The organism is Flavobacterium saliperosum, assembly GCF_900100625.1.
GTDB classification, from domain to species: domain Bacteria; phylum Bacteroidota; class Bacteroidia; order Flavobacteriales; family Flavobacteriaceae; genus Flavobacterium; species Flavobacterium saliperosum.
Genome location: NZ_FMTY01000004.1, coordinates 115,343 through 161,408, shown reverse-complemented (window position 1 = coordinate 161,408; position 46,066 = coordinate 115,343). Strand labels below are relative to the sequence as shown.

At 40.5% G+C, this 46,066-nt stretch carries 45 protein-coding genes and 4 tRNA genes (1 of these 49 only partly in view); 21 read left to right on the top strand and 28 right to left on the bottom strand.

Going from position 1 to position 46,066, the window contains the following annotated elements; translation table 11 throughout:
* On the bottom strand, window positions 1–459 hold a 459-nt coding region (locus tag BLQ05_RS09340), incomplete at its 3' end, for a delta-60 repeat domain-containing protein (RefSeq protein ID WP_176756872.1).
* A 92-nt stretch (window positions 460–551) separates the two neighbouring features.
* Here BLQ05_RS09340 and BLQ05_RS09335 point away from each other — a divergent pair.
* The 3 genes from BLQ05_RS09335 (at window position 552) to BLQ05_RS09325 (ending at window position 2,876) form a co-directional block, all read left to right on the top strand.
* Window positions 552–1,325: a LuxR C-terminal-related transcriptional regulator gene (locus tag BLQ05_RS09335; RefSeq protein WP_023576044.1), complete on the top strand. Its 774-nt coding sequence runs from the start codon at window positions 552–554 to the stop codon at window positions 1,323–1,325.
* Between the two features lie 460 nt (window positions 1,326–1,785).
* A complete protein-coding gene (locus BLQ05_RS09330) occupies window positions 1,786–2,304 on the top strand; it encodes a hypothetical protein (RefSeq protein ID WP_074460120.1) in 519 nt (172 codons plus the stop codon).
* A 155-nt stretch (window positions 2,305–2,459) separates the two neighbouring features.
* Window positions 2,460–2,876 carry a hypothetical protein gene (locus BLQ05_RS09325; RefSeq protein WP_023576041.1) on the top strand — a complete coding sequence of 139 codons (417 nt, stop codon included), beginning with the start codon at window positions 2,460–2,462 and terminating at the stop codon, window positions 2,874–2,876.
* 73 nt (window positions 2,877–2,949) lie between these two features.
* Here BLQ05_RS09325 and BLQ05_RS09320 read toward each other — a convergent pair whose 3' ends face one another.
* From BLQ05_RS09320 to BLQ05_RS09300, 5 genes are all read right to left on the bottom strand, one after another.
* Window positions 2,950–3,735: a DUF3050 domain-containing protein gene (locus BLQ05_RS09320; protein ID WP_023576040.1), complete on the bottom strand. Its 786-nt coding sequence runs from the start codon at window positions 3,733–3,735 to the stop codon at window positions 2,950–2,952.
* A gap of 92 nt (window positions 3,736–3,827) precedes the next feature.
* Window positions 3,828–5,006: an acyl-CoA dehydrogenase family protein gene (locus BLQ05_RS09315; RefSeq protein WP_035654272.1), complete on the bottom strand. Its 1,179-nt coding sequence runs from the start codon at window positions 5,004–5,006 to the stop codon at window positions 3,828–3,830.
* A gap of 111 nt (window positions 5,007–5,117) precedes the next feature.
* The gene (locus BLQ05_RS09310) at window positions 5,118–5,837 is read right to left on the bottom strand and encodes a tRNA1(Val) (adenine(37)-N6)-methyltransferase (RefSeq protein ID WP_023576038.1); all 720 of its coding nucleotides are present in this window, start codon (window positions 5,835–5,837) and stop codon (window positions 5,118–5,120) included.
* A 143-nt stretch (window positions 5,838–5,980) separates the two neighbouring features.
* Window positions 5,981–6,505: a ribosome maturation factor RimM gene (rimM, locus tag BLQ05_RS09305; protein WP_023576037.1), complete on the bottom strand. Its 525-nt coding sequence runs from the start codon at window positions 6,503–6,505 to the stop codon at window positions 5,981–5,983.
* Between the two features lie 15 nt (window positions 6,506–6,520).
* On the bottom strand, window positions 6,521–7,075 hold the full coding sequence (locus BLQ05_RS09300; RefSeq protein WP_023576036.1) for a 30S ribosomal protein S16: 555 nt from the start codon (window positions 7,073–7,075) through the stop codon (window positions 6,521–6,523).
* Window positions 7,076–7,288: 213 nt separating this feature from the next.
* Here BLQ05_RS09300 and BLQ05_RS09295 point away from each other — a divergent pair, with 213 nt between their 5' ends.
* From BLQ05_RS09295 to trxA, 4 genes are all read left to right on the top strand, one after another.
* Window positions 7,289–7,714: a DUF6252 domain-containing protein gene (locus BLQ05_RS09295; RefSeq protein ID WP_023576034.1), complete on the top strand. Its 426-nt coding sequence runs from the start codon at window positions 7,289–7,291 to the stop codon at window positions 7,712–7,714.
* Between the two features lie 143 nt (window positions 7,715–7,857).
* Entirely contained in the window at window positions 7,858–8,226 is a 369-nt protein-coding gene (locus tag BLQ05_RS09290; protein WP_023576033.1) for an RNA recognition motif domain-containing protein, read from the top strand.
* Window positions 8,227–8,523: 297 nt separating this feature from the next.
* Complete coding sequence (gene dnaE / locus BLQ05_RS09285; protein WP_023576032.1) at window positions 8,524–13,035, top strand: DNA polymerase III subunit alpha; 4,512 nt, start codon at window positions 8,524–8,526, stop codon at window positions 13,033–13,035.
* A gap of 224 nt (window positions 13,036–13,259) precedes the next feature.
* Complete coding sequence (gene trxA / locus BLQ05_RS09280; protein WP_023576031.1) at window positions 13,260–13,577, top strand: thioredoxin; 318 nt, start codon at window positions 13,260–13,262, stop codon at window positions 13,575–13,577.
* Window positions 13,578–13,772: 195 nt separating this feature from the next.
* Here trxA and BLQ05_RS09275 read toward each other — a convergent pair whose 3' ends face one another.
* The 4 genes from BLQ05_RS09275 to BLQ05_RS09260 all read right to left on the bottom strand — a co-directional run bounded on the left by BLQ05_RS09275 (window position 13,773) and on the right by BLQ05_RS09260 (window position 17,781).
* The gene (locus BLQ05_RS09275) at window positions 13,773–14,663 is read right to left on the bottom strand and encodes a pseudouridine synthase (protein ID WP_035654271.1); all 891 of its coding nucleotides are present in this window, start codon (window positions 14,661–14,663) and stop codon (window positions 13,773–13,775) included.
* 66 nt (window positions 14,664–14,729) lie between these two features.
* Complete coding sequence (locus BLQ05_RS09270; RefSeq protein WP_035654270.1) at window positions 14,730–15,647, bottom strand: geranylgeranylglycerol-phosphate geranylgeranyltransferase; 918 nt, start codon at window positions 15,645–15,647, stop codon at window positions 14,730–14,732.
* Window positions 15,648–15,692: 45 nt separating this feature from the next.
* Window positions 15,693–16,643 carry a mevalonate kinase family protein gene (locus BLQ05_RS09265; RefSeq protein WP_023576027.1) on the bottom strand — a complete coding sequence of 317 codons (951 nt, stop codon included), beginning with the start codon at window positions 16,641–16,643 and terminating at the stop codon, window positions 15,693–15,695.
* Between the two features lie 52 nt (window positions 16,644–16,695).
* Entirely contained in the window at window positions 16,696–17,781 is a 1,086-nt protein-coding gene (locus tag BLQ05_RS09260; protein WP_023576026.1) for a diphosphomevalonate decarboxylase, read from the bottom strand.
* A gap of 100 nt (window positions 17,782–17,881) precedes the next feature.
* On the opposite strand from BLQ05_RS09260, the gene BLQ05_RS09255 reads away from it, so the two are divergent.
* Window positions 17,882–18,358: a TspO/MBR family protein gene (locus BLQ05_RS09255; RefSeq protein ID WP_023576025.1), complete on the top strand. Its 477-nt coding sequence runs from the start codon at window positions 17,882–17,884 to the stop codon at window positions 18,356–18,358.
* A gap of 187 nt (window positions 18,359–18,545) precedes the next feature.
* On the top strand, window positions 18,546–19,052 hold the full coding sequence (locus BLQ05_RS09250; RefSeq protein ID WP_023576024.1) for a hypothetical protein: 507 nt from the start codon (window positions 18,546–18,548) through the stop codon (window positions 19,050–19,052).
* Between the two features lie 4 nt (window positions 19,053–19,056).
* Here BLQ05_RS09250 and BLQ05_RS09245 read toward each other — a convergent pair whose 3' ends face one another.
* Both BLQ05_RS09245 and BLQ05_RS09240 read right to left on the bottom strand, forming a co-directional pair.
* The gene (locus tag BLQ05_RS09245; RefSeq protein ID WP_035654268.1) at window positions 19,057–20,280 is read right to left on the bottom strand and encodes a BaiN/RdsA family NAD(P)/FAD-dependent oxidoreductase; all 1,224 of its coding nucleotides are present in this window, start codon (window positions 20,278–20,280) and stop codon (window positions 19,057–19,059) included.
* Window positions 20,277–20,957, bottom strand: coding sequence for a glycerophosphodiester phosphodiesterase (locus BLQ05_RS09240; protein WP_023576022.1), 681 nt, complete (start codon window positions 20,955–20,957; stop codon window positions 20,277–20,279). The genes BLQ05_RS09245 and BLQ05_RS09240 overlap by 4 nt, the downstream gene beginning before the upstream one ends.
* An 86-nt stretch (window positions 20,958–21,043) precedes the next feature.
* On the opposite strand from BLQ05_RS09240, the gene BLQ05_RS09235 reads away from it, so the two are divergent.
* Entirely contained in the window at window positions 21,044–21,517 is a 474-nt protein-coding gene (locus tag BLQ05_RS09235) for a hypothetical protein (protein ID WP_023576021.1), read from the top strand.
* Window positions 21,518–21,550: 33 nt separating this feature from the next.
* Here BLQ05_RS09235 and BLQ05_RS09230 read toward each other — a convergent pair.
* Window positions 21,551–21,632: transfer RNA gene (locus BLQ05_RS09230), tRNA-Leu, on the bottom strand.
* 190 nt (window positions 21,633–21,822) lie between these two features.
* Between BLQ05_RS09230 and BLQ05_RS09225 the strand changes: the two genes are divergently transcribed.
* Complete coding sequence (locus tag BLQ05_RS09225) at window positions 21,823–23,211, top strand: dipeptidase (protein ID WP_023576019.1); 1,389 nt, start codon at window positions 21,823–21,825, stop codon at window positions 23,209–23,211.
* A 277-nt stretch (window positions 23,212–23,488) separates the two neighbouring features.
* Here BLQ05_RS09225 and BLQ05_RS09220 read toward each other — a convergent pair whose 3' ends face one another.
* On the bottom strand, window positions 23,489–24,238 hold the full coding sequence (locus BLQ05_RS09220) for a hypothetical protein (RefSeq protein ID WP_143000938.1): 750 nt from the start codon (window positions 24,236–24,238) through the stop codon (window positions 23,489–23,491).
* 342 nt (window positions 24,239–24,580) lie between these two features.
* Here BLQ05_RS09220 and BLQ05_RS09215 point away from each other — a divergent pair, with 342 nt between their 5' ends.
* A complete protein-coding gene (locus tag BLQ05_RS09215) occupies window positions 24,581–25,681 on the top strand; it encodes a DUF4407 domain-containing protein (RefSeq protein ID WP_035654317.1) in 1,101 nt (366 codons plus the stop codon).
* An 84-nt stretch (window positions 25,682–25,765) separates the two neighbouring features.
* On the opposite strand, the gene BLQ05_RS09210 is transcribed toward BLQ05_RS09215, so the two are convergent.
* From BLQ05_RS09210 to ruvC, 5 genes are all read right to left on the bottom strand, one after another.
* Complete coding sequence (locus tag BLQ05_RS09210) at window positions 25,766–26,485, bottom strand: PH domain-containing protein (protein ID WP_023576016.1); 720 nt, start codon at window positions 26,483–26,485, stop codon at window positions 25,766–25,768.
* Window positions 26,486–26,539: 54 nt separating this feature from the next.
* Window positions 26,540–26,905 carry an MmcQ/YjbR family DNA-binding protein gene (locus tag BLQ05_RS09205; RefSeq protein ID WP_023576015.1) on the bottom strand — a complete coding sequence of 122 codons (366 nt, stop codon included), beginning with the start codon at window positions 26,903–26,905 and terminating at the stop codon, window positions 26,540–26,542.
* Between the two features lie 3 nt (window positions 26,906–26,908).
* Window positions 26,909–27,691, bottom strand: coding sequence for a cyclase family protein (locus BLQ05_RS09200; protein WP_023576014.1), 783 nt, complete (start codon window positions 27,689–27,691; stop codon window positions 26,909–26,911).
* 84 nt (window positions 27,692–27,775) lie between these two features.
* Window positions 27,776–28,915, bottom strand: coding sequence for a radical SAM family heme chaperone HemW (hemW, locus tag BLQ05_RS09195; protein ID WP_023576013.1), 1,140 nt, complete (start codon window positions 28,913–28,915; stop codon window positions 27,776–27,778).
* Window positions 28,916–28,980: 65 nt separating this feature from the next.
* Window positions 28,981–29,535, bottom strand: coding sequence for a crossover junction endodeoxyribonuclease RuvC (ruvC, locus tag BLQ05_RS09190; protein ID WP_035654314.1), 555 nt, complete (start codon window positions 29,533–29,535; stop codon window positions 28,981–28,983).
* A gap of 23 nt (window positions 29,536–29,558) precedes the next feature.
* Between ruvC and BLQ05_RS09185 the strand changes: the two genes are divergently transcribed.
* Together BLQ05_RS09185 and BLQ05_RS09180 are read left to right on the top strand one after the other, a co-directional pair.
* Window positions 29,559–30,503, top strand: coding sequence for a lysylphosphatidylglycerol synthase domain-containing protein (locus BLQ05_RS09185; RefSeq protein ID WP_035654266.1), 945 nt, complete (start codon window positions 29,559–29,561; stop codon window positions 30,501–30,503).
* Entirely contained in the window at window positions 30,491–31,642 is a 1,152-nt protein-coding gene (locus tag BLQ05_RS09180) for a glycosyltransferase family 2 protein (RefSeq protein ID WP_023576011.1), read from the top strand. The genes BLQ05_RS09185 and BLQ05_RS09180 overlap by 13 nt, the downstream gene beginning before the upstream one ends.
* A gap of 1 nt (window position 31,643) precedes the next feature.
* On the opposite strand, the gene BLQ05_RS09175 is transcribed toward BLQ05_RS09180, so the two are convergent.
* The gene (locus BLQ05_RS09175) at window positions 31,644–32,126 is read right to left on the bottom strand and encodes a hypothetical protein (RefSeq protein ID WP_023576010.1); all 483 of its coding nucleotides are present in this window, start codon (window positions 32,124–32,126) and stop codon (window positions 31,644–31,646) included.
* A gap of 42 nt (window positions 32,127–32,168) precedes the next feature.
* Between BLQ05_RS09175 and BLQ05_RS09170 the strand changes: the two genes are divergently transcribed.
* Window positions 32,169–32,669, top strand: a complete 501-nt coding sequence (locus tag BLQ05_RS09170; protein ID WP_023576009.1) for a DUF456 domain-containing protein — start codon at window positions 32,169–32,171, stop codon at window positions 32,667–32,669.
* Here BLQ05_RS09170 and BLQ05_RS09165 read toward each other — a convergent pair.
* The 4 genes from BLQ05_RS09165 to BLQ05_RS09150 all read right to left on the bottom strand — a co-directional run bounded on the left by BLQ05_RS09165 (window position 32,666) and on the right by BLQ05_RS09150 (window position 35,032).
* Window positions 32,666–33,523, bottom strand: coding sequence for a DMT family transporter (locus BLQ05_RS09165; protein WP_023576008.1), 858 nt, complete (start codon window positions 33,521–33,523; stop codon window positions 32,666–32,668). The two genes, BLQ05_RS09170 and BLQ05_RS09165, sit on opposite strands and share 4 nt — an antisense overlap.
* A gap of 71 nt (window positions 33,524–33,594) precedes the next feature.
* Window positions 33,595–33,671: transfer RNA gene (locus BLQ05_RS09160), tRNA-Asp, on the bottom strand.
* Window positions 33,672–33,942: 271 nt separating this feature from the next.
* A tRNA-Asp gene (locus tag BLQ05_RS09155) sits at window positions 33,943–34,019 on the bottom strand.
* An 86-nt stretch (window positions 34,020–34,105) separates the two neighbouring features.
* Window positions 34,106–35,032, bottom strand: coding sequence for a DUF58 domain-containing protein (locus BLQ05_RS09150; protein ID WP_023576007.1), 927 nt, complete (start codon window positions 35,030–35,032; stop codon window positions 34,106–34,108).
* Between the two features lie 77 nt (window positions 35,033–35,109).
* Here BLQ05_RS09150 and BLQ05_RS09145 point away from each other — a divergent pair, with 77 nt between their 5' ends.
* Both BLQ05_RS09145 and BLQ05_RS09140 read left to right on the top strand, forming a co-directional pair.
* Entirely contained in the window at window positions 35,110–35,472 is a 363-nt protein-coding gene (locus tag BLQ05_RS09145) for a nuclear transport factor 2 family protein (RefSeq protein WP_023576006.1), read from the top strand.
* A gap of 39 nt (window positions 35,473–35,511) precedes the next feature.
* Window positions 35,512–37,278 carry a DUF885 domain-containing protein gene (locus tag BLQ05_RS09140; RefSeq protein WP_023576005.1) on the top strand — a complete coding sequence of 589 codons (1,767 nt, stop codon included), beginning with the start codon at window positions 35,512–35,514 and terminating at the stop codon, window positions 37,276–37,278.
* 89 nt (window positions 37,279–37,367) lie between these two features.
* On the opposite strand, the gene BLQ05_RS09135 is transcribed toward BLQ05_RS09140, so the two are convergent.
* Window positions 37,368–37,440: transfer RNA gene (locus BLQ05_RS09135), tRNA-Phe, on the bottom strand.
* A gap of 130 nt (window positions 37,441–37,570) precedes the next feature.
* On the opposite strand from BLQ05_RS09135, the gene BLQ05_RS09130 reads away from it, so the two are divergent.
* The 4 genes from BLQ05_RS09130 to BLQ05_RS09110 all read left to right on the top strand — a co-directional run bounded on the left by BLQ05_RS09130 (window position 37,571) and on the right by BLQ05_RS09110 (window position 42,519).
* A complete protein-coding gene (locus BLQ05_RS09130) occupies window positions 37,571–38,305 on the top strand; it encodes a type III pantothenate kinase (RefSeq protein ID WP_023576004.1) in 735 nt (244 codons plus the stop codon).
* A complete protein-coding gene (gene bamG / locus BLQ05_RS09125; protein WP_035654263.1) occupies window positions 38,298–39,560 on the top strand; it encodes a BamG family beta-barrel-assembly machinery protein in 1,263 nt (420 codons plus the stop codon). Before BLQ05_RS09130 ends, bamG begins: the two co-directional genes overlap by 8 nt.
* Window positions 39,561–39,575: 15 nt before the next feature.
* Window positions 39,576–40,133 (top strand): LPS export ABC transporter periplasmic protein LptC, encoded by a 558-nt coding sequence (gene lptC, locus BLQ05_RS09120; protein ID WP_035654311.1) that lies wholly within the window; start codon window positions 39,576–39,578, stop codon window positions 40,131–40,133.
* Window positions 40,134–40,416: 283 nt separating this feature from the next.
* Window positions 40,417–42,519, top strand: coding sequence for a peptidylprolyl isomerase (locus BLQ05_RS09110; RefSeq protein ID WP_023576001.1), 2,103 nt, complete (start codon window positions 40,417–40,419; stop codon window positions 42,517–42,519).
* 47 nt (window positions 42,520–42,566) lie between these two features.
* Here the strand turns inward: BLQ05_RS09110 and BLQ05_RS09105 are convergent, their stop codons facing one another.
* The 3 genes in view from BLQ05_RS09105 to BLQ05_RS09095 are tightly spaced (at most 57 nt apart) and all read right to left on the bottom strand, a layout consistent with a single transcriptional unit that may run on beyond the window.
* On the bottom strand, window positions 42,567–43,481 hold the full coding sequence (locus tag BLQ05_RS09105) for a GYDIA family GHMP kinase (RefSeq protein ID WP_023576000.1): 915 nt from the start codon (window positions 43,479–43,481) through the stop codon (window positions 42,567–42,569).
* Between the two features lie 6 nt (window positions 43,482–43,487).
* Window positions 43,488–44,804: a hydroxymethylglutaryl-CoA reductase, degradative gene (locus BLQ05_RS09100; RefSeq protein ID WP_023575999.1), complete on the bottom strand. Its 1,317-nt coding sequence runs from the start codon at window positions 44,802–44,804 to the stop codon at window positions 43,488–43,490.
* 57 nt (window positions 44,805–44,861) lie between these two features.
* A protein-coding gene (locus tag BLQ05_RS09095; protein WP_023575998.1) for a PAS domain S-box protein crosses the window boundary here: on the bottom strand, window positions 44,862–46,066 show its final stretch. The gene runs 5,320 nt beyond the window's last position; the window shows 1,205 of its 6,525 coding nt (coding positions 5,321–6,525); its start codon lies off the right edge, out of view; the stop codon is at window positions 44,862–44,864.

The window sequence follows — 46,066 nt, the reverse complement described above, 5'->3', positions numbered from 1 at the left end:
CACAAGGATTTTGCCATCAGCTTGTGGTGCTATGATTCCAACACCATTATTAAACCCTGTTCCGGTATTAAAAGTAGTGTCTTTAGTGCCATCGGTATTTAAACGAATGATGTAATTTTCTGTAACATCATTATATGTCGTAAAATAGCCCCCCACAAGGATTTTACCATCAGCTTGTAGCGCAATGGTTAAAACAGCACTATTAAACCCTGTTCCAGTATTAAAAGTAGTGTCTTTAGTGCCATCGGCATTTAAACGAATGATTCTGTTTTCAGTAATACCTTTATATGTTGTAAAATATCCACCTGCAAGGATTTTGCCATCAGCTTGTGTTGCTATGGTTTCAACACTATAATTAAACCCGGGAAAAGCTCCAAAATTTTGAGCAACATCCCCTGGAGTTTGCCCATAAATAATTATAGAACAATACAAACATAAAAGGAGTAAAATTTTTTTCATGAAAAAGTCTTAGAATTTATTTAACAAATTTATTATATTAGGAAACACTAAAATATAGCTACAAGTAGTGATTTTTAACCAATTAAAAGCCTATGAGGAATTTAAATTATGATGACATTATAGAAGCTTGGGGACAGATTGCACGTTTTCAAGACAAGGAAATGGAGCTAAGTTTCAAATTAAAAATCCAAAAAAGAATATTGGATATTTTTCAGGTGGGCGACTATTACTACTACATTTTTAATCCTGCCAGCGTGCAGTTTGAATTTGTTAGTGTAAATGTTAAAAAAATATTTAAGCTTGAAGACTATACTGATTTTACGGTGCAATATGTATTTGAGAATATGCATCCAGATGACAAGGCAAGGTTTATCGCCTATGAACAAAAAGTAACTGAGTTTTTTAATGATTTACCACCCGATAAAACCTTAAAATATAAAGTTAGTTACGATTTTCGATTGCGAAATAGAGAAGGAGAATACGAATGGGTTTTACATCAGGCCACTGCTATACAAAGCGATGATACTGGCGCCGTATTTCGCGCATTAGGAATTCATACGCTCATCTCTCACATAAAAACAAGCGATAAGCCTGCTGGTTTATCGTTTATTGGTTTAGAAGGAGAACCTTCTTTTTACAATGTTGAAGTCGATCCGTTTTATTCTGCTTCCATTGAGATTTTAACAGCTCGTGAAAAAGAAATTCTAAAATTAATCGTAGACAGTAAAACCAGTGCAGAGATAGCTTTGCAATTGCACATTAGTAAGCATACTGTGAATAGTCATCGAAAAAATATTCTCAGAAAATCTAACTGTAAAACCAATAATGAGCTTATTGTAAAGGCATTTACAGATGGGTTACTTTAGTCTTTGTTTTTTATCATCAATCTCTTATAAATGAAAAATGCTTTAATCTTACCGCTCAGAAATGCTGCCCATAATAATAGCGTAAAATTACTTTGTCAATCCGCTTCGCTGGGGTGCATTTTGCGTCGAGGAAGTAAGGTAAAAAAGCTACAGTTTTTTAGTGATTCAATCCAATCTTTCTGAATCTGATTTCGTACTATCAGATTAAATCAGTGTAAATGCTAAACTAATCGGAAAAACGGTTTTTGTCTTGTTTCTGAAGAATTTATTGCCCTGTTCTTTCTTTAAACTGTGTTTGAAGTTTTGATAAAGGCTTTGATTGGTGCTTTTCAATGCCATTATGGTGTAACAAAAAAATCATTTTGAAAATAATGTTACGCTTTTGGTAACAAAATTTTCAGTTTAAAAAAAATGTCACAGTTTTTGTAACACTATTTTTAAACGAAAAAAAATGTTACACATGAAAAAAGAAGCTACCATAAAAAGTCTGATTGGCTTAACTCAAGAAGAAACGGCCATGTTGTTGGGTATAACGCGAATTCACTGGACCATGTTTAATACCGGACGGCGCGATATTCCGCAGATGGCAAGCGAACGTTTGGCTGCTGTAGTGAATCATCTGAAAAAAAACGGCACGGTTTCCGGTATAGGTGCGAAACAGGAAGCCATCGAAAAAGAGCAAGTGCATGAATGGCTAAAAGAGGAATATAAAACCGTTGAATATAAGTTGCGCTACCTCGAACGAAAAATCCAAACGTCTTTGTACATCCGAAAAGAGTGTAATGCTGCTTTGGCTATAGCAGAGTATTTAAAGAAACAGGATGATAACGAATTCTTGCGAAACTTATCACAAAGTATTTCAAAAAGGGCGTGTACTACTTTAAATAAGCATAGCTTAAAACGTTTGGCGCAATTAGAGTTAAAAAAAGAAACCCTCGAAATGTTAAAATTTAAAATGGAAGCAAAATTAAAAGTGTAAGAATAATTGTTGATTTTCAAATACATAATTAATTTTAAAAACAAATCATTTTCTTACAAAATGTTAAAATCACAATCAGGGCTTATTTATGCGATTTTTTTGGCATTGCATTTGAAAGCTGTAAGAGTAATATTAACTTTTAAATTTTATAAATTATGTATTCATTAAACAAAATTACCACGGTAGCCGATTGCGATGTTTTATTAACATGGGCAGAAAAAGAAAAATCAGACTTAACGTTTAAACAATTGTCGGTAGAACGCCTTACCGTAAATTACAGCAGTACCTCAGTAGAGATTGATGCGGTTTTACAAGGCGTGATTGCTGAAATTGATGCTACCGAAACCGTTCTTGCCGCTTTGCCGGAAGGCCCAACCAAAGAAGATTTGGAGAAAAAGTTAACCCGATTGGAGTACAAGAAATTCTTGTTGGAAAACCGAAAGGAAAGTTATGGCTCGGTTGCCTTATTGGAAAAAGAGTTGGATTTGGAACGCATCAACAAAGAGCTGGATGAAGTTGAGGTTTTTATAGCTGATGTAAATGCCCGAAAAGTAATATTGCAGGCGGCATAACAAGAAAAGGAGTCTTTTCAGACTCCTTTTTGTTGTTTTAAAATAAAAATCCCGAACTCAGTTCGGGATTTTTTTATGTGGTGGCTAAATGCATTTCATTAATGTGTTCTTCAATCGCATCCCATAAACCGATGCGTTTTTCCAAAGCCTGAATCGAAATGGCTTCCACTTCTTTCCATTTTTGGTTGTCTTCTCCGCACAGTTCGGTAATCATCTGCATCGCCATTGGGCCGTGATCGTCGGCATCCAATTCAATGTGTCGTTCGAAATAGTAAATCAGTTGCGATAAATCGGTTTCCGGGAAATTAATCTGGAAGTTTTTCAGGATTTCCGAAAACATATCCGGAATCAGGTCTTCTCTTCCGAAGGTGAATGCTGCTGCAATTTCGTGTGCTTTTCCGTGTTCGATTACCTCGAACGTGAAATTCAGGAATTCTTTAATTTTCGGGTGTAAATCACTGATTTTTATCGATACAAAAATATTCTGCATCGAGATAACGCTTTCCAGAAAGGTTTCAATGTTTGTGGTATTGGCGCCACTGGATTTCATCGCCTCCAGATACATTTCGAAATGGCTCAGTCGTTTTCCGTCTAAGGTAAGATCGGATTCTTCGGCTAAAACGATTTCGTTAATCAGATACCGCATTTCCGGATTGGGTGATGCGAACCAAGGCGTTGTTGTACAGGTTAACTTTTGCTGCAGTGCTTTTAGGAGCGACATGAAATCCCAAACGGCATACACATGTCCTTCCATGAAATGACGCAAATCATCAACAGTCTGAATTTGTTTGTACAGCGAGTGATGTAATAAAAGTTCCCTTTGAGGCTGAATACTTTTATTGATAGTATGAATATTCATAGCAATAGTAGTTTGTGATACAAATGTAAAAAAGCTTCCCGTTTTAGAGAAGCTTTTAACATTGAATTTATCAATAAGGATATTGAAATCTATTATTTGAATGCCGGGAAACCGGTAACATCCATACCTGTGATTAGCAAGTGAATATCGTGTGTTCCTTCATAAGTAACCACCGACTCCAAGTTCATCATGTGACGCATGATGGAATATTCTCCGGTAATTCCCATTCCGCCTAACATTTGGCGGGCATCACGAGCGATGGTTAATGCCATGTCCACATTGTTTCTTTTTGCCATGGAAATCTGAGCTGTAGTAGCTCTTCCTTCGTTTCTTAAAACGCCCAATCTCCAAGTCAACAATTGTGCTTTGGTGATTTCGGTAATCATTTCGGCTAATTTCTTTTGTTGCAATTGTGTAGCTCCAATCGGTTTGTCGAATTGGATTCTTTCCTGAGAATATCTCAAAGCAGTATCGTAACAGTCCATTGCGGCACCGATAGCACCCCAGGCAATTCCGTAACGTGCGGAGTCCAAACATCCAAGTGGTGCGCCCAAACCGGATTTGTTCGGTAATAGGTTTTCTTTCGGCACTTTTACGTTGTCAAAAATCAATTCTCCGGTCGCTGAAGCTCTTAACGACCATTTGTTGTGTGTTTCAGGAGTGGTAAAACCTTCCATGCCTCTCTCTACGATCAGACCGTGAATTCTTCCGGATTCATCTTTCGCCCACACTACTGCGATATCCGCAAACGGAGCATTCGAAATCCACATTTTGGCACCGTTTAACAAATAATGGTCGCCCATGTCTTTGAAGTTGGTTACCATCCCGCCCGGGTTGGAACCATAATCCGGTTCCGTTAATCCGAAACATCCGATGAATTCTCCGGTAGCCAGTTTCGGTAAATATTTCATGCGTTGTTCTTCGTTTCCGTATTTCCAGATCGGATACATCACCAAAGAAGATTGTACGGATGAGGTGGAACGAACACCGGAATCTCCGCGCTCAATTTCCTGCATGATCAATCCGTAAGAGATTTGATCCAAACCTGCACCTCCGTATTCAACCGGGATATAAGGTCCAAAACCACCGATTTCCGCCAAACCTTTTACGATTTGTTTTGGGAATTCCGCTTTTTGAGCATATTCTTCAATAATGGGAGACACTTCTTTTTTTACCCAGGCACGAGCTGAGTCACGTACTAATTTATGTTCTTCCGTTAGTAAATCGTCTAACAGATAATAATCAGGAGCTTGAAATAAATCTGGTTTCATTTTGAATAAAAATTTTTGGTTCACAAAAGTACGCAAAGATATTTAACTATTCAATTTGTGATAGTTATAATTTTTGATAAAAGAGAAGAGGCTTAAAAGGTTTAACGAAGATTACATTTTCAGATAAAAATCCTTTGTGAGTTCAATGTATTCCGGAGTGTACTGATGACGTGCGGTTTCAATAACCAATTCGTCAACTAACGGCGTTTGTTCAACGCGACTGAAGGCCAGTAAACTGCGTTTGATTTCCGAAGTGGGTGTGCCTTTTACCCGGGTGATTTTTAAGGGGAACAGGTCTCTTTCGGCACAAAGTCCTAGGAGCTTTTCTTCTTCTTTATAGGGGATGATTATGGAAAAAATACCGTGGTCGGATAAGAAAAAATCAGCCGCTTCCACCAATTCTTCGAAGGGAAGGGAGTCTTCAAAGCGGGCAGCATCGCGCTGTTCGTTATCGGATTTGTAATTTTCGGTATAGAAGGGAGGGTTGGAAACAATCAGGTCGAATTCTTCCTCTACTTCGTCAACAAATTCATCCAATCCGGCATGATAACAATACAAACGGTCGTTCCAGGGCGAATTTTCGAAGTTTTCGGTGGCTTGTTCGTAAGCGTCATCGTCAATTTCAATAGCGTCAATCTTCCCGACAGTTATCGGGACGGCTTGGCTGCGTTGCGCTAACATCAAAGCGATAACTCCGGTTCCGGTGCCAATATCCAAAATGTTGTAAGGGTTGTTAATCAAGGGGGTCCAGGCACCAAGTAAAACGCCGTCGGTACCCACTTTCATGGCGCAGCGGTCTTGTGCAATGGAAAATTGTTTGAATTGAAACATTTTTGGGTTATTAGACTTTTAGATTGTTGGATTGTTAGATTGTTGGATTATTGGATTGTTAGATTTTTAGTTTTAAAGGAAAATATCCAAAAATCTAAGAGCATAGCGTGTCTAAGAATCTAAAGCGCAGCGTATCTAGAAATCTATAAGTACAAATCCACCAAACCTTCCGGAGTATCCAGAACAACTTTTTTGTTGGCTCGGTCTACCTGTACGATGAAAGCGTCAATCATCGGAATAAGGATTTCCGTATTGTCTTTTAGGATTTCGAAAAGTGGTTGTGCGCTGGAATCGTTAATGGAAACAATTTTCCCGATATTCCCCAAACGTACGTCTTCCACATCAAAACCAATCACTTCATGGAAATAGAATTTGTTGCCTTCCAGTTTCGGCAACGTGCTTAACGGAAGATAGACTTCACAGTTAATTAAGCGGTCGGCATCTTCTTCACTGTCCACTTCTTCAAATTTTACTCGGAGGAAGTCGCCTTTGTGAAGTGCCCCTTTTTCAATAAAAAATGGAATCAGATTTTTGTTGAATTCAACAAAAACTGATTCCAGATTTTCATACATTTCAGGTTCGTCCGTATCCAGATAGATAAGAACTTCCCCTTTGAAACTAAACTTTTTAGCGATTTTACCTAAATAGAAACATTCGTCTTTACGCATGGAATCGCTATAAAATTATGCTTGAGTTTCTTCGTTGTTTTCTTCAGCAGCCGGAGCTTCTTCAGTTGCAGCTTCTGCTACTTCTTCCGTAACTTCTTCTGCAGCTTCTTCAACTTTAGCAGCTTCTGCCTGTGCAGCAATACGTTTTTCGTTCGCTTCTTTTTCTGCTTTTAAAGCTTTCGCTTTAGCATCTGCTTCTGCTTTCGATAAACCTGCTTTTTTAGCATCCACTTTTCCAGCTTTAGACTCTAACCAAGCTGCTAATTTAGCATCCGCTTGCTCCTGAGTTAAAGCGCCTTTACGAACACCTCCGTCTAGGTGGTGTTTTAATAAAGCACCTTTGTAAGAAAGAATAGCTCTTGCAGTGTCAGTTGGCTGAGCACCGTTGTGTAACCATTGTACCGCGCTATCAAGGTTTAAGTCGATAGTTGCAGGGTTAGTGTTTGGATTGTAAGTTCCGATTTTCTCTAAGAATCTACCATCTCTTTTCGCGCGAGCATCTGCTGCTACGATCCAGTAAAAAGGTTTCCCTTTTTTACCATGTCTTTGTAATCTAATTTTTACTGACATAAATCTTGTGATTAATTTGAGGTTCTCGACCTCGGTTATTTAAGGGTGCAAAGATATAAAACTTTGGGATACAAAATAATTTTCTTTCGTTTTTTTAGCAGGCATAGTGATTTGATTTCGTGGTCTTTAAAATATTCAAAAGAAAAAAACTTGTACATTATTAATTAAAAGTTATTTTTGTGAGTATTATATCCAAATAACAATTCCGTCAAAATGAAAAAAATAGTTTCGTTATTCTTATTAGTAGCTGCTTTCGCGTCTTGTGGGGAAGAAGTTAAATTCAACAACCCGGCTTTTCAGGCCAATAAAAACGGCAACATCTGGAAAGCAAATGACATGTATGCTTTTGCAGATGCAGGAGGGCTTACGATTATTGGTGCGGTAGGTACGGATATGGTTGAGTTGCATACCACTTCGGCAAATAACGGAACGTATGTTTTAACCGGAACTTCAGCAAGTTATGCCATCTACGATTCTGTTGACGGTGCCGGCGCAAGCTATGAATCGGTATCGGGAGAAATAAAAATAACATCCGGTGTGGATGGAACGGTTACCGGTAAATTCCATTTTGTTGCAGAAGACGGAGCGGGTAACGAAGTGATTTTCACAGAGGGTACTTTTTATAAAGTTCCCAGATAAAACAAGCTAAAATACTGATTAATAACCACTTCGAAAGGAGTGGTTTTTTGTTATAATCAAAATTATTTAAAAAGAAAACCTTAATAGTGAGTGATTTACAAAATTAATAGCCTACCTTTACCAAAATTATTTAAATAATATATATGAACATTTTTGTAGGAAGTCTTCCGTTCTCAATTGACGAAGCAGATTTAAGAGATTCTTTTGGGGTATACGGAGAGGTAACTTCAGTTAAAATTATTACTGACAAATTTACTGGAAGAAGTAAAGGATTCGGTTTTGTTGAAATGGAAAACGAAGCTGACGCTCAGAAAGCTATCGAAGAATTAAACGGTGCTACTGTAGGTGGTCGTGCTATCGTGGTTAACAAATCAGAGCCGAAACCGGAAGGTGAAAGAAGAAGCTTCAATAACAACCGTCCTGCGGGAGGTGGTTACGGTGGTGGAAACAATCGTGGTGGAAACAGCGGTGGCGGAAGCTACGGTGGTGGAAACAGAGGAGGAAGATACTAGTCTTTTTTTTAGATAAATAACAGAAGCCGTCTCGTATGAGATGGCTTTTTTTGTGTTTTTATTTTTTTGGAGCGAACGGCTCGGGTATTTTTTGCAATCCGTTTTCCCGTCTTCGCCTTTAGTCTTCCACTGCGTTCCTGAGCTACCGGCTCTCCCGATTGCTATCGGGACGGGGCTAAGAGGTTATCGTTTTGTACTTTTGTTGATAACTAAAATTGATTTCTATTCTCTGAAAATGTACTTTTGAACAATTGCTTTTTTATAAAAGTGATAACAGTAAAACCTTCATTTTAAGATATGTATCTAATTTTCGATACCGAAACCACAGGCTTACCACGCAGTTGGTCAGCACCCATTACCGATACCGATAACTGGCCACGCTGTATCCAGATCGCCTGGCAGTTGCACGACGAAATGGGGAACCTTATCGAACATCAGGACTATCTGGTCAAACCGGAAGGGTTCAATATTCCCTACGATGCCGAACGCATCCACGGTATCTCCACCGAACTGGCCATGGAACAAGGGGTTCCGCTATTGGAAGTGCTTGAGAAATTCAACATCGCGCTTTCCAAAACCAAATTCATTGTCGGTCAGAATGTAGGTTTCGACGTCAACATCATGGGCTGCGAATTCCACCGAATGAACGTGGGTTCCGATATGGTGAAAATGCCGGTTTTGGACACCTGTACCGAAGTGACCGCCGATTTGTTGAAATTGCCCGGAGGTAGAGGCGGCCGATTCAAATTACCCACGCTAACCGAATTGCACCAATACCTTTTCGGAACACCTTTCGGCGAAGCGCACAACGCTACTGCCGACGTGGAAGCTACCACAAGATGTTTCCTCGAATTAATCAAACGCGAGGTTTTCACCAAAGAAGAACTCGACGTTACCGAAGATTATTTCCGCAATTTCCGCGAAAACAATCCACAGGAAATCCAACTCATCGGGTTAAAACATATCAATCTGAAATCGGCTTCCGAAGAAATTCGAAAGCGATTCCAGCAAATTCAGAAAGAAGAAGTTGTAACCCCGATATCCGAAGAACATCAACAGGATTTAAAGGAGACCACCTTCGTACACCTGCACAACCACACCCAGTTTTCGGTATTGCAATCCACTATTTCGATTGCGAAACTGGTGGCGGCAGCAGCCCAAAACAAGATGCCGGCCGTTGCGATGACGGATTACGCCAATTTAATGGGCGCTTTCCATTTCGTACGCGATGTGCTGAATCACAACAAGGCAGCGGCAGCCAAAAATGCGGCCGCCCTGGAAAACGGCGAACTACCCACCGAAGTCGAAATGAAACCAATTGTGGGTTGTGAGTTTTTTGTTTGTGAAGACCATAAAGACAAAACTAAAAAGGACAACGGCTATCAGGTGGTTTTCCTGGCTAAAAATAAAAACGGCTACCATAATTTGGCCAAAATGTCGTCGATTGCCTATACGGACGGATTTTATTACGTGCCGCGAATCGACAGAAAAGTCATTGAACAATACAAAGAAGACATCATCGTTTTATCGGGAAATTTATACGGAGAAATTCCGAATAAAATTTTAAATATCGGTGAAAATCAGGCCGAAGAAGCACTGCTTTGGTGGCATTCGCAATTTGGTTCCGATTTCTATATCGAACTCATGCGCCACAATCAGGAAGACGAAAACCGCGTGAACCAAACGCTGATTTCCTTTGCCCGAAAACACAATATCAAACTGATTGCCACCAACAATACGTTCTACATTTCGAAAGAAGATGCCAATGCACACGATATTTTGTTGTGCGTGAAAGACGGGGAAAAACAGGCAACACCTATCGGTCGCGGTCGTGGCTATCGTTTCGGATTGCCCAATCAGGAATACTATTTCAAATCGGATGCCGAAATGAAAAAAGCATTCTCCGATTTGCCGGAAGCCATCATCAATACGCAGGAAATCGTTGATAAGGTTGAAATCTATTCGCTGTACAGAGACGTATTGCTTCCGAAATTTGAAATTCCCGACGAGTTTTTAGTCGAAGAAGACAAAGCCGATGAAGGCAAACGCGGGGAAAACAAATATTTGCGTTATCTGACATACGAAGGGGCCAAAAGACGTTACAAAGAAATCACTGAAGAGATAAAGGAACGCATCGATTTCGAATTGATGACCATTGAGAATTCCGGATATCCCGGCTATTTCCTAATCGTACAGGATTTCATTGCCGAAGCCCGAAAAATGGACGTTTCCGTTGGGCCCGGTCGTGGTTCGGCGGCAGGTTCGGTGGTGGCGTACTGTTTGGGTATCACCAACATCGATCCGTTGATGTACAACCTCCTTTTTGAGCGTTTCCTGAATCCGGATCGTGTGTCGTTACCCGATATCGATATCGATTTTGATGACGAAGGCCGAAGCCGCGTAATGGATTATGTAATCCAGAAATACGGTTCCAAACAGGTGGCGCAAATCATCACCTACGGTACCATGGCGGCGAAATCAGCGATTCGTGATACCGCAAGGGTGTTGGACTTGCCGCTTTTTGAAGCCGATAAAATTGCAAAACTCTTGCCGGGAATGTTGCCGTCCAAATGGAATCTGGCGCGTTTCATGAAAGGCGATGAAGCCGAAATCAGAAAGGTATTGCGCCCGGAAGATTTCGACCGCATGAAAGAACTGATTGAACTTTCCAAAGAAGCCGATTTGAGTGGGGAAACCATTCAGCAGGCGCAAATTCTGGAAGGGAATTTAAGAAATACCGGTATTCACGCGTGTGGGGTGATTATTACGCCAAGCGACATTACGAATTTCGTACCCGTAACCACTGCAAAGGATTCCGATTTATATGTGACCCAATTTGACAACTCCGTAGCCGAAAGTGCCGGGTTGTTGAAAATGGACTTCCTGGGTCTGAAGACCCTGACGCTGATTAAGGATACCGTAAAACTGATAAAATACCGCACCGGAAAAGTCCTCAATCCGGATGAATTTCCGATTGATGACGTTAAGACATTCGAGTTGTTCCAAAGAGGGGAAACCGTCGGGATTTTCCAGTACGAGAGTGCCGGAATGCAGAAATACATGAAGGAACTGAAGCCTACGGTTTTCAATGACCTGATTGCGATGAATGCGTTATACCGTCCGGGACCGATTGCGTACATCCCGAGTTTCATTAAGCGGAAGAACGGCGAAGAACCGATTGAATACGATCTGGAAGCCTGTGAAGAATTACTGAAAGATACCTACGGAATTACGGTATATCAGGAACAGGTGATGCTTTTGTCGCAAAAACTGGCCGACTTCTCGAAAGGGGATGCCGACGTATTGCGTAAGGCGATGGGAAAAAAGCAGCGTGACGTTCTTGATAAAATGAAACCTAAATTCGTGAGTCAGGCAGCGGCGAAAGGCCATTCGGAAGAAAAGTTAGAAAAAATCTGGAAAGACTGGGAAGCGTTCGCGGAATATGCGTTCAACAAATCCCACTCGACCTGTTATGCCTGGATTGCTTATCAAACCGCTTATTTAAAAGCCAACTATCCGGCGGAATACATGGCGGCGGTACTTTCCAATAATATGAACGACATCAAACAGGTTTCGTTCTTTATGGAAGAGTGTAAGCGTATGGGCTTGGCGGTTTTAGGTCCGGATGTGAATGAATCCTTCTATAAATTTACGGTAAACGAAGAGTACGCCGTGCGTTTCGGAATGGGCGCGATTAAAGGAGTGGGAGAAGGTGCCGTGCGAACCATTGTGGAAGGCCGTAAAGACGGAAAATACAAATCCATTTTCGATTTGGCGAAGCGAATCGATTTGCGTGCGGCCAACAAAAAAGCCTTTGAAAACTTAGCGTTAGCCGGAGGGTTCGATTGTTTCACCAACACGCACCGGGCACAGTATTTTCATACCGATGGCGATAACAGTACGTTCCTTGAAAAAGCGATGCGTTACGGATCCAAGTTTCAGGAGAATGAGAATTCCTCGCAGGTGAGTTTGTTTGGCGATGCGTCGGAAGTACAGATTCCGGAACCGGTAGTGCCGCCTTGCGAAGAGTGGAACACGATGCAGAAACTCGCGCAGGAAAAAGAGGTGGTGGGGATTTACATTTCCGGCCATCCGTTGGACGATTATAAATTTGAAATGAAATATTTCTGCAGTACGCGACTTGAAGCCTTAAAGGATTTGGCGCCGCATGTTGGAAAAAGCATCGCTGTGGGCGGAATCGTAACCAATGTGCAACACCGCACCGCGAAGAATGGTAAAGGTTGGGCGACTTTTGTACTGGAAGGGTATGACGAGAGTTATGAGTTCCGCATCTTTGATGAGGAATACCTGAAATACCGCCATTTCCTTGGGCAGAATCATTTCGTGTACATAAAACTGAGTGTGAAGGAAGGCTGGACAAATAAGGAAACGGGTAAAAAATCCGATCCGCGGCTTCAGTTTTTGCAGGTGATCATGTTGCAGGATGTTTTAGCCACGTTTGCTAAAAAACTGATTCTTCAATTTTCGATTTTCGATTTACGTGAGCAACTGATTATGGAACTCAACGAACTTTTCAAGGCGAATCAAGGCGAAACAACCGTGACGTTTGAAGTGATGGAGTTGGAGAAAGTCAGAAAAGCGATTGAAATTCCCGTGGTAACGGAAGTGGAGGACGTTTCGGATACGGATGAAATTACCGAGGAGGTGGAAATCGAGATTCCGGAAGAAAAAGAAGAAATTAAGGTGGTGACCAAACTCAGCATGCCAAGCCGGAAACTCAAAATCGGGGTTTCGAATGCGATGTTGGCGGAGCTGGAACGGCTTCAGGTTAACTTCCGTTTGAATTAACAACCGAGGCCCTAGCCCTGATAGCAATGGAAATCCTTTTTGCATAGATGCTTCGACAAGCTCAGCATGACATTCTTGCAAAAAGATTGCAACGGATAGCAGGATTAGCTTCTGAAGAAAACAAATAAATAATATCAATTTAATCATAATCAAAACTGATTTCCAATAGGTAAACAATTCAAAATAATATCCTACTTTTGTCTAACAATTTAAAATATGAAATTATGGCTATAGCAATAACAGATGCGACTTTTGATGAAGTAGTATTAAAATCAGACAAACCGGTATTGGTGGATTTTTGGGCAGCTTGGTGCGGACCATGTCGTATGGTGGCTCCAATCATTGATCAGATCAGTGAAGAGTATGCCGGAAAAGCGGTAATCGGGAAAGTAGATGTAGATGCGAATCAGGAGTTTGCAGCGAAATACGGTGTTCGTAACATTCCAACGGTTTTGGTATTCCAAAACGGAGAAGTGGTAGGACGTCAGGTGGGAGTTGCTCCTAAAAATACGTATACTGAAGCCATCGACGCGTTATTATAATCGAAGGTAATAAACAATAAAAAAGGCTAACATTATTTTGTTAGCCTTTTTTTGTTGGTTTCAAAAACAGTTAAATCCTTATGTTTTATTTCACTTCCGGATTTTAAAAATTCCACCGCAGATTTGCAGATTATTTACAAAGATTTCGTTTTTAATCTGCGAATCTGCGGTTATTTTAGGTTTAAAGTGGATTGGCTACGAATTTTTCAGATTGATGATTTCCTGTTCGGTTAGGAATCTCCAATTGCCTCTCGGTAAATTCTTTTTGGTCAAACCGGCGAAAACCACACGGTCTACTCTTAAAACGTCGTATTTGAAATGCTCGAAAATGGAACGCACCACTTTTACGTTGGAGGTTTTCATTTTGATGCCGATTTCACTTTTCGGCTGGTCTTCGATATAGGATACTTCTTCCACGAAAACGCGGTGACCGTCGATGGTTAATCCGGCAGCGATTTTCTCCAAATCTTCGTATTTCAGGTTTTTATCCAAAGAAACCTGGTACACTTTGGACGAACGTTGGTTAGGAATCGTAAACTTACGGACCATATCGGTATCATTAGTGAACAACAACAAACCGGTAGTGGTTTTGTCCATTCTTCCCACGGCCTGTAATTTGGCTTTTGTGGCCCCGCGAACTAAATCCAAAACGTTATTGGAATTCAGGTCTTCGTCTTTGGAAGTCGTGAATCCTTTTGGTTTGTTTAGTAAAACGTATTCTTTTTTCTCCGGAGTGATTAAGCTTCCGTCGAAGTTTACCACGTCGTTCAGTTGCACTTTGTAGCCCATTTCGGTAACCACTTCACCGTTTACTTTTACGTTTCCGGATTGGATGTAAATATCCGCATCACGACGCGAGCAAACGCCTGAATTGGCAATGTATTTGTTCAGACGCATTTCGTCCGGGTTGGCAGGTTTTTTAGGTGCCTTAGGTTTTTTGTCAAAAGCAGGTTTTGCTTTTGGGAAACCGGTTTTACTGTCGTCTTTTTTGAAAGTAGCTTTGGCTGAAGTGTTTGGCTTCTTAGCTCCGCTGCCTGTTTTTTTAGACGAAGGCCCTTTTTTATTATTTCCTTTTCCGTTATTCATTTTCACTATAATTTTTGCAAAGATAGTGTTTAAAAGCATTCGTAGTTAGAAATCGGAAATCAGAAGTTATATCTTGAGTACTGTCCGACCGTTAATCAGTACCGTCGGGTCGATTAGAACGATACAGAAAACGCCTGCTACAATAAGTGATTTCAAGATATTGTGCAATAGAACGTACTCGTTATGGGTTTGTGATTTCCAGAGTTTTATAAGGAAAAAAACCAATACAATCAAACTGATGTAAAAGTAAATGTCCATGTAGCCCACGTCGTAGACATCGATTAAGATATAGACCGGAAGTACTGTTGCAATGGTTAAAGCCGTAATGAGTTGTTTTGATATTTTTTCGCCGAAACGCACCGGGATGGTTTGATAATCGTTTGCCACATCGCCTTTGATGTTTTCCAGGTCCTTAATCATTTCACGGATTAAAATCAGTAGGAGTAAAAAGGAAGCATGTGCAAAAATCACGTGATAGAAATTCTTGAAATACAATAAAATCCCAAAGAAAGGCAATACCGCTAACAGAGAAGCGGTTAGGTTTCCAATGATGGGATACTTTTTCAGCTTATGGGAATAGAACCAAATCAGGAAAATATATACGGCAAAAAACAAAGCGGCTCGCCAGGAAATGATGTACGCTAGGGCAGTCGCTAAAAAATTCAATCCGAAATAGACCTGAAGTTTTGTTTTCTGACTCACCAATCGGTCCAGCATGGATTTGTTTGGGCGGTTGATTAAATCCTTTTCGGAATCGTAAAAATTATTGATGATGTACCCGGAGGCAATCGTTAAGGTCGAAACGAAAACGATGATGAAAAGACGCCAATCGAGTATGACATCCAAGGCTCTTTTTTCGGGAGCTAAGATGAAAATCGAAGACAAATACTGCGCCAGGACAATTATGGGAATGTTGTACCCACGCACCACAGAAAACAAACTGAGGATTTTCATCAACAATAATTTTGTTTTTCGTGTGAGCATGAGTTGTGGTTGAAAGTTTTAGGTTTAAAAGTTTGAAGTTATTTCTTAAAACTGATATACCACTTCCAATTTGTAATCTTTTAACGATTGTTTGGCTTTTTCCAAGTCTTGTGTAAACCCTAAAATATAACCACCACCACCGGAACCGCAAAGTTTCAGGTAATAATCGTTAGTGTCAATTCCTTTTTGCCATACCTGATGGAATTGCTCTGGAATCATAGGTTTAAAGTTGTTCAAAACGACTTTAGAAAGTTTTTTCGTATTGGCGAAAAGGGATTTCATATCACCATGCAGGAAGTTTTCCACGCAGGCATCGGTATGTTTGATGAATTGGGATTTAAGCATTTTTCGGAAACCTTCTTCTTTCAGGCTTTCCATGAAAATATTGACCATTGGAGCGGTTTCACCCACAATGCCGGAGTCAATCAAGAACACGGCACCTTTTCCTTCCGTACTTTGTGAAGGAATGCCCGTTGGTTCGATATTGTCTTTGGAATTGATCAAAATCGGTAAACTCAAATAGCTGTTTAACGGATCCAAACCGGAACTTTTTCCATGGAAAAACGATTCCATCTGAGAAAAAATGGCTTTCAGTTGTAACAGTTTCTCACGGGTTAGGTTTTCCAGCACCGTGATTTTATTATTTGCGTATTTATCGTAAATCGCGGCTACCAAAGCACCGCTACTTCCCACGCCATATCCTTGCGGAATACTGGAATCGAAATACATGCCGCGTTCCACATCGGTTTTTAAAGCCGCTAAATTGAAAGTGACCAACTCGGGTTGTTCGGTTTGTAAGTTTTCCAGATGCGATACAAATCGTTTCAGACTTGCGTTCGATTTTACAGCCTCTTCCTTGTCCCGATAGCTATCGGGATTATCCACTTTCAAAGCGCCGTTGTAAAAATTATAAGGAATAGACAAGCCTTTGGAATCTTTGATAATTCCGTATTCTCCGAAGAGTAATATTTTTGAGTAAAAAAGCGGTCCTTTCATATGTTGTTTTTGGTTTAAAAACGAATTTGGGTTTAGTAAAAGTAATGAAAAATCAATTACGATTTACGGCACCATTGCCAATTTCGTCACAAATGTACTGACCATTTTGACAATAGCCAACCAATTCGTTCTTAATAAATTGTAAAACTTTTTCTTTGGTGTTTTCCGGATACAATATGTGAACGTTTGCGCCGGCATCCAGGGTAAAGCAAACCGGTGTTTGGGTTTCGTTCCTGAATTTCCAGATTCGGTTGATGATTTCCAGTGTGTTCGGTTTCATCAGAATGAAATACGGCATGGAAGTCATCATCATCGCGTGCAATGTTAAGGCTTCGCTTTCGACGATTTTGATGAAATGTTCCACGTCACCGCTTTCCAAAACGTGCTTTATGGAAGATAAATTGTGGTGGGCCTGAGAAAAACGCTGTTCCGCAAATGGATGGCCGAACATCAGATCGTGTCCCACCGTACTCGAAACCTGTTTTTCGCCTTTGTCGACCAATAAAATCGTATCCTGATAGTTTCTGAAATTTTCATGAAGTGTTGACGGAAATTCGACTCCGAACAAATCGGAACTTCCTGAAATTTCCGCATGATTTCCCCAAACAACCACATTTCCTTTGATGCTTCTACAGGCACTTCCGGAACCCAATCGTGCTAAAAAAGAGGCTTTTCGGTTAAAATAATCTTCCGAAATAGCTGGATTCAGTACTTTTTCCAGACTCATCACGTTCATCGCCAAAGCGGCCATTCCCGAGGCGGAGGAAGCAATTCCGGAACTGTGCGGAAAGGTGTTTTGCGTGTCAATCGTCAAATGAAAATCTTTCAGGTACGGACAATAGTCGAAAATGCGCTCGAAAAACTTCTGAATTTTCGGTTTGAAATCTTCTTTGGGTTGCCCTTCGAATAACAAATCAAACGAAAAATTGCCATCGTTGGGTTTCTTGGTGAAAGCCAATTTGGTAATCGTTTTGCAATGGTTCAGCGTAAAGCTTACGGATGGATTGGCAGGAATCTGGTTGTTCTTTTTCCCCCAATATTTCACTAAGGCGATGTTGCTGGGCGCGCTCCATTCGAAACTGCCGTTTTCTGTTGAAATGGTATAGTTGGTTTGAATAAAATCCTTCTCCGAAATCATAGACTTGAAAATTTACGCAAAGATACAGTTTTCGGCTATTTGATGGGCAGCCTATTTTTATTCTGAAGAATTTCCTATTTTTGAAAGATAAAGCATCCCTATGAATAAAATTACCAGAATTCTTACAGTTGTAGTTACCTGTCTTTGCATCGGTTATTTTTCCGGAATCATCACCCGTGAAAGTATTGAAGTGTGGTATCCCACGTTGGTAAAGCCCGGTTTTAATCCGCCCAATTGGATTTTCGCACCGGTTTGGTCTGCATTGTATGTTATGATGGGAATTGCTGCGGGTATGGTGTGGAACCGTATCGAAACCGACCGCATCAACGTTCGTAAAGGATTGCGTTTTTTTGCGATTCAACTGGCGCTGAATTTCCTATGGTCGTATCTTTTTTTTGGTTTGCACAATCCGTTACTTGCTTTGGTCGAATTAATTGTGCTTTGGCTGATGATTTTTGAAACGTATGTGGTTTTCAAAAAAGTGGATAAAATCGCCGGGATGTTGCTTCTGCCGTATCTTGGTTGGGTGACTTTTGCCGGAATTCTCAACGCGGCCATCTTCTGGCTGAACCGATAGTTTTTTGTCGATTTTTTTGGTTTTTTATCCGTTTATAGAATTGATAAGGAGCGGTTCTTTGCTTTTTTAGTTAACTTTAATGTTACACTGAATCCGACTTAAGTTGTTGTTTTTCAAAAGCTTTTGTTTTCGGATAGGTTGTTCTTTTGGATTCGATTCAACATTGAAATAACTAAAATTTATACTTATGGGAGCAATAATCGTATTGGTAGTAGGCTTAATTGGTGTTTTATTAGGCTACCTCATTGGAAAATCATCAGTAAGTAGCGATTCTGGTTTGGATGCATACAAAAGAAAAATAGCTGTGCTTTCTTCGGAAATTGAAGTTTTAAAGGCTAAGATTGCTTCGGGAAGTCATGCGTTGGGATTCACCGTTTCGCCTCCGGAATACCATCCGTTTGACCATGATTTGGCATCGTCGGTTTTAGGACGGGATGTAGAAGAAAATGATCTGAAAGTGATTGAAGGCGTAGGTCCGAAAATTGAAAAATTGTTCAAAACCTCCGGAATTCTTACCTGGAAAAGTTTCGCAGAAATGTCGGTGGATCGTTGTAATGAAATTTTAAGCAAAGCAGGAGAACAATTCGCCCGTCATAACCCTTCGACCTGGCCACGTCAGGCCCGATTGGCTTATGAAGGAAAATGGCGTGACCTAAAAGTATGGCAGGATTCGCTTCAGGGCGGTTTGGAATAATCGCTTATTTTTGCTTTTCCGTAATCGCTTTGGCAACTAAAAAGCCACCAGTCCACGCATTCTGAAAATTGAACCCGCCGGTTATGGCATCGATATTTAAAATTTCCCCCGCGAAATACAGGTTTTCGTGCAATTTGCTTTGCATTGTTTTGAAATCGATTTCTTTCAGATGGATGCCGCCTGCGGTAACGAATTCTTCTTTGAAGGTGCTTTTGCCGTTTACCTGAAATTGGCCGTTAGTAAGCTGGTTCGCCAAATCGGTCAGTTGTTTTTTGGAAAGATCGGCCCATTTGGTTTCGGCTGAAATTCCCGATGCGGTAACCAGACTTTCCCACAACCGTTTCGGAAATTCAAACGGACAGAATTTCATAATGAGTTTCTTGGCATTCTCTTCTTTCAGCCCCTTTAAATGGGCTACAGCTTCTTCAAAATCGGTTTCATGCAACCAGTTGACCTGTAGGGTAAATTGATAATTTTTGGTGGCCAATTCCCGTGCTCCCCAAGCGGAAAGTCGTAAAATTCCCGGACCGCTCATACCCCAGTGGGTTATCAATAACGGACCCGATGCTTTCAGTTTGGTATCTTTCACTTTTACGGTAGCCAATGCGGAAACACCCATTAAATCCTTGATTCGGGTGTCTTTGATGTTGAAGGTAAACAGCGAAGGAACCGGTTCTTCAATGGTATGTCCGAGTGTCTCCATCATTTCCCATATTTTCGGATTGCTTCCGGTAGCCATTACCAGTTTGTCGCATTTGAACGATTGCTGATTGGTGTCTACTTTCCAATATCCGTCGCCTTTAAAAAGCGATTGAACACTTTGGCCGGTTAGGATGTCGATGCCTAATTTTTTTGTAGCCGATAAAAAACAGTCGATGATGGTTTGCGAACTGTCGGATACCGGAAACATTCGGCCGTCTTCTTCGATTTTGAGTTCGACGCCGTGTTTTTCAAACCATTCGATAGTATCTCCGGAACAAAACTGGTGAAACGGGCCTTTCAGTTCTTTTTCGCCTCTCGGATAAAATTTCACCAAATCATTCGGAATGAAACAGGCGTGCGTAACATTGCAGCGTCCGCCTCCTGAAATTTTCACTTTGGTGAGCACTTCTTTTCCGCGTTCGAGAATCGCTAATTTTAAATTCGGATTGTTTTCAGCGATGTTGATGGCGGTGAAAAATCCGGCCGCACCACCGCCTACAATAAGTATGTCGTAATTTGAAATCATAATCGGTCGGGGAAATCGGAAATAATTCCGTCTATAATGTGGGCTTCCAATCGCTGAATGTCTTCATGATGATTTACGGTCCAAACATTGATTTTGTAGCCTTTCTTTTTTGCTTCGTGTATGTTGTCGTCGGTAAGTAAGGAAAAATGCGGGTGAATAGCGTAGGCGGAAAGTGCATCGGCCCATTCCAAAGCCTGTTCCACACTGGCTTGCGAAAGGGTTGCCAATCGGATTTCGGTATTCTGTGCCCGAGTTTTATCCAATTCGTCTTTCTGAAAACTGGAAACGAGGAAGTCTTCGTAGGTCCAGCCTTTTTCGGAAACGTATTTTTCAATCAGTTTGCAGGTAGGGTCGGCGGTATCGTGTCCTTTCAATTCTACGTTAATCCAACATTTCCGGTCAATCAAGTCGAAAGTTTCCTCCAGCGTCGGGATTTCGAATTCGCCGGCCACTTTCAGTTTCTTTAATTCGGATAAGGTCAGTTTGTGTACTTCTCCGGACCCGTTCGTCATACGGTCGACGGTAAAATCGTGAAAAACCACCAATTCGCCCGAAGCACATACGTGAACGTCTAGTTCAATACCGTTAACGCCCAATTCCAGTGCTTTTTGGAAGGATTCCAGCGTGTTTTCAGCTACGTATCCTTTCGCACCGCGATGTCCGATCTTCTGCACCATGTAAAGTTTGGCATTTAATTAACTATACAAAGATATAATAGAATACGGTGCATCACGTTAATTTAAATAGGTTTAATGAGGAGATTATGAAAAATACAGTGATTGTTTTGATGATGGTGTTCTTTGTGGTGGCTTGTTCGTCGAAAAAAGCAGTCACAGAAGAAAAAACAGCGCCTACGGTTCAGTATCGTGACGATTTCAGAGCGGTCTCCGAGGCGGGTAAGAAGAAGTTTTTAACCGAAATGAAGGCTACTGGCGAAACGGCATCGGTTTTAATTCTTACAAAAGGATTTAAAGGCGAGGATGTTGCGATTGCCAATGAAAAAAAGGCGTTGTACAAAGGAAATCCAATCAGTCATCTGGAAACCGGAATTGCGGGCTACATCACGATTGATAATACGCTCACCACCAGAATTACAGACAAATTAAGTAAAAAGGAAGCGGTAATTGATAGTGAGAATGCCAAAAAACACAAGTTTGTGTATGTGATGAAAGACCATGTGCAACAAGGGAATCCGTATGTGATAACGTATAGCAATAAACTGCGTCCGTTGAAATAAAAAAAGCTTCCCGATTTGAGAAGCTTTTTTTTGTGCGGGTGAAAGGACTCGAACCTTCACACCGTGAGGCACCAGATCCTAAGTCTGGCGTGTCTACCAATTTCACCACACCCGCAGGCTTATAAAACAAGTAGTTGTTTCAGTAAGTGGGTGCAAAGATATACATATTTTTGTAATTCCAAAACCGAAACGTCAATTTCCTGTAAAACTTTTTTTAACCCGTTAATTTCTAAAAAATTGAGATTTTCAATTTTAGTATTGGGATTTCTATTTGTATATTTGGCTTTCATCATTTTAACACTATAATGGACAATATTAAACAGTACGTTCAACAAAACAAGGAACGTTTTCTTAATGAGTTAATTGAATTATTAAAAATCCCTTCCGTAAGTGCCGACAGTGCTTATACTCAGGATGTTATTGATACCGCAGCTGCCGTAAAGGCAAGTCTTGAAAAAGCAGGCTGTGACTTTGTCGAGCTTTGTGAAACCCCGGGCTACCCGATTGTTTACGGAGAAAAAATAATCGACGCCAGTTTGCCTACCGTTTTGGTGTACGGACATTATGATGTACAACCGGCGGATCCGATTGAATTATGGACCTCACCTCCCTTCGAACCGGTAATCAAAACTACCGAATTGCATCCGGAAGGCGCGATTTTCGCACGCGGTGCGTGTGACGATAAAGGTCAGATGTACATGCACGTGAAAGCGTTCGAATACATGATTCAGAACAATTGTCTGCCTTGTAACGTGAAATTCATGATTGAAGGCGAAGAAGAAGTAGGTTCGTCAAGTCTAGGCTGGTTCGTGGAACGCAATCAGGAAAAACTGAAAAACGACGTAATCCTGATTTCCGATACGGGAATGATTTCCAACCAACAACCGTCCATCACAACCGGGCTTCGCGGCTTAAGTTATGTGGAAGTGGAAGTGACCGGTCCGAACCGCGACTTGCATTCCGGATTATATGGTGGCGCCGTGGCGAATCCAATCAACGTATTGACGAAAATGATCGCTTCGTTGCATGACGAAAACAATCACATTACCATTCCGGGCTTCTATGATAATGTGCAGGAACTTTCTGCAGAGGAAAGAGCCGAAATGGGCAAGCGTCCGTTCTCGGAAGAGGCTTACAAGAAAGCCTTGGATATCGCAGAAGTATACGGCGAAAAAGGATACACCACCAACGAAAGAAACTCCATCCGTCCTACGCTGGACGTAAACGGAATCTGGGGCGGTTATACCGGCGAAGGTGCAAAAACCGTTATCGCAAGCAAAGCATTCGCGAAAATCTCCATGCGTTTGGTGCCGAATCAGGATTGGGAAGAAATCACGAAATTGTTCACCAAACACTTTGAAAGCATTGCGCCAAAATCAGTGAAAGTCGTTGTGAAACCGCACCACGGCGGACAAGGCTATGTGACTCCGATTGATTCGATTGGTTATCAGGCCGCTTCCAAAGCCTACGCGGATACGTTTGGTGTACAACCGATTCCGGTGCGTTCCGGAGGAAGTATTCCGATTGTGGCCTTGTTTGAAAAAGAACTGAAATCGAAAACCATCATGATGGGCTTCGGTTTGGACAGCGACGCAATTCACTCGCCAAACGAGCATTTCGGCGTGTTCAATTATTTGAAGGGAATTGAAACGATTCCGTTGTTTTACAAATATTTCGTGGAACTTTCGAAGTAACCGTTTCTAAAGCAATACAAATCCGTCACCGATTCAGTGGCGGATTTTTTTTGGGGCGTTCCCTCCGGTCGGGCTTTCGGCTTAATCTTTTTTATATCCCGTAAAAGCGTGATACAAAAAAGGATACCGCCTCTATCCCTAACGCAATCGGTTCACAACAGAGGCAACAATCTTGAAAAGCGAAGCTGAATTTTAATCAAAAGCCACAACTTTTAAAGCTGTGGCTTTCGGTTTTAATACTATGGGTTCGGAATTAATCCTCGGCTTGTTTAATTATTTATTTAGGTACAACCTGTTTGTACAATTCCGGAACGGATTGGTAAATGTAATCCCCATGCTGCCCGGTAAAATATTTGTTCATTTTTTTATTGAATTCTTCACGCCCTTTTTCGTCTTTCCATTTGGCTTTGAACAGTTCTTCGTCTTTTTTTCCAACATTTTCAATGTCGGCTAAACTTTCCACTACAAAAACTTCCACAAATTCCATGTTGTTGGAGCCCCACGCATGATTGTAGGCATAATACGCTTTTACCACATCGTTTTTCATGGTAAGGTTGTCGAATAATTGTTTGTTTAAATCGTCAAATTCCTTGTCGGTGCCGTCTTTAGGAGTGTCGAAAATGCTTTTACGCACATAATACACCATGGGTTTGTCCGGCGCTTTTGCCATACGTTTACGGTCACCATAAGTCACATAAATTTCATCGGAATGTCTGGGTTTGTAATACTTACTTCTTTTTTCGTAAACCGCTTTTCTTGCTTTTTCATCGGGCCAGACCTGTTTGGCAAGTTCCTGATTTTTTTCTCTGGCTTTTTCAATCGCATCCCAGCTTTCATAGACATTCACAAAGACAATCTCACCGTTGTTTGCGGTATAGTAGTGGTTAAGCACGTTATACCCCACAATGAACTCGTTTTTTTTGATAACCTTGTCGAGATATTCTTTCTCTAAGGCCAACCAATCTTCATATTTTCCTTCTTTATACTCAAAATTTCGGTACGTGGTGGTAACCGTTAAATAGTACATTTTTTCTTGTGCTAAAAGCGAAAGATGTTGCAGGAAAAAAAACAAAATGAGGACGTAAAATTTGTAATGGACAGTTTTCATAATTTCAAATGTATTAGTGATGAATAAGTAAATAATTCAATCTTGAAATTTGAGGCGGTGTGGAATTTGAAAAATGTCGCGGTATTTGAAACAAATTTACAATTATTTTAACATAAAAACCTGACTGTCAACAAAATATATCGAAAAACGACATATAAAAATGATGAATTTTAAAGGGTGTTAAAATAAATGACTGGTTTACAACAAAATAAAAAATTTGGCGTTAAATTTGTAGCACCATCATCAATCAAAAAAATCATCATGTTAAAACGTTTTTTTATTCTGTGTTCCGGCGCAGACAAAGACCTGATTTACTCCTGTTCCAATGGAGAACAAAACAAATACGCTGGCATCGGAGCGACCGTATTTTTTACTGCCGTTATGGCTTTTATCGCCAGTGGGTATGCCCTTTTCACAGTTTTCGACAGCGTGTATCCCGCCTTACTTTTCGGAGTCGTTTGGGGATTGCTGATTTTTAATCTGGACCGTTTTATCGTTTCCACCATCCGAAAACGCGACAACTTCTGGGGCGAACTGATTCAGGCGTCACCGCGAATTATCTTGGCCATGATTATTGCCGTTGTAATTTCAAAACCATTGGAAATTAAAATTTTCGAAAAGGAAATCAATACGGTTTTACTGAAAGAAAAGAATGAAATGGCAATTGCCAATAAAAATCAGGTGACCAATTACTTTAAGGGCGATGTGACGAAAAACCAATCAGAAATCGACAGTATTAAGTCGAATATCAAAGCCAAAGAAAAAGAGGTTGCCGATTTATACCAATCCTACATTACGGAAGCCGAAGGGTCAGCCGGAACCAAAAAAATGGGGAAGGGGCCTATTTATAAGGAAAAGCGGGAAGCACACGATTTGGCGTTAAAACAATTGGATTCCTTAAAAGCCACTTCTGCCAAAGCCATTACCGAAAAAGAAGCACGCTCCAAAACATTGCAAGCCGATCTGGATAAAAAAGTAGCCGACTCCAAACCCATCATCGACAGTTTTGACGGACTGATGGCACGAATCAATGCATTGGGAAAATTGCCTTGGCTGCCGTCGTTCTTTATCATGTTGCTGTTTTTAGCCATTGAAACCTCTCCGATTATTGCGAAATTATTGTCGCCTAAAGGGGAATACGATTTCAAAATGGAAGATACCGAAACGGCTTTACGAACGCATATCGAACAGAACAATTACCAGCGAAATCTTCAGAAACAAACCGATGCGTCCATTTACGATAAGGTGTATGAAGACATTCGGGACGATAAGGAAATTTACGATTATAAGCGAAAAGCGGCTTCCGAATTACTGAAACTGCAATCCGATGCGTATGTTGAGAAGCAGAAGGGCGTGATGTAATTGATTAGTCATAAGGGATAAGAGAAAAGGGATAAGTCGTAACAAAACCACTTATCCCTTTTTACTTTTTTACTTTTCCCTCTTTTACATATACTGTAAAACTTCTGCTTTCAGTTTGTCGTATTCGCCCTGAAGAATCAAGCCGTTGTCCAACAGTTTTTTATAATTCTGCAATTTGGCGAACAATTCATCGCTGCTCATTTCGCTTAGTTTTTTCTCACCGGTTGACTGAGTCTGAGAAAACGGTTCCGCATACGTTTCCTGAACTGCCGGAGTCGAAGGCATGATTTCGGCAAACGAAGTCACTTCTTCGGTTTCCATTTCTTCCACAATTTCTTCTGTAACCGGAATTTCGGCTTTTACTTCTTCCACTATCGGAGCTGCTGTAATTGGCGCTGCTACTGTCGGATTCTTCAATAAATCCAATTGTTCTTTAGCGTAAGTGTATAATTTTCGCGCCTGATTTTTCGGTAAATAATCAACGGTTTGCGTTAATTCGGATTTCGTGGTAAACGTGAAATCGGCACCTAAAATCCCTTCCTTTACAAACGAAGCCGCGATATCATCCCAGTCGTAATCCACAAATTCCATAGACAATCCCAAATTTTTAGGCTTGCAGAGGATGATTCTTTTGTTGGTTACCACAACGCTGTCCGGAAGGATCGTCACAGCCGGTTTTTTCTGCACGGCGATATAACCCACTTCTTCGTTGGTCATTAATAAATTTTCCAGTTTGGAAGTGATTTTTTCAATCGCTTTCGGATCCTGGTCTTCGTTTAATATTTTCTTTAAATTGTCAATCATGATGTTTTGTAAATAATTTAGTCGTGAAACGGGCTGCAAAAGTAATGCCTATTTTTAAGATTCGGTAATTTCCTGTCGTTGTTTTTTCGTTAAACTCTTAAAAACCAAATCATAAGAATGGTCAATCAGTTCCTTAACAAAATTATCGGTAACCGAACTGTTGATTTTTACGGTATTCCAATGAATTTTGCTCATGTGATACCCGGCCTGAATATCATCATACTGCCCTCGCAATTCCAAAGCCCAATCCGGATCGCATTTCAGGTTTACCGAAGGCGTTCCGTTTTCCCATTCCTGCAGCGAAGATAGGGCAAACATTTTCCCACCGACTTTAAATACCAACGTGTCTTCATCAAAAGGGAAGTGTTCCGTGACGCCTTTTTTGGCAAGGCAATAATCGTAATAGACATCAATGGTCATGACTTACAGTATTTTATATAAAACCGGTTTACTCGGACTCGCGTCATTCTCAAACGAAGCGATTTGTAAATTTAGTATGTAACTGCCATCCTGAATTGTATCGGCAACAAAAACCATTTCCGTAATCGTGCAGTGCATTCTTGCGTCCGCATTCAGCTGATTTACGTTTTTTACGTTCCAGAACGCTTTGTGCGCCAGTAATTTTCCTTCATCGTGTTCCCTGTCCACACTTGGTAAATCAATCAGCAGGTGTTGGATAGCGCTTTCGCGGATAAAAGTCGCCGCGTCCTCTGTAAGATAAGGTGGATTGGTATTCGAATAGTTCTTCGACAACTTCACTTTATCGTTAGGAAGTGTTCGGATGATGATGGCTTCAACTGTCATTCCGAGCGAAGCGCGGGAATCTAAAGCTGTTTCTATTTGTTTCTTCGTGATAATCAGATCTTCCCCGAGTACTTCCGGCTGTACCGAAATTACTTCTGCTGTAAAAAAGAACTGTTTCAAGCATTGGTTGATGCTGTAAAAATCACGGGTGATATGCCCCAAACATTCGGTGTGCGTTCCGTGTGCGTGCGGGTTGAAGAAAATATTATTGAAATTCGTGGATGATTTTCCTTCCGATACTTTTCCAATCCAATCGCCCATGGTTACGGGTTCGATGTCCGGTTTATTCTGATACCACGCAATCGGGTTTTCGTTTGTGTTGGTTAATGGAATCGAGATGTCGAGTGGTTGTGACAGGTCGATTTTGAATTCTTTATTCTGATGGTTGACAATTGTTATCATTTGTGGAACACGGATTTAACGGATATACTAACGCGGATTCAAACGGATTTATCAGCGCTGCCAAGCATCTGTAAAATCTGCGGTCTATTCCTCTTCCAAATTTAACCAAAACAAATCAGATGCAATTCCGTCGCAAAAGAATTTTCCTTTTTTTGTGGCGCGCAGGATATTGTTTTCCAAAACGAGTTTTTTATCGTCCAAATAACGTTGCGCATTCTGAAGCAGATAATGCAACATGTTTTCTCCGAATTCGGTTTTAATCCGTTCTAATGAAACACCCCAAACCGTTCGCAAACCGGTCATGATGTATTCGTTGTAGCGGTCGGTTTCGGTTAAAGTTTCCGTTTCGCTCGGTAGTTTGTTTTCGGCCAATGCTTTTATGTAAAGCGAATTGTTGGCGATATTCCAGCTTCGGTTCGTGCCGTCATAACTGTGCGCGGACGGACCAATTCCCAGATATTTTTTTCCTAACCAGTACGCCGAATTGTTTTTTGAAAAATAATTTTCCTTTCCGAAATTCGACAATTCATAATGTACAAAACCGTTGGCTTCGAGTTTGTCGACTAACATCAGAAATTGTTCGTGCGCTACTGCATCATCGGGTTGCGGAATAACGCCTTGTTTGATGAATTGCTGCAACGCGGTTTTCGGTTCGACCGTTAAGGCATAACTCGAAATGTGCGGAATGTTCAGATCCAGAACGGTTTGGATGTTTTGCAGCCATTGTTCGTTGGTTAAACCGGGAATGCCGTAAATCAAATCCACCGAAATGTTATCGAAATAGTTCGTGGCGATTTCCAGACATTTTTTCGCTTCCGCCGAATTATGAGCGCGGTTCATCAGTTTTAAATCGGCTTCAAAAAAGGACTGAACACCGATGCTTAAACGATTGATTTTGTTTTGTGACAATTCAATAATCCGTTCTTCCGATAAATCATCGGGATTGGCTTCCACGGTGATTTCCAGGTTTTCGGTAACGGTATAGTTTTTATACACTTCGTCAATCAGCATCCGTAAATCGGAAACGGCTAAAATACTGGGAGTACCGCCTCCAAAATAAATGGTTTCCACGGTTTCGTTTTCAAACTCACTTTTACGCAGTCCGATTTCTTTGGCTAAAGCCAATACCATTTCGTCTTTCTTCTTCAATGAAGTCGAAAAATGGAAATCGCAGTAGTGACACGCCTGCTTGCAAAAGGGAATATGGATGTAGATACCGGACATATTTTAGTGGTCAGTGGTCAGTGGTCGGTGTTCAGAACTGTTTACTGAACACTGAATACTGAACACTATTTTTTAATTCGATTTTCATTCTGTTTTACAAAAGCGTCCCAACCGGAATAACTTTTCCCAACCTCGACTTTTCCCGAATTGAAGAAATGACAAACCGCTGCTGCGAGTCCGTCTGTAGAGTCGAGATTTTTGGGTAATTCTTTCAAGCCGAGCAATTGTTGCAGCATTTTGGCTACCTGTTCTTTACTGGCATTTCCGTTTCCGGTGATGGCCATTTTTATTTTTTTCGGTTCGTATTCGGTAATCGGAATGCCGCGTGATAAACCGGCTGCCATGGCGACACCCTGTGCCCGGCCCAATTTCAGCATCGACTGTACGTTTTTGCCGAAAAACGGGGCTTCAATCGCAATCTCATCCGGATTGTGGGTTTCAATCAGTTCGATGGTACGCTCAAAAATGATTTTCAGTTTCTGATAATGGTTGTCGTATTTGGACAATTGCAGTTCGTTCAGCTGCAAAAACTCCATTTTTTTGTTGATGATTTTTATCAGACCGAAACCCATAATGGTCGTTCCCGGGTCAATTCCTAATATGATGCGCTCGTTTGCCAATTTTAATTTGTTATTTTGCACAGATGATTTCCAAACCCCACAAAGCTAAACAATTCCTCGTTCTTCTGATCAAACTTTTGATAGTGGGCGGCGCATTTTATTTTATTTATACCCAATTGGCCAATAACGATAAATTGGATTGGACTAAGTTTCAGAAACTGGTGCTGGAAAAGCAGTCTTTTGCCAACATCACTTTCATTTTATTCCTGACGTTTTTAAATCGTTTTCTGGAAATTTTAAAATGGCAGAATCTGGTGGAAGTAATCCGTAAAATAAAACTTGGAGAAGCTTCAAAACAGGTTTTAGGTGCGCTAACCGCCGGATTGTTCACGCCCAACGGTATTGGGGAATATGCCGGAAAAGCCTTGTTCTTCGAAAAAGCACAGGCCAAGAAGATTGTTTTCCTAAATCTGATTTGCAACGGAATCCAAATGATACTCACCATTGTATTCGGAATTTTCGGGTTGTTGTATTTCAATGCCCATTTCGACGTGATTACAACGAAAACGGTCGGAATTTTGTTTGGGATTTTAACTTTACTTGTTACAGTATTATTTTTCACAAAAAAAATAAACATCAAAGGATATTCGTTCGAAAAACTGATTCATAAAATTAACGAAATTCCAAAATGTATCCATCAGAAAAACATTTTGTTGGCCATTGGTCGTTATTTGGTTTTTTCGCATCAGTATTATTTCTTATTTTTAATTTTTGATGTGGAAATGCCGTACTTTTTGTTAATGGCCACTATCGCAAGTGTTTATTTCTTAGCATCGTCCTTACCCACGTTTCAGTTTCTGGATTTTGCGGTAAAAGGAAGTGTCGCGGTTTATTTCTTCGGATTGTTGGGCGTAAACGAATGGATTGTGGTGTTTATCAGTACGCTGATGTGGTTTTTAAATGTGGTGATACCGGTTGTAATTGGAAGTTATTTTGTATTAAATTTTAAAGCGCAATGGAAATCATAAACTTACTTTTCATATTGATTTTTTTCAATTATGTGTTTTTTATCGGCTTGCTGATTTGGGGTTTTTCGAAAGTGAAAACCTTTAGTCATCCTGAGCTTGTCGAAGGACAGAAGTCAGGTTCCGAAAACAAAACCGGTTTTTCAATAGTGATTCCGTTTCGCAATGAAGAGCATAATTTACCTGATTTATTGCAATCGCTCGCACAACTGAAGTATTCCAAAGAACAGTTTGAAATTATCTTTGTGGACGATGCTTCGAAAGACAATTCGGTTCGCGTGATTAACAATTGGCGTATGGAAAATCCGTGGATTCACCTTACGATTCTGGATAATGTGCGTGTTTCCAAATCTCCGAAAAAAGATGCGATAACCCGCGCCGTAATGATTGCCAAACATCCGTGGATCATTACGACCGATGCCGATTGTATGGTACAACCCGAATGGCTTTCCGTTTACGATACTTTCATTCAGAACAATGATGCGGAAATGATTGCAGGCGCGGTGAGATTTCCAACAAAAGGCTTTTTACTTTCTCATTTTCAGCAGATGGACATGCTGAGTCTGCAGGGAGCGAGTATCGGAAGTTTCGGTTTGGAAGAGGCCTTTATGTGCAACGGTGCGAATTTCGCCTATACCAAAACGCTTTTTTCGGATTTGAAAGGATTCCACGGAAACAACCATATTGCGAGTGGCGACGATGTGTTTCTCTTGCAGAAAGCGATTGCCAATTTCCCGGAGAAAGTCCGTTATCTGAAAAATCAGAGTACCATCGTAACCACAAAACCCGAGAAAAGTTGGTTCAAGCTATTCAAACAAAGGGTTCGTTGGGCTTCAAAGGCGTCGGCTTATCAAAGTGATTTTGCTAAAGGTATGGCTATCGTTGTTTTTCTGGCGAATTTCATGCTGCTTTGCGGCGTCTTCCTCTTGGCTTTTGATCTGATGCAATGGCAATTGCTATTGGTATTATTCGCCGTGAAGTTTAGTGTCGATTTTATATTGATGTTTCAGGCCAACCGTTTTCTGAAAATGGCTATGTATTCGGTAGTCGTAAGCAGTCTGCTTTATCCTGTTTTCAGTACGTTGGTAGCGTTGTACTCGCTGATTGGCGGGTTTGAATGGAAACGCGAGAATATTAAATAATCTATTCGGTCTTCAGAATCACCGGCAATACAAATTGCGTTTTTACCGGAATTCCGCGTTTTATGGCCGGATTGACTTTCGGGAAATCAACCAGTTTCGCATGTAAAATACTGTCGATTTTTATTTTATCGTACCTAACGCTGTCTTTTGGGAATTGGGGTTCGAATTCCAATCGCGCATCCGGAAAAACCGTTACTTTCACTTCAATCGTATCAATTTCCGGATAAAGTATGGCCAAAGTATCCGTACTTAATTTCTCCTGTATGGTTTGGGTTAGGTATTCGAAGAAACACTGTTTGCGTTGGGCTTCATCGGTAATCACTTCACAGGCATCAATACTCGGAAAGGCATCCACTTTTTTCCAGTCGATTTTCTCAAGTTCTTTTTGCAGTAATTCGTCTTCCGACGGTGCTTTCTTGTCGAATAACTGACAGGAAGAAACCGCTAGGGAAAAGAAAAAGAATACAAAAAGATTTTTTGACATCGTAAAAGTGTAATTTTAAGTTCCAAAAATAGTAAAAAAAAGATGGAATACTTTTTATTAATCACCGGTTTTGTTTTTATGATTGTTGGGGTTCTGGGAAGTTTTCTTCCGGTATTGCCCGGACCACCTATCAGTTGGGCCGGATTGCTATTGCTTTACCTCACAAAAGCAGTGCCGGAGGAGTATTGGGTTTTGGGAATTACGCTTGTAATTGCTGTTATTGTCGCCATTTTGGATTACGTTATCCCTGCCAAAGGAACAAAACGATTTGGAGGAAGTTCCTATGGGATCTGGGGAACCAACATCGGATTGGTTATCGGATTGATTGCTCCGATTCCGCTTGGTGTTATAATCGGACCTTTTGTTGGCGCTTTGATCGGGGAGCTGATTTACGACAGTCAGGATCATAAACGTGCTGTTAAAGCAGCTACGGGTTCTTTTGTTGGCTTTTTAGCGTCTACTTTTATGAAGTTTATGGTTTGCGTGATTTATTTCGGTTTGTTTCTGATGAAAGTTTGGGAATACCGAAGTTCGTGGTTTTAGGTTTCCGTTTTTCTGAAAAATGTTATCCCGATTCCGAATAAGATGATTGCTCCGCCAATTACCATTTGAATTGTTATGGTTTCTTTCAGAAAAACCCAAGCAATGATTGAGGTGATTAATGCCTGACTGAGAAGGCTGAGCGAAACCCTGTTGGCTTCCATTTTTTGGGTGGCATAACTGATTAGTGTCCAGGCAATAAGCTGACATAAAATGCCCTGAACGAACAATACGCTCCAAACGGAAGGTGAAAACCCAAAAAAAGGCTGCTCAAAAATCAAACAAACAATCGCGAGAAACATACTGGAAACCAGCATGCTGTAGGTCATAAAGCTTATGGGTTGCATTTGATTGAGTACGTATTTGCTTAAGAGTATGTAGGCGGCATAAAAGACCCCGGAAAGCACTCCGAAAGCGAATCCGATGTCGAATTTTAACTGATAAAACGTTTCATAACCAATCAATACGACCATTCCGATGACAGCAAAAAAAGCACCAATCCAGAAATTGCGGTTGGGTTTGTTCGGAAGGAAGAAAAACATGCCCAGTCCAACCCAAATTGGGGCTAAGTTAGTCAGTAAGGTGGCTTGTGTGGCAGACGATTGCTGGATGGCGATATTCCAAACGGCGATATCACAACCAAAAAAAATACCGCATAAGAGTATAATCATTGTGGTTTTTTGATTGGGTTTTTCCAGTTTCTTTCGCAGAAGTACAATGGGTAAAACAGCAGCGGTAGCGATGGCCATTCTGTAAAACGCCGAACTCAAACCGGAAACCGGAGTCCATTTTACCAGGATTGGGAAAACGGAAATGCAAAAAATGCCGATTAATAAGGCCAAGCGTGGGTTTTTCATGCCGTTTGTATTGAAAAACAAAGGTAATTAAAATAAAAAAAGCTTCGAGAAATCGAAGCTTTATTCTTTACTGGCGGTCTGGACGGGACTCGAACCCGCGACCCCATGCGTGACAGGCATGTATTCTAACCAACTGAACTACCAAACCAGTGCTTTATTGCGTTGCAAAAGTAGGTTGAATTTTGGCGTTTTGCAATGTTTTTGCAAAGAAAAATCAATAAAAAATGTAAATGACTGAATGTCAATTTTGAAGAGCAGTGAAAAGGGTTTAAATCAAAAAAGCTCTCCATAAATGGAAAGCTTTTCATTGGTCTAACTACTAAACCTGGTACTTTCGTACCTAAACAACACAACTGCTTTAAATATTTTTAAGAGGGCAAAAAAGCCTTTCTTTTCGAAAGGCTTCTTAAACTCTTTACTGGCGGTCTGGACGGGACTCGAACCCGCGACCCCATGCGTGACAGGCATGTATTCTAACCAACTGAACTACCAAACCAGTGCTTTATTGCGGATGCAAATATACAACCATTTTCAAATCCTCCAAATATTTTAATAAAAAAAATCAAATTATTTTCAAGTGGTTTATCCAAACTTTTGTTTTTCAGCCAAATAGGTGGATAATATTTTTTCGAATTTTTCATCAACCGAAACCGGAACATACTTTATTTTGTATAGTGAACAGGTATTGGCAACTTTTTCAAAATAAGCCTCCGCCAGTTTTTCGTAATCGTTTTTTACATTTTCGGCAAAGAGATTTACCTGCTCACCTGTTTCCAGATCAATGAATTTTCGGGGCGTATTGTCGAAATTGAAGCTGAATTCGGTTTTTTTGTCAATCACATGAAACAAAACCACTTTGTGTTTGTTGTGTTTTAAATGCTGTAAGGCTTTAAATAGCCGTTCGTCATCTTCACCCTGAAACATGTCGGTAAACAACACAATCATCGAACGACGGTGCATTTTTTCGGCAATCTGATGCAGGAAAGTTATCGTGTCGGTGCTTTTCGATTCTTTCGGTGTTTGTAAAAGGCTTTCCAATTGGTTGAGCAGCATACGATGATGCCGGTCGCTTCCTTTTTCCGGAGCATAATATTCATAGGTGTCGGAATAGATGCTCAAACCGACAGCATCCCGTTGTTTTTTCAGTAGATTCATCAATACGGCAGAAGCCAGTACCGAAAAGCCAATCTTGTTTTCATAAAACAGTTGGTCGTCTTTCAGTTTCGGATAATGCATCGAGGAGGAGTTGTCGATAATCAGATGGCATCGCAAATTGGTTTCTTCCTCAAAACGTTTGGTGTACAGACGGTCGGTTTTGGCGAAGAGTTTCCAGTCGATGTGTTTGGTGCTTTCTCCGGTATTGTAGACTTTGTGTTCGGCAAATTCGGCAGAGAAACCGTGAAACGGACTCTTGTGCATACCCGAAATAAAGCCTTCCACAATTTGGTTGGCTAACAATTCCAGGTGTTGAAAGCTGGATATTTTCGCTATTTGACTGTCGATCTTCATAGTTTCAAAGATATAAAAAAGGAGTGATGCACATTTGAATTTTATTTCCAATATTTGTCTTTATTAATATGTATAGCATGAGCCCGGAAACATTACAATCCATTGCCTTTCGTTGGTTTGAGGCGTTCAACACCAAACAACTCGAAAAATTATTGTCGCTTTATGATGAGGAAGCGCAGCATTTCAGTCCGAAATTAAAAATCCGTCAGCCCGAAACCAATGGCTTGGTGGTTGGAAAAGCGGCGATGCGCGCTTGGTGGCAGGATGCGTTTGACCGATTGCCATCTCTGAATTATAAGGTGACTTCATTAACGGCTAATACTGACAGGGTTTTCATGGAATACATCCGACAAGTGGATGGCGAAGAAGACCTGCTGGTGGCGGAAGTTCTGGAAGTTCGCGAAGGAAAAATCGTAGCGTCAAGAGTATATCACGGATAAATTTAGTAGCTTTACTAGTCAATCTTCAAATCAGGAAATATGAACAAAACACGTATTCTTTTCTCGGCAATGCTATTTTCATTGTTTTTTGTGAATTGTAAAAAAGAAGAAAAAATGGTGGATTTTAAATCGGTCACCGATGATTATTTCAAAGAAAAAAACGAATTGAATCCGTTGGATGCTACTTTAAACGGGCAGAATGAATACAACGATCAATTCGTGTTTGAAATGACCGATGCGTATCGTAAAAAACAAGGCAAGTTCTTCGATAAATACGAGAAAGCGTTGTCTGGTGTGGATACGATTAATTTATCAGCAGAAGAAAAAATCAGCTATCACATTATTAAATGGGAAACTTCCGTAGGAAAAGAATTGCTGAAACAGGAAGCGAATCTAATGCCAATCAATCAGTTTGAAAGTACGCATCTGAAAATCATGCAATTTGCCAGCGGAACATCGGCACAACCGTTTCGAACAGAAAAAGATTACCGCAATTTTCTGAAACGAATGGAATTGTATTCGGTTTGGATCGATTCGGCGATGATATATATGGAAAAAGGAATTCAGAAAAGAGTTGTGCTTCCAAAAGTGCTGACGGAAAAAATGATTCCGCAATTTGAAGAACAGGTTACCAATAATGTGGAAGACAATCTGTTTTATTCGACCATTAAAACCATGCCGGCATCCTTTTCGGAGGAGGTTAAAACGGCTTTAAAAGAGGAGTATGCGAAAGTGATCACTGGGAAGTTGGTGCCGCAATACCAAAAAATGACTCGGTTCTTAAAAGATAAATATTTACCCGCTTCCAGAGCATCCAGCGGTATCGGAAGTTTGCCGGGAGGAAAGGATTTGTATGCAGTTTACGTGAAGCAGTGGACTACCACAGACATGAATCCGGATGAAATTCATGAATTGGGGTTGAAAGAGGTGGCGCGTCTGAAAGCGGAAATGGAGAAGGTAAAAGAACAGGTGGGTTTTAAAGGAACAATTGTGGAATTTTTCAATCATGTACGAAACAATCCGGAATTAAAGCCGTTTGAAAAACCCGAAGAGGTGATAGCGAATTTTGAAGCGATTCACAAAAGGATAAAGCCCAATGTTGATAAGTTGTTTTCCTTGCAGCCTAAAACGCCTTTCGAAATCAGAAGAACCGAAGCCTTTCGTGAAAAAACAGCCAGTGCCGAATATATCCAGGGGACAGCGGACGGAACAAGACCAGGGATTTTTTACGTGCCGATTCCGGATGTGAGTAATTACAACTATTATGGTGATGAGGATTTGTTCTTGCATGAAGCTATTCCGGGGCATCATTTTCAGGTGTCGCTGCAACAGGAAAATAAGGAATTGCCGGATTTCAGAAAGTTCAACTGGTTTGGTGCGTATGGCGAAGGTTGGGCGCTTTATACCGAAAGTTTGGGTAAGGAATTGGGTTTGTATACGGATCCCTATCAGTATTTCGGGATGTTGGGGAATGAAATGCATCGCGCGATTCGTTTGGTGGTCGATACCGGTTTGCATTCCAAAGGATGGACGCGGGAACAGGCGATTAAATATTCGTTGGAAAACGAAGCGGAGAGCGAAGCCAGTATCATCTCTGAAATTGAACGTTATATGGCCTATTCGGGTCAGGCGTTATCATATAAAATCGGACAATTGAAAATCATCGAGTTGCGCAAAAAGGCCGAAACTCAGATGAAAGACAAATTTGACATCAAAGTGTTTCATCAGAAAGTGTTGGAGTCGGGTGTAATGCCGTTGGCGTTGCTTGAAAAGAAAATAAACGACTGGATTCTGTCGGGTAAATAAGGATAAAAGCCATCTCGTTGAGGTGGCTTTTTGTTTTTGTGAATGTTTGGAAAACAAAAAACCCGAATAGTACTATTCGGGTTTGTAAGTGGTGCCTCCAGGAATCGAACCAGGGACACATGGATTTTCAGTCCATTGCTCTACCAACTGAGCTAAGGCACCATAATGTCTGCTTTCATTAAGCGTGTATTGCTTGTTGATTGCGGGTGCAAATATAGAACCATTTTTCATTTATCCAAAACAAATTTTTAAAAAAATCAATTTGTATCTTTGTTTCCACAATGAAGAAAATATGCTTTTAGCCATCGATGTAGGGAACACCCGAATTAAAGTTGCTGTTTTTGAGAAACATACCTTTTTGTTTCAGGATGTTTTTCTAAAAGAAGAAGCGGTAAAAAAAACCGGAAATATTTTTAAAAACTTTCCGCAGATAACCGAATCGGTGTTTTCATCGGTGGGAAAATTGGATGAGGAGCTACTTGCGTTGCTTCAGAAAACCTCTAAATTGAACATTATTTCTTCTGAATCCGTATTTCCGTTCAAAAATAAGTATGCCACTCCAAAAACGCTGGGGGTGGATCGCATGGTTCTGGCTTCGGGAGCGACGTTAGTGTATCCAAAGCAAAACCGACTTATTATAGATGCCGGAACCTGTATCACCTATGATTTTGTGGATGAAAAGGATACGTATCTTGGCGGCGCAATTTCACCCGGATTACGACTGCGCTATGAAGCGCTTCACAATTATACCGCAAAATTACCGTTACTCACCTTGGAACAACCGCAAAATTTCATAGGGAATTCAACTAGGGAATCCATTCATTCGGGTGTTGTTAATGGAATTGTGAATGAAATCGACGGTTTTATAAATCAGTATCGTCAACAATATCAAGATTTAACAGTAATTTTAACAGGAGGCGATGCGGAATTTTTGGCTAAAAACATAAAAAACACCATATTTGCCAATTCAAATTTTCTTCTGGAAAGCTTGAATCATATACACCATTATACAATCAACAATGATTAAAAAGATAATCTTAGGCATTAGTTTGCTATTTTCAACTGTAATATTAGCGCAGGAAGGAACCGCTTCACCTTATTCATTTTACGGAATCGGAGATGTTAAGTTCAAAGGAACGAATGAAAACAGAGCCATGGGAACGGTTGGTGTGTTTGTAGACAGTATTCATGTTAATTTACAAAATCCGGCCTCTTATTCCTTTTTAAAATATACTTCATTGACCGTTGGTGGGGCCAATACGAGAACCACTTTCAAAACCAACTCCCAGGAAGAAAAAGCGCAGCGAACCACCTTGGATTACCTTGCGGTTGGGTTGCCTTTGGGTAAAGCCGGGGTCAGTTTCGGGATAATTCCTTATTCTGCCGTGGGATATAAGGTTCAAAGAGTAAGGACGACTGATAATATTTTCGGAGAAAGTGAAACAAGAACGGAAACCTTTCAAGGAGAAGGCGGACTTAATAAGGTTTTTCTGGGCGGAGCTTATAAGATTACACCAAAATTAAGTTTTGGGATGGATTTGCAATACAGTTTCGGAGGAATCGAAACCAAATCCATTGTTTTTGTTACGGATCCCGCCATTGCCGTAGGTTCAAGAACCAAAAACGAATCGACATACAGCGGTTTTTCGGTTACGACAGGATTGTTTTATCATACCAAGCTAAAAAACAATTTAGAGTGGTCGAACAGTTTCACTTTTACGCCGGAAAGCAATTTGAATTCCAATAATTCCAGAAATGTGGCTCTGGTAACCTATGGAATAACGGGTGCTGAATTTATAGGGGACAACAGTGATGTTGAGGTAGCCGATTCGAAATTCAAGATTCCTTCAAAAGTGTCTTTTGGAACAGCATTTGGAAAAAGCAAAAAATGGTTTGTAGGTACGGAAGTGACTTTGCAGGGTAAGAATGATGGCGCAAGTCAAGAGAATGTAGGGTTTGAAAGTGCTTCCCGTTTTGCCGTTGGAGGTTTTTATATTCCCAAGTACAATTCTTTTAGGAACTATTTTGAAAGAATTGTGTACCGCGCCGGTTTTCGTCATGAAAATACAGGCCTGATAGTGAACAATCAATCGATTAGAGATACCGGAGTGAGTTTTGGATTCGGTTTTCCGGTAGGAACGAGTATTTCAAATATCAACCTTGGTTTTGAATACGGAAAAAAAGGAACTACAAGTAACAACCTGATTCAGGAAAATTACTTCAACATCAATATCGGCTTGTCTTTCAGTGATCGTTGGTTCGTGAAGCCAAAATACGACTAATCCATTCTGATGGTTATGAAAACACTTCTTAAAAACGGTTTGGGGATTATAGTCATGGTTTTTGCCGTGACTGTGTTTTTTTCATGCGAGAGTAATTTTAAGGAAGTGCAGCGAATCAATTCGGTTGCGTTTGCCCCATCGGGAGAAGCAGATACGGTTGATTTGAAATATACCGATTCCGGGAAAGTCAAAGCCATTCTGGTAAGTCCGAAAATGCTGGATTATTCCAATGCGAAATATCCGTTTACCGAATTTCCGAAAGGAATCCATGTGACGCTTTTTGATGATGACCAGAAGAAAAGTTATGTGGATGCCGATTATGCGATTACCTATGCAAAGACGGATATCATTGATTTACAGGGTAATGTAAAAATCACTTCCAGTGATGGTAAATTGCTGCAAACGGAGCAGTTGTATTACGATCAGAAAAACGAATGGTTTTTTACGGAGAAACAGTTTAAATATACTGATGAAGCCGGCGGATATCTTGAAGGACCCGGTGTCGATTTCAGCAAAGATTTTAAGGTCTTTAATATGCAAAACAGCAGGGGAGAAGTAACCAAATTAGAATAAAAATGAAAATATTGAGATACATACATTACCTCTATTTGGTGATGGCAATACTATTCCTTTATGAAGGAATCGTTAAAATACAACACCATGAAAGTCCGGTGGTTGTTTTTCTTTTTGCGGCAGTAGCGATTTTTATGTTTTTCTTTCGTAGACATTTTTCCAATAAATTCAAAAATAACAGCAAATAATTTAAAATAGGGGGTAAAAAACTCAGAATACTATTTTATTATTAAATAGATAATTGTATTTTCGCCCACTGAATAAAAATTTAACTAAATAAGAAATGGCAGTTTTATCAAAAATTAGACAACGTTCAATATTACTTATCGCAGTAATTGGGTTTTGTTTATTGGCATTCGTTGTGGGTGATGTAATCCAAAACGGAGGTTTCAGTCAAACTTCAAGAAATGTAGGAAGCGTTAACGGTGAGGACATTTCGGCACAGGAATTTTTACAGAAAGTTTCCATGGCGGAGAAAAACGGTCAGGGCGTGAGTGGTACTCAGGCTGCAAACGGAGTTTGGGAACAGGAAGTTAAAAAAATCCTTTTGGATGGAGAGTTTGAAAAATTAGGTTTGAAAATTGGTAAAGACCAATTGATTAACGTAATCAAGCAAAATCCTAATATTGCACAAAATCCTCAGTTTTTAAACGCTGCCGGTATTTTTGATGTAAACAAATTCAACGAATTCTTAGCGACATTAAAAAATTCCGATCCGGAACGATGGAATGCCTGGTTGAAAGACGAACAAAACATTCAGGATTTCGCTTTGGAACAAATGTACTACACCATGATCAAGTCTGGTTTGGTTACCACTAAAGTTGAAGCAAAAGCGGCTTACGCTAAAGAAAATGACAAAGCGGATTTTGACTATGTAACGGTGGCTTATTCCACAATTAAGGACGATCAGGTTAAAGTTTCGGATTCTGAAATCATGGATTACATGAAAAAGAATGAGAAAAAATACAAATCTGAAAATTCAAGAGACATTGAGTTTGTATTTATTGAAAACAAACCTTCTGTTGAAGACGAAGCGGAAATGAAAACAACCATCAACGGATTATTGTCCGGAAGAGTGGTTTATAATGAAAAAACGGGTAAAAACGATACATTGCCAGGGTTTAAAGCGGCTGTTAATGTGGAGGAATTTGTAAATGCCAATTCGGATATCAAATTTGATTCAACGTATGTGGCTAAGAAAGATTTGCCGTTAGAGAACCAAGAGCAGTTATTCAATTTGCCTCAAGGGGAAGTTTTCGGACCTTACATTTACAACGGATACTACTGTTTGTCTAAAATGTTAGGCAGACAAGCGGGTTCATCGGCTAAAGTAAGTCACATATTACTTTCGTATGAAGGAAGTAAAGCACCAGCTGCAACTAAAAGAACAAAAGAAGAAGCAAAAGCGAAAGCGGATGAATTGTTAGCGCAGGTTAAAGCTAATCCGGGAAGTTTCCCAATGTTGGCCATGATGAATACGGATGATACCGGTTCTAAACAAAACGGTGGGTCTTACGATAATGTAACCAAAGGACAAATGGTAAAACCATTCAACGATTTCTTATTCAACAATCCTGTTGGAGCTATGGGTGTTGTTGAAACGGAATTCGGATACCACGTTATCAAGGTAGATGCTAAATACGACGCAGTTCGTTTGGCTACGGTGGCCAGAAAAATTGAGCCTTCTGAAGCAACTGCAGATCAAATCTATACGAAAGCGACTAAGTTTGAAGCGGATGCTAACGACAAGGATTTCGCGACGGTGGCTAAAGAAGCGGGCTTGACTGTAAATCCTGCTACGGTTAAAGGAACTGATGAGTATCTTCCAGCGGTAGGAAGTCAAAGAGGTGTTGTAACATGGGCCTTTGGCAGAGATACCAAAGAAGGAGATGTTAAGAAATTTGATAACCTTCAAGGACATATCATCGCAAGAGTTAAAGCGAAAAATGAGTCTGGCTTAATGTCATTAGAGCAGGCGAAAGCTTCTGTGGAGCCAATTTTGAAGAACAAGAAAAAAGCCGAATTAATCAAAGCTAAAATGACTGGCGCTACTTTAGAGGCTGTTGCGCAAAAATCGGGCGCAAGTATTCTTACGGCATCAGGTGTTTCTCTTCAGAATGCGGTTATTCCAAACGTAGGTTCTGAGCCTAAAGTTGCGGGTAAAGCCTTTGGTTTGGGAGCAGGTAAGACATCAAAATTGATAGAAGGAGAAATGGGTGTTTACATGATCAGAACGAAAGCAGTGGTTAAAGCACCGGCATTACCGAACTATTCCTCTTATGTAACAACACTGAAATCTCAAAATCAAGGATCTGCTTCAGGTAGAGTAATCGGAGCGCTTAAGAGTGCTGCTGAGATTGAAGACAACCGCGTTGAATTTCAATAAGAAGCTATTATAAATAATAAAAAAACGCTCCGATTTCGGAGCGTTTTTTATTTTATCATATCGGGATAAGAAATTATCGTGTTGTAGCCCCGTTCTTGAAAATACGGTTGTGGATCTTCTTCTGAAACAATCAATACGAAGTCACCTCCCCAGGCGCCAAGACTTTTTACCACGCCTTTAAAATCGGGAAATAATGCTTCTTTTACCGTTTGCATTTCCAGCACGTTACTCATTATGATTTCGTGGTTTTCAAGTAACTCGGAAAAACGACTGATAGTATCTGCAGTTAGCAGTGCGTTGGTAATTCCGTTAATCTCATGGATTATTTTTCCGATGCGTTGTTGTTTGTTGTAATAGGCGTTTATGGCCGCCCTGCTGCTTTGTTTCCGATTCAAATACACAAAATAGAGTTGGTCAGCGAAAGGCGGACGGAAACTGACCGTTTCAATCTGCGGCACTTCTTTTTCCAAGCGATAAAGAATCGGCGTGTCGTTTTGGGCGCAGGCAATATCATATCCGCTGCCGCCAAAACTTTTTCTCAAAAGTTCAAACGCATCAATTTGTAGCCATTGCGCTATGTTGTTGATTAGTGTTGACGAAGTACCCAATCCCCAGAAACGCGGAAAGGTCAATACCGTGGTCACAGTGTATCCTTCAGAATGATCCAAAAAACGGTTGTTCTGTTTGTAAGCTTGATGCAAAATATCGATCAGCGTATTTTTAACGGCATTCTCAGAATCGGAATGAATTTTGTTTTTAATTGCTTCAAAAGGGATTTCTTCCTCAAACCAAACCGATCCGTCGCTATCTTGACTTTTCCAGAAAATCGTGTTTTTTTCACCGGATGATGCCTGAAGCGATTGTCCGAATTTGGTTGGTAATGCCAAGGCTTTTGCGCCATCAAGCACAACGTATTCCCCTGTGAGCAGCAGTTTTCCGTTACTGTAAAATATTTGTTTCAAGGCTTTTTATTTTCTTAAGGCTTCCAGATAATCCACTACAGCCGAATGCGAAACCGTGTTTTTCTCGAAATGGCTTACTACTTGCTTGCGTTCCTGTTCTGTTGCATTAAATTGGTTCAGGATATTCATTAGGTGCATTTTCATGTGCCCTTGTTGAATTCCGGTTGTGGTCAGGGAACGCAGGGCCGCGAAATTCTGAGCCAATCCGGCCACCGCTACAATCTGCATTAATTCGTGTGCCGATGGGTTACCCAACATTTCCATAGCCATTTTTACCAGTGGATGCAAATTGGTAAGTCCGCCAACAGTTCCTAAGGCTAATGGGATTTCCATCCAAAAAGTGAAAATGTCGTTTTCTGCCGTGGCGTGGGAAAGGCTGGAATATTTGCCGTTTCTTGCTGCATAGGCGTGAACACCCGCTTCCACTGCCCTGAAATCATTCCCAGTAGCCAAAACCACCGCGTCAATGCCATTCATGATGCCTTTGTTGTGGGTAACTGCACGGAAAGGCTCTACTTCGGCAATTTTTACCGCACGAACGAATTTTTCGGCAAATTCTTCTTGTGAAATGTGCTTGTCTTCCTTTAAATCCGAAATCGGGCAGGATACTTCCACGCGAACGATGCAATTGGGCACATAATTGGACAAAATGCTCATCACCACCTGGATGTTTTTTTCTTCCTCGGAAAAGGATTGAAACTGTAACGCTTCTTCTTTTAATGTTTTGGCGAATTGTTCCAGACAGGAATTAATAAAATTCGCTCCCATGCTGTCTTTGGTTTCAAATGTGGCATGCAGCTGATAGTAATTTTCCAGTTCCGTAGTTTTATCCCGGAGTTCGATATCCAAAATGCCGCCACCACGTTTTTGCATGTTCTTGGTAATGCTTTGGGTAGCACTGAAAAATTTAGGTTTTACGTTTTCAAAAAACTGTTCTAAGGTTTCTTTTTTTCCGTTGAACATAAAATGAACCTGTCCGATTTTTTCGGAACTGAGTACCGTTGCTTTAAATCCGCCCCGATTGGACCAGAACTTGGCTGCTTTGGATGCGGCTGCCACTACGGAACTTTCCTCAATGGCCATGGGAATCGTATAATTCTTGCCGTTGATTAAAAAATTGGGCGCAACACCCAATGGCAGGTAAAAATTGGTAATGGTGTTTTCAATGAATTCATCGTGCAGTTTTTGTAACTCGGCATCCGAATTCCAGTATTTTTTTATGGTTTTTATTGCTTCATCCGGATTGGAAAAGTGGGTGTCTGCAATCCAATTTATTTTTTCTTCTTTCGATAATTTCGAAAATCCGCTTACCGCTTTCGTCATTTTACTTTTGTTGTACTAAATTTGAGTGCAAAGATACGTTTTCGGAAATTTAAAAATTTAGCTTTTACTGTTTTTCGACCATTTTAACAGGGTATTTTCCAAAACGCTTTTGTCGATAGGTTTTGTGATATAATCATTCATTCCTATATTTTTGCACATTTCTTCTTCACCTTCTATTATTCCTGCGGTTAGGGCGATAATAATACAATTGGTGTCTTTTTCACGAATTTTTTTGGTCGCCTCATAGCCGTTCATCAGGGGCATTTGTATGTCCATCAATATGATTTCCGGATGGTGGATATCAAATTGTTCCACCGCTTCGATTCCGTTCGCCGCTTCTGAAATGATGGCGTTCGGTATGATTTTCTTAACCAGGGTTTTAGAAAGCAGCATGTTGATTTTATTGTCTTCAACAATCAGTACTTTAAAAGCGGGACTGATTGTAACGGCATCGAAATCCTTATCGCTAACGACTTCTTTTGCAGTGACTTTCTTGTTGTTTATTTCATTTAGGGTGCTTTGTAGAACATGAATTTTCACTGGTTTTACAATTGGTTTTACCACCGCATTTTCAGGATAGACGATTTCGCTGGCATTGGAGTTCTGCATCAGGATAATGGGTTTGTCAAATTTTGCCAGTTCAACCAGACCTTCTTTGCCAATCAGCTCATAATCGGCTAAAAATAAGTCAACGGCATCAATATATTTGTTTGCGTTTTGATACTTTTTATTGATTACAGTCAGGATGTTATAGTAGTGCATCATTCGTTGAATGACTGCGGTATTACTAACGCTATCATCAATTAAAAGAATTTTTTCTATTTTATTGTTTTCCAGTTCTTTTAAGGTTCCGCATGGTCGTGCTTCCAACTCCAGCGTGAAGAAAAAGATGGTGCCTCCGGTTGAACGGTCTTCGATTTCAAGTTTACTGTTCATTAGTCGTAACAGGCTTTCCGAAATAGGAATTCCTAAACCGGTCCCGCCGTATTTTCGAGTGGTGGAATTGTCTTCCTGCGAAAACGCCTCAAATATCTTTTCCCGGTTTTCCGGACGTATTCCAATTCCGGTATCTTTTACCAGAAATTTCATGTTGGCACGATTATCGGTCGTGGGTTCGTATTTTATTTCCAGTTCTATTTCGCCTTCCTGTGTGAATTTGATGGCATTAGACAAGAGATTAATCAGGATTTGTTTCAGTCGGATTTCATCTACCCAAATCAGGCATGGAATATTTTCATCGATGTTAATGATTAAGTCGAGAC

Bases quoted from the DNA above. Each gene is read 5' to 3' on its own strand.
- BLQ05_RS09335 (WP_023576044.1), top strand. From the start codon at position 552: ATGAGGAATTTAAATTATGATGACATTATAGAAGCTTGGGGACAGATT.
- BLQ05_RS09245 (WP_035654268.1), bottom strand. From the start codon at position 20,280: ATGATTTCAAATTACGACATACTTATTGTAGGCGGTGGTGCGGCCGGA.
- BLQ05_RS09215 (WP_035654317.1), top strand. From the start codon at position 24,581: ATGTTAAAACGTTTTTTTATTCTGTGTTCCGGCGCAGACAAAGACCTG.
- BLQ05_RS09220 (WP_143000938.1), bottom strand. From the start codon at position 24,238: ATGTACTATTTAACGGTTACCACCACGTACCGAAATTTTGAGTATAAA.
- BLQ05_RS09240 (WP_023576022.1), bottom strand. From the start codon at position 20,957: ATGGTGCAGAAGATCGGACATCGCGGTGCGAAAGGATACGTAGCTGAA.
- BLQ05_RS09265 (WP_023576027.1), bottom strand. From the start codon at position 16,643: ATGAAAGGACCGCTTTTTTACTCAAAAATATTACTCTTCGGAGAATAC.
- BLQ05_RS09275 (WP_035654271.1), bottom strand. From the start codon at position 14,663: ATGAATAACGGAAAAGGAAATAATAAAAAAGGGCCTTCGTCTAAAAAA.
- dnaE (WP_023576032.1), top strand. From the start codon at position 8,524: ATGTATCTAATTTTCGATACCGAAACCACAGGCTTACCACGCAGTTGG.
- BLQ05_RS09330 (WP_074460120.1), top strand. From the start codon at position 1,786: ATGAAAAAAGAAGCTACCATAAAAAGTCTGATTGGCTTAACTCAAGAA.
- BLQ05_RS09290 (WP_023576033.1), top strand. From the start codon at position 7,858: ATGAACATTTTTGTAGGAAGTCTTCCGTTCTCAATTGACGAAGCAGAT.
- BLQ05_RS09170 (WP_023576009.1), top strand. From the start codon at position 32,169: ATGGAATACTTTTTATTAATCACCGGTTTTGTTTTTATGATTGTTGGG.
- BLQ05_RS09110 (WP_023576001.1), top strand. From the start codon at position 40,417: ATGGCAGTTTTATCAAAAATTAGACAACGTTCAATATTACTTATCGCA.
- BLQ05_RS09175 (WP_023576010.1), bottom strand. From the start codon at position 32,126: ATGTCAAAAAATCTTTTTGTATTCTTTTTCTTTTCCCTAGCGGTTTCT.
- rimM (WP_023576037.1), bottom strand. From the start codon at position 6,505: ATGCGTAAAGACGAATGTTTCTATTTAGGTAAAATCGCTAAAAAGTTT.
- BLQ05_RS09145 (WP_023576006.1), top strand. From the start codon at position 35,110: ATGAGCCCGGAAACATTACAATCCATTGCCTTTCGTTGGTTTGAGGCG.
- BLQ05_RS09140 (WP_023576005.1), top strand. From the start codon at position 35,512: ATGAACAAAACACGTATTCTTTTCTCGGCAATGCTATTTTCATTGTTT.
- BLQ05_RS09200 (WP_023576014.1), bottom strand. From the start codon at position 27,691: ATGATAACAATTGTCAACCATCAGAATAAAGAATTCAAAATCGACCTG.
- BLQ05_RS09150 (WP_023576007.1), bottom strand. From the start codon at position 35,032: ATGAAGATCGACAGTCAAATAGCGAAAATATCCAGCTTTCAACACCTG.
- BLQ05_RS09315 (WP_035654272.1), bottom strand. From the start codon at position 5,006: ATGAAACCAGATTTATTTCAAGCTCCTGATTATTATCTGTTAGACGAT.
- BLQ05_RS09210 (WP_023576016.1), bottom strand. From the start codon at position 26,485: ATGATTGACAATTTAAAGAAAATATTAAACGAAGACCAGGATCCGAAA.
- BLQ05_RS09320 (WP_023576040.1), bottom strand. From the start codon at position 3,735: ATGAATATTCATACTATCAATAAAAGTATTCAGCCTCAAAGGGAACTT.
- BLQ05_RS09270 (WP_035654270.1), bottom strand. From the start codon at position 15,647: ATGCTCACACGAAAAACAAAATTATTGTTGATGAAAATCCTCAGTTTG.
- BLQ05_RS09165 (WP_023576008.1), bottom strand. From the start codon at position 33,523: ATGAAAAACCCACGCTTGGCCTTATTAATCGGCATTTTTTGCATTTCC.
- BLQ05_RS09295 (WP_023576034.1), top strand. From the start codon at position 7,289: ATGAAAAAAATAGTTTCGTTATTCTTATTAGTAGCTGCTTTCGCGTCT.
- BLQ05_RS09130 (WP_023576004.1), top strand. From the start codon at position 37,571: ATGCTTTTAGCCATCGATGTAGGGAACACCCGAATTAAAGTTGCTGTT.
- BLQ05_RS09235 (WP_023576021.1), top strand. From the start codon at position 21,044: ATGAAAAATACAGTGATTGTTTTGATGATGGTGTTCTTTGTGGTGGCT.
- BLQ05_RS09250 (WP_023576024.1), top strand. From the start codon at position 18,546: ATGGGAGCAATAATCGTATTGGTAGTAGGCTTAATTGGTGTTTTATTA.
- BLQ05_RS09300 (WP_023576036.1), bottom strand. From the start codon at position 7,075: ATGTCAGTAAAAATTAGATTACAAAGACATGGTAAAAAAGGGAAACCT.
- trxA (WP_023576031.1), top strand. From the start codon at position 13,260: ATGGCTATAGCAATAACAGATGCGACTTTTGATGAAGTAGTATTAAAA.
- lptC (WP_035654311.1), top strand. From the start codon at position 39,576: ATGAAAACACTTCTTAAAAACGGTTTGGGGATTATAGTCATGGTTTTT.
- BLQ05_RS09325 (WP_023576041.1), top strand. From the start codon at position 2,460: ATGTATTCATTAAACAAAATTACCACGGTAGCCGATTGCGATGTTTTA.
- BLQ05_RS09185 (WP_035654266.1), top strand. From the start codon at position 29,559: ATGATTTCCAAACCCCACAAAGCTAAACAATTCCTCGTTCTTCTGATC.
- BLQ05_RS09180 (WP_023576011.1), top strand. From the start codon at position 30,491: ATGGAAATCATAAACTTACTTTTCATATTGATTTTTTTCAATTATGTG.
- BLQ05_RS09260 (WP_023576026.1), bottom strand. From the start codon at position 17,781: ATGATTTCGGAGAAGGATTTTATTCAAACCAACTATACCATTTCAACA.
- BLQ05_RS09255 (WP_023576025.1), top strand. From the start codon at position 17,882: ATGAATAAAATTACCAGAATTCTTACAGTTGTAGTTACCTGTCTTTGC.
- hemW (WP_023576013.1), bottom strand. From the start codon at position 28,915: ATGTCCGGTATCTACATCCATATTCCCTTTTGCAAGCAGGCGTGTCAC.
- bamG (WP_035654263.1), top strand. From the start codon at position 38,298: ATGATTAAAAAGATAATCTTAGGCATTAGTTTGCTATTTTCAACTGTA.
- BLQ05_RS09310 (WP_023576038.1), bottom strand. From the start codon at position 5,837: ATGTTTCAATTCAAACAATTTTCCATTGCACAAGACCGCTGCGCCATG.
- BLQ05_RS09225 (WP_023576019.1), top strand. From the start codon at position 21,823: ATGGACAATATTAAACAGTACGTTCAACAAAACAAGGAACGTTTTCTT.
- BLQ05_RS09205 (WP_023576015.1), bottom strand. From the start codon at position 26,905: ATGACCATTGATGTCTATTACGATTATTGCCTTGCCAAAAAAGGCGTC.
- BLQ05_RS09100 (WP_023575999.1), bottom strand. From the start codon at position 44,804: ATGACGAAAGCGGTAAGCGGATTTTCGAAATTATCGAAAGAAGAAAAA.